This is a genomic window from Streptomyces pratensis (genome assembly GCF_037137275.1).
Classification (GTDB): domain Bacteria; phylum Actinomycetota; class Actinomycetes; order Streptomycetales; family Streptomycetaceae; genus Streptomyces; species Streptomyces pratensis_B.
On the sequence record NZ_JBBBEN010000082.1, the window covers coordinates 20,072 to 65,878 of the forward strand.

Consider the following 45,807-nt stretch of genomic DNA (forward strand, 5'->3'; position numbering starts at 1 on the left):
AACACCGCGGGCCCGCCGCCACCGACCCGTACGCCACGGGCCGGTCCGTGGCGGCGGTGTGCGGGACCCTGGCGGACGTCAGGCCCCCGAAGTCCCCGGGCCCCCCTCCTCAGGGCCCTGGGACTCGTCGGGCCGCTCGCCCCGGCCCGTAGCGGGTCCGTCGGCCGGCCCCGCGGCCCCGCCCCTCGCGCCCCCGGCGCCCGTGAACCTGTCGCGCAGCTTCCCTCCCAGGTCCCCCGCGCCTCCGGCGATGTCGCCGACCAGCTTCATCAGCGGGTCCTTGCTGGTGCGCACGGTGTCGGCGTAGTGCGAGGCGGAGTCCCGGAAGGAGTCCGTCACCGAGGTGTCCTTGTCCTCGTCGCGCCGCGGGTAGTGGCCGTCCATGATCCGCTGGAAGTCGCGGGACTCCGACCACTTCTTCAGCTCGGCGGCCCGCACCGTGGTGAACGGGTGGGTCCGAGGCAGCACGTTGAGGATCTTGAGGACGGAGTCGCGCAGATCGCCGCCCTTCTCGTACTCGTCGGCCTGGGCGAGGAAGGCGTCCACGTTCATCTCGTGGAGGTGGTTGCCGCCGGCGATCTTCATCAGGCCGCGCATCGAGGCCTCGATGTCCTGGCCCACCAGCAGCCCGGCACGGTCCGCGGACAGCTCCGACTTGCGGAACCACTCACGCAGCGCCGTCACTATCGCCGTGATCGCCATGTTGCCCAGCGGAATCCAGGCGACCTTCACGGCCAGGTTGGTCAGGAAGAGCAGTATCGTCCGGTACACCGCGTGACCGGAGAGCGCGTGGCCCGCCTCGTGGCCCACCACCGCCCGCATCTCCTCCTCGTCGAGGAGCTCGACCAGGCCCGTGGTGACCACGATGATCGGCTCGTCGAGCCCGATGCACATGGCGTTGGGCTGCGGGTCCTGCTTCACGTACATCGGCGGGACCTTCTCCAGGTCCAGGATGTAACACGCGTCCCGCAGCATGTCGTTGAGGTGGGCGAACTGGGCGTCGCTCACCCGGACGGAGTCGGAGAGGAAGAGCAGCCGCAGGCTGCGCTCCGGAAGCAGCCCGCTGAGGGCCTTGAACACCGTGTCGAACCCGGTCAGCTTGCGCAGGGCCACCAGGGCCGAGCGGTCGGCGGGGTGCTCGTAGGCCCGGGAGGAGATCCCGGGGAACCGCCTGCGCTGCCTGCTCGGCACGCTCTCGTGACTGCTGTCGGTCATGGATGGCCCCCTTTTCGTACGAGACGTCGCTCGTCCCCCGGACAAAAGCCAGCGTATGCGCTGGCGCTACGGTGTGCGGGGGGCTGTGGACAAGTCCGAGGAGCGCCCGAAATGCCGCACACCGCCGTACCGCTCGCCGCCGTGTCCCAGGAGCAGGGCCCGGGGGACACGCTCCGGATCGGGCTGGTCGTCTCGATCCTCGGAGCTGTGCTGCTCGCCTGGTTCCTGCTGCGTGGATACGGCAACGACGATGACAACGACTGAGTCGGCGTGAGCGTGCCCGGGGGCGCCGCATACGATGTGCCCGACGTCTTCCTTCCGACTCACGATCGATAGGTCCTGCCGAAGATGAGCCTCACGAGCACCGCCCACCAGCTGGCCACTCTCGCCTCCGAGGGCGGCGGGGGCGGCAACCACGAAAGCCTCAACCCCTACCTGACCGGCGGTGGCGCTCTCCTCGCGCTGCTCTTCCTGCTGTGGGTCACCACCCGCTTCAACCGCGACCGCTGAGTCCCGGGCGTACAGCTGTGCCAGTAGGCTCTGCACGCATGGGAGAGCAGGAAGTGCCTACCGGCCCCGGCAAGCGCCGACTCGGCGTCATGGGCGGGACATTCGACCCGATCCACCACGGACACCTGGTGGCGGCCAGTGAAGTGGCCGCCCAGTTCCATCTCGACGAGGTCGTCTTCGTCCCGACCGGGCAGCCGTGGCAGAAGAGCCACAAGAGGGTCTCCCCGGCCGAGGACCGCTATCTGATGACGGTCATCGCCACCGCCTCCAACCCGCAGTTCTCCGTCAGCCGCAGCGACATCGACCGTGGCGGACCGACGTACACCATCGATACGCTGAGGGACCTGCGCGCGATCCACGGCGACGCGGACCTCTTCTTCATCACCGGTGCGGACGCGCTGGCCCAGATCCTCACCTGGCGGGACGCGGAGGAGCTCTTCTCCCTCTCCCACTTCATCGGTGTGACTCGCCCGGGCCACGTGCTCACCGACGACGGGCTGCCCGAGGGCGGCGTCTCCCTCGTGGAGGTGCCCGCGCTGGCGATCTCCTCCACGGACTGCCGCGAGAGGGTCGCGCAGGGCGAGCCGGTCTGGTATCTGGTGCCGGACGGTGTGGTCCGCTACATCGACAAGCGCCAGCTGTACCGCGGCGAATGAGCCTCGGAGAGGGGCACCGGTGAACGACCCGCAGAACCCGTACGACCCGTATGGCCAGCAGCCGCAGATCATCGGCTACGACGTCTACGGGCAGCCGGTGTACGAGCAGCAGGGCCGGCGGCATCACGAGCAGCAGGGTCAGTACTACGACCCCTACGCCGCCCAGCAGGCCGCTGACGCCGGTTACGGCTATGACGCGTACGGCCACGCCCAGCAGCAGCCCCAGGCACAGCAGTACGACCCGTACGCGGGTCAGCACCCCAGCCAGGCCCAGCCCGGCCAGGGCGGCGACCAGGGCTACGGGCACGGTGCCTACACCGACTACGGATACGCCTCAGGGCAGCAGCCCACCACGGTCGACACCGGCCACCAGTGGAGCGTCCCGCGTCAGGACGCCGCCCCCGTGCCGGAGCAGGCCCCGCAGCAGACCGGCCGGCACGAAGCCCTCCACTCCGGGACGGCCCACCAGCCGGCCGCCACCCCGTACGAGACCGCGCCGTACGACAGCACCCCGTACGACAGGACCCCGTACGAGAGCGCTCCCTACGGGACCACCTCGTACGAGACCGTCCAGCACCGGCCGGTGCAACAGCAGGACCCCGGGGAGCAGCAGTCGGCGGAACCGGCGGCGGAGCCCGCGGTTCCGGGGCAGCGCAAGCCCGCTGCCGACTACCGCACCGAGCAGTTCTCGTTCATCGAGGAGCCCGACGAGGACTCCGAAGACGTCATCGACTGGCTGAAGTTCACCGAGAGCCGCAGCGAGCGGCGCGAGGAGGCGCGGCGCAAGGGCCGCAACCGGATGATCGCCCTGATTGTCGTCGCCGTTCTCGCGGTGGTCGGCGGGGCCGGCTACCTCTGGGCCGCCGACACGTTCCCCGGTCTCTCCGGAACGGACGAGAAGAAGGCCGTCGCCGCCGGGGCGCAGCAGCGCGACATGATCGTGGTGCACCTGCACGACACCAAGAAGGGCGGCACCTCGACGGCGCTGCTGGTCGACAACGCCACCACCGAGCAGGGGACCACCGTGCTGCTGCCGAACTCCCTGGCGGTCGCCTCCGACGACGGAACCACCACCACGCTCGGCAAGTCCGTCGAGGAGGACGGCAGAACCGGCACCCGAGAGGCGATCGACACGCTCCTGGGCACCCGGATCTCCGGGACCTGGCGTCTGGACACCCCGTTCCTGGAGATCCTCGTCGAGCAGGTCGGCTCCATCGAGATGGACACCGACACCGACGTCCCCGATGCCGCGAAGGGTGCTTCGCCCCTGGTGAACGAGGGCGAGGACCAGACGCTCAGCGGCCCGATGGCCGTCGCGTACGCCACCTACCGCGCGCCGGGCGAAGCCGAGGACAAGCAGCTCATGCGCTTCGGCGAGGTCATGCGGGCCACCCTGCGCAAGATCTCGGAGGACCCCAGGGCGGCGACCGTCACGGTGGAGACGCTGGCCCAGGTGCTCGACCCGTCACTGCCCGAGAAGGACCTCGGGGCCTCGCTCGCCAAGCTGGCCTCACGGGCCAAGATCGGTGACTACGAGACCACGCTGCTGCCGGTCCAGGACGACGGCGCCCTCACGGAGGCGGCTACCCGCGGCGTCGTCAAGGACGTCCTCGGCGGTGCGGTGCACGCCCCCGAAGCGGGCGCGCCCGTCCGGGTCGCGGTCCGCAACGCCACCGGAAACGAGGAGGCCTCGTACGCGGCCAGGGTCCAGCTGATCAACGGCGGCTACGCCTTCGTGAGCGGTGGGAAGGCCGACGCCGCAGCGGCGTCCGTCGTGCTCTACCGGTCCGCGGAGGACAAGGAGAAGGCCGTCGAGGTGGCCAAGACACTGGGGCTGCCCGGCGAGGCCGTGAAGAAGGGCGAGCCGGACGCCAACGCCGACGTGGTGGCGGTTCTCGGCCAGAACTACGAGGTCGAGTAGTCCGGTCGCACCCCGCCGGCCGACGCCCCGCCGACGGCCGGCGAAACGCAGTGAAGCGCTGTCGGCGGTCCGTGAGACCCTAGAGGTCGCATCCGACCGCCGACGAAAGCCTGCATGTGACCGCCACGGACCGCTCCACCGAGCTCATCACCGCCGCCGCTCAGGCGGCCGCCGACCGGCTCGCGCACGACATCATCGCCTACGACGTCAGCGATGTGCTGTCGATCACCGACGCCTTCCTGTTGGCTTCGGCACCCAACGACCGCCAGGTCAAGTCGATCGTCGACGAGATCGAGGAGCGGCTCCAGAAGGAGCTCGGCGCCAAGCCGGTGCGCCGCGAGGGCGACCGCGACGCCCGCTGGATTCTCCTCGACTACGTCGACATCGTCATCCACGTCCAGCACAGCGAGGAGCGCGTCTTCTACGCGCTGGAGCGCCTGTGGAAGGACTGCCCGGAGATCGCCCTCCCCGAGGACGCGGTCAGGACCCGCGGCAAGGCCGAGGAGCACGCCCAGCTCAACGGCGGCACGGAAGGTGACGAGAACTGAACGGCAGCAGCAGCGGCAGGGGCCGCCGAATCGTCCTGTGGAGGCACGGCCAGACGGCGTGGAACCTGGAGCGTCGCTTCCAGGGCTCCACGGACATCGAGCTCACCGAGGCCGGTGTCGGACAGGCCCGCCGGGCCGCCCGGCTGCTCGCCTCCTTGAAGCCGGACGCCATCGTGGCCTCCGACCTACGGCGGGCGGCGGCCACCGCCGCGGAGCTCGCCGGGGTCAGCGGCCTGCCCGTCGCCCACGACGCCGCGCTCCGTGAGACGTACGCCGGCGCCTGGCAGGGGCTGACGCACCAGGAGATCGTCGAGCGCTACGGCGAGCAGTACGCGGCGTGGAAGCGCGGCGAGCCCGTGCGCCGGGGCGGCGGCGAGCTGGAGACCGAGGTCGCCGACCGGGCTGCCCCGGTGGTCCTGGAGCACGCCGAGAAGCTTCCCCCGACCGGCACGCTGGTCGTGGTGAGCCACGGCGGCACGATCAGGACGACGATCGGTCGGCTGCTGGGCCTGGAGGCGCACCACTGGGAAGGGCTCGGCGGGCTGTCCAACTGCTGCTGGTCGGTCCTCGGAGAGGGCGCGCGCGGCTGGCGACTGCTGGAGCACAACGCCGGCACGCTCCCGGAGCCGGTGCTCGGCGACGACGTCTAGCCGCCGCTCGCGGGCCGTTGCGGGCCCGTTCCGGCCGGATTTCACTTTCCGGCAGGTCACAGGCTAAAGTTCTTCTTGTTCGCAGCGCGGAAACGCAGGGAAACACAGCGAACAGCGGGGCTATAGCTCAGTTGGTAGAGCGCCTGCATGGCATGCAGGAGGTCAGGAGTTCAATTCTCCTTAGCTCCACAATCAAGATCCCGTCCCCGCCAGGGGGCGGGATTCTCTGTGTTGTGGACGCGTGGAGGGCGGGCGCCGGCACGGGCGGCGCGCGGGCGGCCCGGCGTCCCGGCGGGCTGACCCTCTTGCGGGGCCATGGCAGAATCGGAGCGCCGGAGGGGCGAGGGACCGATCGGGAGGGAGCGCGATGCCTGTTAGTCGCGGACGGGTCCCCGACCTGCTCCTTGTCCCGGCTCCGCGCCCCGGCTCCGCCACGTCCGAAGATCGATCCCGTTCCGGCCGGCCGTCCTGTGGCCCCTCCCGCGTGGCCCGGGTTCCGGGTGTCCACGGAGGGGCTTCCTGCGTGTGCACGGCCTGCGGCCACAGCTGGAGCTGACTGATGGGTGCCCACAGGCGTAAATGCGACTGGTGCGGCAGCGGCACGCCCATTGTCAGGGACATGGACCCGGTGAACGCGGAGTACCAGTACTGGTGCGAGGAATGCGCGCGGGCGCTGATCATAAAAGGCGACCCCATCGAGACCTACCGGGAGCTGGAGGGGGAGCCGATCTACGGGCGGCTGCTGGAGGAGCACTGCACCCTCAAGCGGTTCTACTCCTTCGCGACCGCCTGACCTGCGCCCGGCGGCCCGGACGTTCTCGGTCCTGGGGATGATCGACGTCCGGGACGATTCAGGCGTAGTGGTGCGAATCGGAATCGATTTGGTGAAGCACCGGGGGGACCGTGTAATGTTCTCGATGTCGCCAAGGGAGACCGGGCGGCACGCAACAAGGGGCTATAGCTCAGTTGGTAGAGCGCCTGCATGGCATGCAGGAGGTCAGGAGTTCAATTCTCCTTAGCTCCACAGTGAGGAAGCGGGCGACCCGGATCGGGTGGCCCGCTTCTTCGTCATCCGGCCGAGGCCGGCTCTTCGTCGCCTGGCCGAGATGTCGGCTCTTCGCCGTCCGGCCGATCGCCGCAGCCGGTGGCCGCGGGTGGAGTCCGCCGCGGGAGAACGCGTTTCCGTCGCCTCCGAGGGGTGCCGCCCGGCCGCTCGCGAGCACACTGTCCGCCCTGTGGCTGCTCCCCGCCCCGCTCCGGACTCGTGCGGTACCCTGACGCCATGCGTGCCGTACGCCTTCTGCTTAGCGAGCCGCGCTGAACAGTCCCGACCGGTGACAACGCCTGGTCGGAGTCAGCGCGGCGTCCCCTCCTGTGCGAGGGGATTTTTCGTTTCCGTAGACGTGTGTCCGTAGACATGTGCTCGTAGGCGGGTGTCCGTGGACCGGGGTCCGTGGACGTGGACGCTGGCAGATGACGATCGATGGAGCTTTGAGGATCATGAGCGAGACGAATTCCGCAGCCGGGACGGTTGCGCCGCACCGCTACACGGCGGCGATGGCCGCCGACATCGAGGCACGCTGGCAGGACTTCTGGGACGCCGAGGGGACGTACGAGGCGCCGAACCCCACCGGCGACCTGGCGGGCGACCCCGAGCTGGCCGCCAGGCCGAAAAAGTTCATCATGGACATGTTCCCGTACCCGTCGGGCGCGGGGCTGCACGTCGGGCACCCGCTGGGCTACATCGCCACCGACGTCTACGCCCGCCACCAGCGGATGACCGGCCACAACGTGCTGCACACCCTGGGCTTCGACGCCTTCGGACTGCCCGCAGAGCAGTACGCCGTGCAGACCGGCACCCACCCCCGGGCCTCCACCGAGGCCAACATGGAGAACATGAAGGCCCAGCTGCGCCGGTTGGGCCTGGGCCACGACAACCGCCGTTCGTTCGCGACGATCGAGGCCGAGTACTACAAGTGGACCCAGTGGATCTTCCTGCAGATCTTCAACTCCTGGTACGACACCGAGGCCGACCGGGCCCGCCCGATCGCCGAGCTGGTCGAGCAGTTCGAGAGCGGGGCGCGCGCGACGCCCGACGGCCGTGAGTGGGGCGCGCTGAGCACGGCGGAGCGCGCCGACCTGCTGGGCGAGTACCGCCTGGCGTACGCCTCCGACGCCCCGGTGAACTGGTCGCCGGGCCTGGGCACCGTGCTGGCCAACGAGGAGGTCACCGCCGACGGCCGTTCCGAGCGCGGCAACTTCCCCGTCTTCAAGGCCAAGCTGCGCCAGTGGAACATGCGCATCACCGCCTATGCCGACCGGCTGCTGAACGACCTGGACGGGCTGGACTGGCCGGAGGCCATCAAGCTGCAGCAGCGCAACTGGATCGGACGCTCCGAGGGCGCCCGGGTCGATTTCCCGGTCGACGGCGCGGGCGGCATCACCGTCTTCACGACCCGCCAGGACACCCTGTTCGGCGCCACCTACATGGTGCTGGCGCCCGAACACGAGATGGTCGAGCGGATCATCCCGGCCGCCTGGCCCGAGGGCACCCACCCGGTGTGGACCGGCGGCCACGCGAGCCCCGCCGAGGCCGTCACCGCCTACCGCAAGCAGGCCGCCGCCAAGTCGGACGTCGAGCGGCAGGCCGAGGCGAAGGACAAGACCGGCGTCTTCACCGGCGCGTACGCGACCAACCCGGTCAGCGGCGAGAAGGTCCCGGTCTTCATCGCCGACTACGTCCTGATGGGCTACGGAACCGGCGCGATCATGGCCGTGCCGGCGCACGACGTACGCGACTTCGCCTTCGCGCGCGCCTTCGAGCTGCCGATGCGCTGCGTCGTCCAGCCGTCGGACGACCGCGGAACCGACCCCTCCACGTGGGACGACGCCTTCAGCTCCTACGACGCGGAGCTGGTCAACTCCGCGAACGAGGAGATCTCGCTGGACGGCCTGGGCGTCGTCGAGGCCAAGGCGAGGGTCACCGCCTGGCTGCGTGAGCGCGGCGTCGGCGAGGGCACCGTCAACTTCCGGCTGCGCGACTGGCTCTTCAGCCGGCAGCGCTACTGGGGCGAGCCCTTCCCGATCGTGTACGACGAGGAGGGCATCGCCCACCCGCTGCCCGAGTCGATGCTGCCGCTGGAGCTGCCGGAGGTCGAGGACTACTCGCCGCGCACCTTCGACCCCGAGGACGCGAGCGCCCAGCCGGAGACCCCGCTGTCGCGCAACGCCGACTGGGTCGACGTCACGCTGGACCTGGGTGACGGCAACGGTCCGCGGAAGTACCGCCGCGAGACCAACACCATGCCGAACTGGGCCGGTTCCTGCTGGTACGAGCTGCGCTACCTGGACCCCCGCAACGACCGCGAGCTGGTGGACCCCGCCATCGAGCAGTACTGGATGGGCCCGCGCGAGGGGCAGCCCACCGGCGGGGTCGACCTGTACGTCGGCGGCGCGGAGCATGCCGTGCTGCACCTGCTGTACGCCCGCTTCTGGACCAAGGTGCTGCACGACCTGGGCCACATCTCGTCGGCCGAGCCGTTCCACAAGCTGTACAACCAGGGCATGATCCAGGCCTTCGTCTACCGCGACAGCCGGGGCATCGCCGTCCCGGCCGCGGAGGTGGAGGAGCGCGACGGCGCCTTCTTCTACCAGGGCGAAAAAGTCAGCCGCGTCCTCGGAAAGATGGGCAAGTCCCTGAAGAACGCGGTCACGCCGGACGAGATCTGTGCGGAGTACGGTGCGGACACGCTGCGCCTGTACGAGATGGCGATGGGCCCCCTGGACGTGTCGCGCCCCTGGGACACCCGGGCAGTGGTCGGCCAGTACCGCCTGCTCCAGCGGCTGTGGCGCAACGTGGTGGACGAGGAGACCGGCGAGGTCACCGTCGTCGACACGGAGCCCGGCGAGGACACCCTGCGTGCCCTGCACAAGGCCGTCGACGGGGTCGGTCAGGACCTGGCGGGGATGCGGTTCAACACCGCCATCGCCAAGATCACCGAGCTGAACAACCACCTGACGAAGTCAGGTGGCCCGCTGTCCCGTTCGGTGGCCGAGCGGCTGGTCCTGCTGATCGCGCCGCTCGCCCCGCACGTGGCCGAGGAGCTGTGGCGGCGGCTGGGCCACACGGAGTCGGTCGTCCACCAGGACTTCCCGGTGGCGGACCCCGCCTACGTCGTGGACGAGACCGTTACCTGCGTCGTCCAGATCAAGGGCAAGGTCCGGGCCCGCCTGGAGACCTCCCCGGCCGTCACGGACGAGGAGCTGGAGGCGCTGGCCCTGGCCGACGAGGCGGTCGTGGCGGCCCTGGGGGGCGCCGAGATCCGCAAGGTGATCGTGCGCGCGCCGAAACTGGTCAACATCGTCCCCGCGTGACGCCGGCGGCCGTCCGACGGCCGCCGCAGATGTTCAGGGCCTTCCCCTACGGGCAGGTTGGGGGTTTGGAAGGAACCCTCGGCCTGCCCGTTGCGTTTACGGTGGAGGGGGAGGCCGGTACCGGCTGCCGCATCAAGACACCGAGGGGCGTTCATGGAAGCCGCGATCACGATCCTGGCGTTGCTCTTCGTCGCGTTCGTCGCGTTGGGTGTCTACGCGACCGTGAAGGCCGTCGGCGCGGCCAAGCGAGGAGTGGACCGCACGATCACGCAGGCCCGCCGCTCCGTGGAGGACACCACGCTGCGGGCCAAGAGCTTCGGCCAGCCGGGCGTCGCCGGTGAGCTCGCCCAGCTCAGGCTGGCCCTGCGGACGTCGATGCGCGCCACGCAGGACGCCCTGCACGCGGGCGTCGCAGAGGACGCCTCGCTCGCCGAGTCGGTGGAGCTCTTCCGACGGCTGAGCGCCCACGGCCTGGAGCTGGACGACGAGCTGAAGCGGCTGGAGCGCGAGCCCGACCGGGCGACGGTCTCCGCGCTGCTGCCCGGCCTGCGTGAGCGCACGCAGCGGATCACCCACTCGGCGGAGTCACTGCGCTGGGCGGCGCGGGACCGGGCGCGGCAGTTCGCCGACGACGACCTGGACGCCCTGAACGCGCAGATCGACATCGAGGCCGGCGCCCTGCGGCACTGGACCGTGGAGGAGTCGCAGACACCGGGTGCGACCGCCTTTCCGGGTTCTGCCGCTGGGCCGTCGTCGGGCCGCGACCCCGGGACGGACTGGTCCCCGCCCGCCTCCGCCGCGACGGAAGGCGACACCGCCGTTGAGGAGGGCCGGACGGGGCCGCCCGCCCAAGAGTCCCCGCAGGCGATCACCGCGGCGGACCCGCGGCAGCGGACGAGCTACCCATGGCAGAAGTCCACCCGGCCGGAAACGACGAACTGACGCCTGCCCACCGGCCCGCCCCGCTCAGTCCTCGCTCCTGTCCCGGAGCCCTGCCTCCTTGCCGCGTTCCCGTCGCACCGGGGCGCTGAGCGCGTCGCCCCCGCCCGACAGGAGGCGCCCAGCAGCGGCCACGCGTGATCAGCGGTCCGGGGCCGGGCCGCCGCACTCCCGCCGCGCCAGGTAACCTCCGGCTCATGTCCCGCCATGTCGCTATCGTCACCGATTCCACGGCCTATCTGCCGCCCTCGACGATGGAACGGCACGGCATCACCGCGGTGCCGCTGACCGTCGTCCTGGGCGATCAGGCGTTGGAGGAGGGCACGGAGATCTCGGCCCGCTCGCTCGCCCTGGCGCTGCAGAAACGCCACTCCGTGACCACGTCCCGCCCCAGCCCCGAGGTCTTCGCCTCGGCCTACCGGGCGGCGGCCGTCGGCGGGGCGGACGCCGTGGTGTCACTGCACCTGTCGGCGGAGTTCTCCGGCACCTACGACGCCGCGCTGATCGCGGCGGCGGAGGCCCCCGTGCCGGTACGCGTGGTGGACACCGGGATGGTCGCCATGGCCCTGGGGTTCTGCGCGCTCGCGGCGGCGGAAGCCGCGGAGGCGGGCGGCGATCCGGACGCGGCGGTGACGGCCGCGGAGAAGAGGGCCGCCGGGACCTCCGCCTATTTCTATGTCGACACTTTGGACTATCTGCGTCGTGGCGGCCGTATCGGCACGGCGCAGGCCCTGCTGGGGTCAGCCCTGGCGGTGAAGCCGATCCTGGAGCTCGACGGGGGCCGGATCGAGCTGTTGGAGAAGGTGCGCACGGCGTCCAAGGCCATCGCCCGGCTGGAGGAGATCGTCGCCGAACGGGCGGGGAACGCGGCGGTGGACATCGCCGTGCACCATCTCGCCGCCCCGGAGCGGGCCGAGCGTCTGGCCGAGCGGCTGAGCCAACGCGTCCGCGGCCTCGTCGACCTCCACGTCAGCGAGGTCGGCGCGGTGATCGGCGCGCATACGGGGCCGGGTCTGCTCGGCGCGGTGATCTCGCTGCGGTGACGCCGGGCCGGGCCGCTGGCGAGGCCGCTCCGGCGGGCCCGCGGTGGCGCGGCCACGGTGAACGCCGCGGTCGGCCATGAGCCCACGGGCCGGCTCCGCGTGGACGGAGCTGCCGGGAGAGCCGCACGAGCAAAGCGTCCAACGAGGCGCTCTTCACTCCGACGAGTGGCCGAGTTATCCACAACTGGCCCGCTCTCCACAGGAATCGTGGCTGCTCAGCGGGTCCGTGCCGATGTGCCTAACGTCATGAGGCATGGCTCTCCGATCCCTTCGGGCCTCTGCTCCCGATGCCCTCTCGGCCCCGTCGCCCGCCCGGCTCCCCCACTCGTCCTCCGCCCCCGCCCCTCTCTCGTCTCCCACACCTTCGCCTTCTTCGCTGGTGCCTTCTTCCACGCTGCCCGGGGACGAGCAGCACGCCGAACCGGGAGCTCCGCCGACCCCTTCGCGGTTCGTGCCTGCCGCGGGGGCAGGCCCCGGTGAGGCGCCTGCGCGTTCGCCGCACCTCGACCGCCCTTCGGCGCACCCGCCGTCGCGGCGGGCGCGGCACGGGGCGGGCGCGCGGCCGAGCGGCCGGGCAGGCGTCCGTCCCGGGACCCGTGCCCGTCCCGGCGGGCAGCGGCCCGCGCGCGGGTGTGCCGCGCTCGTCGCGGCTGCCGCGCGGCACCGGGCGGACGCATTGTTGCTGACGGGTTCCCCCCGGCTCGAAGCGGCAGGGGAGCGGGGGCCTGCTTCCGGGACGGCCCCGGAGCCGGCCCCCGGCCTCCAGGGCGCGCGCTCCGCGCAGGGAGCGGGCGCCGGGGCGGTGGAGCCCGCGAGCGTCGCGGAGGACGTGACCGCGGTGCGGGAGACGAGGGTGGCGGCTGGGGACACGAGTGCGGGAGGGGGAGGCAGCGGCACGGGGAGCCCGGTGGCGGCCGGTGGGCTTTCACGTGTGCGTCGCCTGGTGTCGGGGGCCCGGGAGCGGCTGCCGTGGTGGGTGCGGTCCCGGTGCGGGCTGGCGCCGCGCACGTCGGCGGTGCTGAGCCTGGTGCTGCTCGCAGCCGTGGCCTTCGCCGTGTTCCATTTCTGGTCCGTACGGCCTCAGCCGGTGCACGCTCCGGAAACGGTCGCGGAGAAGGGCGAAGCGGCCGTGTCCGCGCCCCCGCAGGACCCGTTACGTTCTGACGGCACCGCCGCGGCGCCCCTCCCGGCCCCCGGGGCGCCGCAGGAGGCGGCGGCGCCCGGGCAGATCGTCGTCGACGTGAGCGGCAAGGTGCACCGGCCGGGCGTCCGGCGACTGCCGGCGGGCTCACGGGTGGCGGACGCGCTGCGCGCCGCCGGTGGAGTGCGCGACGGCATCGACGTCACGGGGCTCAACCGGGCGCGCGTCCTGATGGACGGGGAACAGGTCCTCGTCGGTCTCCCACCCGGCGAAGCCGTCCACGGACCGGTCGGCGGCGGAGGCGGGCCGGGAGCGGCGGGCACGTCGGGCGGCCCGCCTCCGCCGTCGACACCGTTGCACCTGAACACAGCGACCGGAGAGCAACTCGAAACGCTGCCGGGGGTCGGCCCGGTGCTGGCGCGGCACATCGTCGACTACCGCACGGAGAACGGCGGATTCCGGTCCGTCGAGGAACTTCGGCAGGTCAAGGGCATCGGTGACCGCCGTTTCGCCGATCTGCAACCGCTGGTGCGGCCGTGAACGGCCCCGACGTCCGGCCCGAGCCCCGCGCCCCGGCCCCCGGTGCGGGGACAGGAGCCGGAGGCACGGGCGACCCGGTCGCCCCCGGCGTGACGGCCGCCCCGGGGGGCCCGAGCGGCAGGGGAAGAGCCGGTGGCGGAGGCGGCCAGGGACGGGAGGAGCCGGCGGATCTGCGGTTGGTGGCCCCCGCCCTGGCGGTCTGGGCCGCTGCCGCTTCGGCCCTGGGTCTGCCGGGGCGCTGGGTGGCCTGGGCGGCCGTCACCTGTGCGGTCGCGGCTCTCGTCCTGCTGGCCGCACCGGCCGCTCGTGCTTCCCGCGCCTCTCGCGCCTCTCGGGCGGGAGGGGCCGCCGGGTCCGGGCCGGCTTCGTCGGGCGCGCATCCGCGTGCCGCCGTCACACGGTCCTGGGCGGCGTCCGCGGCGGCCGTACTGCTCTGTGTGTCGGCGGGAGCCGCCGTGGCGGGCCTTCACGGGGCCGATGTGCGGCGCGGGCCCGTCCCCGGCCTGGCGCGGGAGCACGCACGGGTCGACGCCGAAGTACGGGTGACCTCCGACGCCCGCCCGACCCGCCCGGGGGTGCGGGGCGACCACAGCACCCCGGCCCTCCTTCTGATCGCAGCGGACGTCACCGAGGTGGTGAGGCCCGACGGTGCGAGCACCCGGGTCCGGACCCCGGTGCTGCTCATGGTTCCGGCAGGCGGCCACCGGGCGGACTGGCAGAAGCTGTTGCCGTCCACCCGGCTCCGGCTCAGCGGCCGGCTCTCCCCGCCGGCGCACGGGGGCGAACGGCTCGCCGCCGTCCTGAGAGTGGACGGTGACGGCGCCCCCCGGATCACCGGCTCCCCGACCTGGCCCCAGCGCGCGGCCGGAGGGCTGCGCTCCGGGCTGCGGGAGGCCACGGACGGGCTGGACGGGGACGCGCGGGCGCTGCTGCCGGGACTGGTGGTGGGTGACACGTCCAGGGTGTCGCCCGAGCTGCACGACGCGTTCAAGGCGACCGACCTGACCCATCTGCTCTCCGTGTCCGGGGCCAACCTCTCGATCCTGCTCTTCCTCCTCATCGGGCCGCCCGGGAGAGCCCTGAACAGCGAACGGCGCGGACTGGCCCCCCGGCTGGGCGTCTCCCTCCGGGGGACCGCGCTGACCGGGGGCGCGTTGACGCTCGCGTTCGTCGTCGTGTGCCGCCCGGAGCCGAGCGTGCTGCGCGCGGCCGCCTGCGGTCTCATCACCCTTCTCGCCATCGGAACCGGGCGCCGGAGGTCCCTGCTCCCGGCCCTGGCGGCGGCGGTGGTGCTCCTGGTGCTCTACGACCCCTGGCTCGCCCGGAGTTATGGCTTCCTGCTGTCCGTCCTGGCCACCGGCGCCCTGCTGACGCTCGCGCCTCGGTGGAGCACCGCCCTGCGGGCTCGGCGGGTGCCGGCCGGACCGGCCGAGGTGCTGGCCGCCGCGGCCGCCGCGCAGGCCGTGTGCGCGCCCGTGGTGGTGGTGTTGGCGTCACGGGTCAGCCTGGTGGCGATTCCGTGCAACCTGTTGGCGGAGTTCGCGGTGGCGCCCGCGACGGTGCTCGGGTTCGCGGCGCTGGCCGCCGCCCCGGTCGCCATGCCAGTGGCCGAACTGCTGGCCCAGGTCGCGGGCGTGCCCGTCGGATGGATCGCCAAAGTCGCCCGCACGGGGGCCGGTCTGCCCGGCGCACAGGCGCGGTGGCCCGGCGGCTGGCCCGGTGCGGCGCTGCTGGCCGGCCTCACCGTGCCGGCCGTGCTGCTGCTGCCTCGGCTGGCTCGGCGCCCGTCGGCCTGCGCGGTCGCCGGGCTGCTCCTCGTCCTGGCGGTGCTGCGGCCGGTCCCGCTGACCCGGATCATGACCGGATGGCCGCCGCCGGACTGGGCGTTCGTGCTCTGCGACGTCGGGCAGGGCGATGCGATGGTGCTCGCGGCGGGCAAGGGCACGGGAGTGGTCGTCGACGCCGGACCCGACCCCCGCGCGGTGGACCGGTGCCTGCGCGACCTGGGGGTGACCCGCGTCCCCCTCGTGGTCCTCACCCACTTTCACGCCGACCACGTGCGGGGGCTGCCCGGCGTGCTCCGGGGCAGGGCCGTGGGCGCGATCCAGACGACGAGCCTCGAAGAACCGCCCGCACAGGCCGCGTTCGTCCGGCGGACGGCCGCTGCGGCACGGGTCGCGACGGTGCGGGCGGAGCCCGGCGAGCGCCGGCGGACTGGCCCGCTCGCCTGGCAGGTCCTCTGGCCGCGCGACAGCCCGCGCGCAGTGCACGGGGGCGTGGGCGCGGCGGAGCCGCGAGAGCCCAACGACTCCAGTGTCACCCTTCGCGTGCGGGCCGCCGGAGGGCTGACGCTGTTGCTCCTGGGGGACCTGGAACCGCCCGCTCAGCGGGGGTTGCTGCGCAGCCGGGAGGGGCCGGGCCGGGTGGACGTCCTCAAGGTGGCCCACCACGGTTCCGCCTTCCAGGACGCCGGGCTGCTGCACAGCGTACGGCCGAGGCTGGCGCTCATCTCCTGCGGCGCGGACAATCCCTACGGCCATCCCTCGGCCCGTACGGTGAGCGCCCTCAAGGCCGCCGGAGCCCGGGTCCTGCGTACCGACACGGACGGGGCGATCGCGGTCTCCGGCAACGGAAGCGGGCTGCGGGCGGTGGGCCGCTCATGACCGGTCGGCGCCGGCTTCTCCCGCCGCCCCCGGGCGGCGATGTGTGTCAGACCAGCCACGTACCGCCGAGCATCAGGTCGCGGCCCGCCAGTTCGTTGGTCTCGCGCCATGCCCGCACGGTGTGGGGGGCGATGCGCAGATACACCCAGGCGGAGTGGTGGCGAGGGTCCCAGGGGAACTTCGCGGCGAAGGCGTCGCCCGTCGCGGCGGGGAGGTCCGGGCCCTCCACGATCGTCGCGTCGCCCTCGATGAGCACCACGTCACGGGTGAGGCCGAGGGTGATCCTGATCGGGCCGCTCGGGGTGACGTTGACGGCGGTCGGGTTGGTCCGCCGCGTCGCCATCACCAGAGTGCCGTCGTCCCAGAGGAAGGACAACGGCACCAGTGTGGGGACGCCCCCGGGGGAGGCCGTCGCCACCCACGCGTCGTCATCCCGCCGCAGACGGTCCAGGACGTCCCGCTTGCGCTGCTCCGCGCTGCGCGCGGGCTCAGGGGCGGTCATGGCCGCCACACTAGACGGTCTCCGCGGTGGTGGGCCTCGGGCCCCGGTCCCAGGACCGGGGCCCGGAGCGCGGCCGGGCGGACACGGTCCAGACTGGCCCCATGACCTCCTCGCAGCCCCGCCCGCGCTCCAACGCGCAGCCCCTTCCGCTCTCCGGTGCGTCCGGCGCCCCCTCCTCCGTCCCGGAGGGCGTCGCGGGGACCGAGGGCGCCAGGGCCCGCGCCTACCTCGAACGGATCGGTGCGGACCGGCCGGAGCGGGCCGATGCCGAGGCGTTGCGGGAGCTTCAGCGCAGGCACCTTCTCGCCGTGCCGTTCGAGAACCTGTCGATCCACCTCGGCGAGGACATCGTGCTGGAGGAGCAGGCGCTCCAGGAGAAGGTGATCAGTGGGCGAGGCGGCTTCTGCTACGAACTGAACGGCGCGTTCGGCGCGTTGCTCCGTACGCTCGGGTTCCGCGTCAGCCTGCTCCAGGCCCGCGTCTTCGGCGACGGAGGCCGCCTGGGCATCCCGTACGACCACATGGCGCTGCGCGTGGAGACCGAGGACGGCACGGGGCCGTGGCTGGCGGACGTCGGCTTCGGCGACCACGCGCTGCGGCCGCTGGCGCTGGAGGACCGGGCGGAGCAGGAGGACCCCGGGGGCGTGTTCCGGCTCCGGGAGGCGCCGCAGGGGGACCTGGACCTGCTGCGCGACGGCTCACGTCAGTTCCGGCTGGACCTGAGGCCCCGGACGCTGTCGGAGTTCCGGGGCGGAGCCTGGTACCACCGCACCTCGCCGGACTCCCATTTCGCCCGGTCCCTGGTGTGCTCGCGGTGCACGGAGAGCGGTCGGGTGACGCTGAGCGGGCGGGCCCTGATCACCACGGTCGGCGGCGAGCGGCACCGTACGGAACTGGACACGGACGAGGAGGTGCTCGACGCCTACCGGGACCACTTCGGGCTGCGGCCGGCCCGGGTCCCCGGGGTCGGGGCGGCGGGCGCCGGCCCGACCTCGGAGACCGCCCCGAGGAAGTGATCCGCATGAGCGGACCTGTCAGAGGTCCTGAAGTGCGAAGCGCCCCTGGGGGCACGGAGAAGACGTCCGGCCGTTGGCTCGGAAGCAGGAGCCGGGCGGGCACGGGGTGGGGCGGGGCCCTCACCGGGTTCCAGGCGCCCCGCAGCGCGGGGGTGCTCGGCTGCCAGGTGCTGGACCCGGTCGACGAACCGGTCCAGCAGGCCGGGTTCGTCGTCACGGACGGAGCGGGCCGTAAGGCGGTGGGCGGCGGGACCGCCCCCTTCGGCAGGGTGCTGGCCACGGTGCCGGCCGGCGACTGCCGTCCGGCGGTCACGGCCGAGGGCTTCGCCCCGTTCCACGGAGCGGTGACGGTGACCGAGGGGCGTACGCCGGCCTGGGAGACGTGACGCTCCAGACGACGCAGCCTCCGCAGCCGCCCGGCCCGGGGGACCGGGACGTCGAGCCGAACCGGATCGGCTTCACGGCCCGGCACATCGGCCTGACCCGCGTACACGGCCGGTCCGACACGTTCGCCGGGGCCGCTGGGGAGTCGTCGGCACGCGCTGACCCTGCACGGCGACAGCCGCACGGTGACGCTGGACACGCGGTACCTCGGTACCGGCAGCGGGACCGGGGGCGAGGCTCGGGCCGCCTGCCGGGCCGCCACCGGACCGCACCGCGAGGACTTCACCCTCACCTGGCAGACGCTGTCGGCGCGCGGGATCGCCGTGGTGGGCCCAGCATCTCCATCGACCTGGACAATCCAGGCGGCCCCCCGGGGCTGAGCGGGCGACCCGCTACGGGGCCTCCAGCCACCCCTCGTGCTCCGCGGCCAACGCGTCGAGCGAGGCGGCGTCCAGCCGCCCGGCCGGGTCCTCCACGACCACCAGCCACTGAGCGTCCTCGGCGTCGTCCTCGCCGGCCAGGGCGTCCCGTACGAGCTGGGGTTCCTCCGCGACGCCGAAACGGTCGGCCAGCTCGGCGGCCACCTCCTCCGCGGCGTCGCGGTCGGGCAGTACCAGTACATGTCTCACGTCGTCCACCCGCCCATTCTCGGTCACGGGCTCGCACCGCAGGGCGGTGGGCGGTGGGCGTGCTCCGGCTGTCAGCGGCGCGTGGGATGCTGGATCGCGATGGCCACCAGGAAGAATTCCGCCGACGATCCGCTCGCCCCCCTCACGCTTGCCGTGGGCCAGGAGGACCTCCTCCTGGACCGCGCGGTCCAGCAGGTGGTGGCGGCCGCCCGCGCTGCCGACGCCGACACCGACGTACGCGATCTGGCGTCCGACCAGTTGCAGCCCGGCACGCTCGCCGAGCTGACCAGCCCCTCGCTCTTCGCCGAGCGCAAGGTCGTGATCGTGCGCAACGCGCAGGACCTGGCGGCCGACACGGTCAAGGACGTCAAGGCGTATCTGGGCGCGCCGGTCGAGGAGATCACGCTCGTTCTGCTGCACGCGGGCGGAGCCAGGGGCAAGGGGCTGCTGGACGCCGCTCGCAAGGCCGGGGCGCGGGAGGTCGCCTGCCCGAAGACCACCAAGCCCGCCGAGCGGCTCTCCTTCGTACGGTCGGAGTTCCGGACGCACGGACGGTCCGCGACGCCGGAGGCGTGCCAGGCGCTGGTCGACTCCATCGGCAGCGATCTGCGTGAGCTGGCGAGCGCGGTGTCCCAGTTGGTCGCGGACGTCGAAGGCACGATCGACGAGGCGGTCGTCGGGCGCTATTACACGGGACGCGCGGAGGCGTCCTCGTTCACCGTCGCGGACCGGGCGGTGGAGGGCCGGGCGGCCGAGGCCCTGGAGGCGCTGCGGTGGTCCCTGTCCACCGGGGTCGCGCCCGTCCTGATCACCAGCGCCCTGGCACAGGGCGTGCGGGCGATCGGCAAGCTGTCCTCGGCCCGCGGCGGCCGGCCGGCCGATCTGGCCCGGGAGCTGGGCATGCCGCCGTGGAAGATCGACCGGGTGCGGCAGCAGATGCGGGGCTGGACGCCCGACGGGGTCGCGGTGGCCCTGCGGGCCGTGGCGGCGGCCGACGCGGGGGTCAAGGGCGGTGGCGACGACCCGGAGTACGCGTTGGAGAAGGCCGTCGTCACCGTGGCGCGGGCCGCGAGGACGGGGCGCTAGCGGAGAAGTCCGCGCAGGCGCGACGACCACCGGGCCCCCTCCGGCGCGCGGCGCCGGTCGTCGGCCCCCCGGGCACGCGGCGGCCGGGGGCGGGCTCGGACCTCGGCCGTCCGGGCCCGCACGCACAGAAGCCCCAGCAGCTGATCTGGGGAGATCGGCCACCGGAGCTTCCGGATCACACACTGGGTGCGCCGCACCCGCGTGGCGAACGCAGGTTCGGTGTGCGGCGCGGGGTGCCGGTCAGGGACGGGAGAGAGGGCCCGTCGATTCCGTTCCGGCGATCACATCAGTGAACTTCGGGAAGAAGTTCAGGCCTGCAGGGAGGCAACCTTGGACGCCAGCGCCGACTTCTTGTTGGCGGCGGCGTTCTTGTGGATGACACCCTTCGAGACAGCCTTGTCGAGCTGACGGGAAGCGTCGCGGACGGCCGTGGTGGCCTTCTCGACGTCACCGGCAGCGGCGGCCTCGCGGGCCTTGCGGATCGCGGTCTTGAGCGACGACTTGACGGCCTTGTTGCGCAGGCGCGCCTTCTCGTTCGTCTTGTTCCGCTTGACCTGGGACTTGATGTTCGCCACGAATAGAGCCTTTTCAGGTTCGTTGGATCTTCTAGGTGCGCCGCGTCGCCGATGAGAGCCACGAGGCACAGCTGTCCACGGTAGCAGCCACTCTCCGAGCGGCCCAAACCGGTCGCCGCCCCGCGGGCGTGGGACGATGGAGTCTGCGTATCGATCCGACCGAACCGACATCGACCCGAGACACGGCGTTCGGCGTCTCAAGAATCAGGACCCTGCGTGCCCGCGACTCCTTCCAACGTGCCCGAGCCGAGCCGTACCGACCCGGCGCTGATCCGCAACTTCTGCATCATCGCGCACATCGACCACGGCAAGTCGACCCTTGCCGACCGGATGCTCCAGCTGACGGGTGTGGTCGACCAGCGGCAGATGCGCGCTCAGTACCTCGACCGGATGGACATCGAGCGCGAGCGCGGCATCACCATCAAGTCCCAGGCGGTCCGGCTGCCCTGGGCGCCCACCACGGGGGAGGACACGGGCACCGCCCACGTCCTCAACATGATCGACACCCCGGGCCACGTGGACTTCACCTACGAGGTCTCCCGCTCGCTCGCGGCCTGCGAGGGCACGGTCCTGCTGGTCGACGCGGCCCAGGGCATCGAGGCCCAGACCCTGGCCAACCTGTACCTGGCGATGGAGAACGACCTCACCATCGTGCCCGTGCTCAACAAGATCGACCTGCCGGCCGCTCAGCCGGAGAAGTTCTCCGAGGAGCTGGCCAACCTCATCGGCTGCCAGCCGGAGGACGTGCTCAAGGTCTCCGCCAAGACCGGCGTCGGCGTGGACGCGCTGCTCGACCGGGTCGTGCGGGACGTGCCGGCCCCGGTCGGGGACGCGGACGCCGCCGCCCGCGCGATGATCTTCGACTCGGTCTACGACCCGTACCGCGGTGTCGTCACCTACGTCCGTGTCGTCGACGGCCAGCTCAACAAGCGCGAGCGCATCCGGATGATGTCGACCGGCGCCACCCACGAGCTGCTGGAGATCGGGGTGTCCTCCCCGGAGATGACCCCGGCCGACGGCATCGGCGTGGGCGAGGTCGGCTACATCATCACCGGTGTGAAGGACGTGCGGCAGTCCAAGGTCGGTGACACGATCACCTCCCTGCACAAGGGCGCGAGCGAGGCGCTGGGCGGCTACAAGGACCCGAAGCCGATGGTCTTCTCCGGCCTGTATCCGATGGACGGCTCGGACTACCCGGACCTGCGTGAGGCGCTCGACAAGCTTCAGCTCAACGACGCCGCCCTGGTCTACGAGCCGGAGACCTCCGCCGCGCTGGGCTTCGGCTTCCGCGTCGGCTTCCTCGGCCTGCTCCACCTGGACGTGGTCCGCGAGCGGCTGGAGCGCGAGTTCGGCCTCGACCTGATCGCCACCGCCCCCAACGTGGTCTACCGCGTCGACATGGAGGACGGCGCCGAGCACATCGTCACCAACCCGAGCGAGTTCCCCGAGGGCAAGATCGACCGGGTGCACGAGCCGGTGGTCCGCGCCACGGTGCTGGCCCCGAGCGAGTTCATCGGCGCGATCATGGAGCTGTGCCAGGGCCGGCGCGGGACCCTGCTCGGCATGGACTACCTCTCCGAGGACCGGGTCGAGATCCGCTACACCCTGCCGCTGGCCGAGATCGTCTTCGACTTCTTCGACCAGCTGAAGTCCAAGACCCGCGGTTACGCCTCCCTCGACTACGAGCCCACCGGCGAGCAGGCTGCCCAGCTCGTCAAGGTCGACATCTTGCTGCACGGCGACAAGGTGGACGCGTTCTCCGCGGTCACGCACAAGGACAAGGCGTACGCGTACGGCGTCCGGCTCGTCGCCAAGCTCCAGAAGCTCATCCCGCGGCAGAACTTCGAAGTGCCGATCCAGGCCGCCATCGGCTCCCGGGTCATCGCCCGCGAGACCGTCCGCGCCATCCGCAAGGACGTCCTCGCCAAGTGCTACGGCGGTGACATCTCCCGTAAGCGGAAGCTGCTGGAGAAGCAGAAGGAGGGCAAGAAGCGGATGAAGATGGTCGGCAACGTGGAGGTTCCGCAGGACGCCTTCATCTCCGTCCTGTCGACCGACGAGTCGGCCGGGGAGGGCAAGGGCAAGAAGTAGCCCCGCCCGGCCCGGTCCGGAGCAGTCCCAGGGCCCCCACGCCGCAGTACCGTGCGGCGTGGGGGCCCTTTCGTTATGAAAGCGGCGGCCCGTTGCCTCTTACATGGATCGCGAGTGCGCTCTACTCTGATCACGACTCGATGGTTACTGGCGAGTTAAACAAGCCCGTACACGCAGGTCGCGCGAGAGGACCGGCGGAACGGCAGCAGACAGCAGCAGACAGTGGGACGGCAGCAGAGACGCTGTATCGAAGAAGCCGGTCGTAGCAATGCCGCAGGCCCGGAGGACGTCGTGAGCGACACACAGACCTTGATCGATAACCGCCCGCCCTCCGTGGCGGCCATCTTCGTCGACCGCGTGGCGGCGACCCCGGGCGGGGAGGCGTACCGCTATCCGGTGCCGCCGGCCTCGGGGGAGGGGCCGGACGACTGGAAGTCGTTGACCTGGGGCCAGGCCGCCGAGCGGGTGTACGCGATCGCCGCCGGGCTGATCGCTCTCGGCGTGCGGCCGGAGGAGCGGGTCGCCCTCTCCTCCTCCACGCGGGTGGAGTGGATTCTCATCGACCTCGGTGTGATGTGCGCGGGCGCCGCGACCACCACGATCTACCCCTCCACGAACGCGGAGGAGTCCGCGTTCATCCTGGCCGACTCCGAGAGCCGGGTGCTCATCGCGGAGGACGCGGAGCAGCTGGCCAAGGCCCGGGAGAGCCGTGCCGGCCTGCCGGAGCTCGCCCACGTCGTCGTCATCGACCCGGCCGGCGTCGAGCCCGCCGCGGACGACCCGGAGGGCTGGATCATCACCCTCGCGGACCTGGAGGCCCGGGGCGAGGAGCTCCTCGCGCAGAGCCCGGACGCGGTCACGGAGCGGGTCGCCGCCATCACGGCCGACCAGCTGGCCACCCTCATCTACACCTCGGGCACCACCGGCCGCCCCAAGGGCGTACGGCTCCCGCACGACAACTGGTCGTACATGGCCAAGGCCACCGTCGCGACCGGGCTGATCACCGCGGAGGACGTGCAGTACCTCTGGCTGCCGCTGGCCCACGTCTTCGGCAAGGTCCTCACCTCCGGCCAGATCGAGGTCGGCCACGTCACCGCGGTCGACGGCCGCATCGACAAGATCATCGAGAACCTGCCGGTGGTCCAGCCGACCTACATGGCCGCCGTGCCCCGGATCTTCGAGAAGGTCTACAACGGGGTCGCCTCCAAGGCCCGCGCGGGCGGCGGCGCCAAGTACAAGATCTTCCAGTGGGCGGCCGGGGTCGCCCGCGAGTACGCCAAGGTCTCCCAGGACAACTTCCGGCGCACCGGCAGGGCCTCCGTGCCCTTCGCGCTCGGCGCCAAGCACAAGGTCGCCGACGCCCTCGTCTTCGCCAAGATCCGCGAGGCCTTCGGCGGCCGACTGCGCTCCTGCGTATCGGGCTCCGCAGCCCTCGCCCCGGACATCGGCTACTTCTTCGCGGGAGCCGGAGTCCACATCCTGGAGGGCTACGGCCTCACCGAGACCAGCGCCGCGTCCTTCGTCAACCCGGGTGAGGCCTACCGCACCGGCACCGTCGGCAAGCCGCTCCCCGGCACCGAGGTCCGGATCGCGGAGGACGGCGAGATCCTGCTGCGCGGCCCCGGCGTCATGCAGGGCTACCACAAGCTGCCCGACAAGACCGAAGAGGTCCTGGAGTCGGACGGCTGGATGCACACCGGCGACATCGGCGAACTGTCGGCCGACGGGTATCTGCGGATCACCGACCGCAAGAAGGACCTGATCAAGACGTCCGGCGGCAAGTACGTCGCCCCGGCGGAGGTCGAGGGCCGGTTCAAGGCGATCTGCCCGTTCGTCTCGAACATCCTGGTGCACGGCGCGGACCGCAACTTCTGCACCGCGCTCATCGCCCTCGACGGCCCCACCCTCCTGAACTGGGCCGCCGAGCACGGCATGGAGGGCAAGCCGTACGCGGAGGTGGTCGCCGCCCCCCAGACCGTCGAGCTGATCGACGGGTACGTGCAGCGTCTCAACGCGGACCTCCAGCGCTGGCAGACCATCAAGAAGTTCCGTCTGCTGCCGCGCGACCTGGACGTCGAGCACGGTGAGCTGACCCCCAGCCTCAAGCTGAAGCGGCCGGTCGTCGAGCGTGAGTACCGGGGACTCATCGACGAGATGTACGCGGGCTCGCGCGAGGCGTGACACCGGCCCCCTGAAGCCGGGAAGCCCTGCGCGGCCGGCGCAGGGCCCGCGGGCCCTGCGTCCTCCGGCTCACGGTTCATGGCTCGCGGTCCCCGGCCCCGGGGCGCGGCGGACGGGTCCCTCGGGGCCCGGCCGCTCCGTCCCCTCGGTGAATCCGCGCCCTTCCCGCGCGGTCCACTCGTCCGGGTGTTCCGGGTGCCCGGCCGTTCCGCGCGACCGGGACCCCCGCCCGGGCGCCGTGCCCCCGGCGTCCGGACGTTTCACCCGCGTTGCCCTCCGCGACGCGTCGCGTTCGCATCTCCGCGACTTTCTCTCACTTCGGTGACTCGGTGCTTATGGGCGCGGCCGGTCTGTCACTCTGTCGGTGTCGTCGGCGGCGTTTTTCACGACCCGTAGGAGCCGCACCGTGGGGCCCATCCCCTTGCAGCGGGACACCGTCCACCAGCCCGCCCGCGCCGGGCGCGGGGGCGGGCCACGCCCGGCCAGCCGCACCAGCCTGCCCGGAACGCCTCTCGCCCCGTCCGCCGCCCGGCGTTTCGTCCGGGCCTCGCTCGCGGAGTGGGCGGGCCGGGAAACGCCCGCCGCGGGGTTCGGCGACCGGCTCGCCGACGAGGCGGTGGCCGTGACCAGCGAGCTGGTCACCAACGCCGTGGTGCACGCCGGGACGACGGTCGATCTGCTGCTCCGGCTGGAGGAGGCGAGCGGCGAGGAGCCGGCCGCCCTCGTCGTGGAGGTCACCGACCACCACCCCGCCCGCCCGGTCGGCGGCGACGAGCCCGGCGGTCGGGGCCGGGCGGCGACCGGGGGGCCGGGGGCGGCCACGTCCCCGGAGGCGGAGGCGGAGGCGGGCACGGGGCAGGAAGCGCTCCCGGGACCGGCCCCCGTCGCCGAAGCACCTCCGCAACCGCGGCAGAGCCCGCGCCCCGCCCCGGCCGCCGCACTCCCGCAGCCGGCCGCGGGCGGGCCCGCGGCTTCGGGGCCCCGTACGGCATCCGGCGTACGCCCCGGTCCGCCCGCCGCCGTGGAGCTGCCCGACCCCGCCGAGTACGGTCGGGGCCTCCAGCTCGTCGCCACCCTCGCGGAGTCCTGGGGGATCACCTACCGCACCGGCCTGAAGACCGTCTGGGCCCGCCTCCCCCTGGACGACAAGGGCGGCCCGCCCGCCGCGCCGGAGCCCGCGGCGCCGCGCCGGGACGCGCGGGCCGCCGAGATCTTCGCCCCCACGCCCCGGCGCACCGAACGCGACGACACGGTCTGGGACAGCCGGGGCGCGCCCGCCTTCCTGGCCGAGGCGTCCGACCTGCTCGCAGGCCAGCTCGACGAGGATCTCGTCGCCGCCATAGCGGGTCAGCTGCTGGTGCCCCGTCTCGCGGACTGGTGCGCGATCTGGCTGGAGACCGAGGGCGGCCGGCCGGCGGCAAAGCCCCGGCTCGCCCGCGTCTGGCACAGCGAGGAGACCGGCGTGGAGCCTCTGCGTTCCCTCCTGGAGAAGGCTCCGCTCCGACTCCCCGCCGACACGGGCTCCGGCCCCGTGCCCGTCCCCCTGCCCTGGCCGACCGAAGAGCCCGGCCGCCCCGCGCCCGGCACGGGCGTCGAGGGCGACCCGCACCTGTGCCCCGCCCGGGAATCCCTCGGCGGCGAGGACGGTCACCGCGCCTTGGAGCCCGGCGGCCGGGACGGGGCGGCGCTCGCCTTCCGCATCATCGCGGGCGGCCGCACGCTCGGGACCCTCCTCGTGGGCCGGGAGGGCGCGGCCCGGGTGCCGGAGGCGGTCGCGTCGCTGATCGAGGACTTCGTGCGGCGGCTCGGGCTCGCCGTCGGCGCGGCCCGCGCCTACACCCGGCAGGCCACCATCAGCCGCATCCTCCAGCGCGGGCTGCTGCCCAGCAAGGTCGCCGAGATCCCCGGGGTGACCAGCGCCCTGGTCTACGAGCCGAGCGACGACGGGGTGGTCGGCGGTGACTTCTACGACATCTTCCCGTGCCCCGGCGACCGCTGGTGCTTCGTCCTCGGTGACGTCCAGGGCAGCGGCCCGGAGGCAGCCGTCGTCACCGGTCTCGCCCGTCCCTGGCTGCGGCTGCTGTCCCGGGAGGGCTTCGGGGTCGGAGAGGTGCTGGACCGGCTCAACCGGCTGCTCCTCGACGACGCGATGGAGGCCGCGGAGGCCGCCGCCCTGATGGTCGCCGCCGCCGGGGGCCGGCAGTTCCACGACGGTTCCCAGCCCCGGTTCCTGTCCCTGCTGTACGGGGAGGTCGTGCCGCTCCCCGGCGGCGGGGTCCGCTGCACGGTGGCCAGTGCCGGGCATCCGCTGCCGCTGCTGCTGCGCCCCGACGGCTCCGTACGCCCGGCGGCCGAGCCACAAGTGCTGCTCGGGGTCGTCGAGGACGTGGCGTACCAGAGCCAGACCTTCGACCTGGCCCCCGGCGACAGTCTGCTCTGCGTCACCGACGGGGTGACCGAGCGGCGGTCGGGTCCGCTGATGTTCGACGACGGGGACGGGCTCGCCGTGGTCCTGGCCGAATGCGCCGGGCTGCCCGCAGAGGCGACGGCCGAGCGCATCCGGCGGGCGGTGCACGCCTTCGCCGAACAGCCGCCGGACGACGACGTGGCGTTGCTGGTGCTGCACGCCGAGACACCGCCCGCCCGGGCGGGCGCCCGCACGCCCCCAGACCCGTGAGCCCTCCGTGCCGCGCCCCGCACGGCCCCGCCCCCCCGCCCGGTCCGACGCGCTCCGGCGGCGAGCGACAATGGACGGTATGCCTTCCGTACTGCCCGATGGTGAGCCCGTGCCCGACGACGGGGCGCTGCCCCGCCATGCCCTGGAAGGCGCCGCCGACCGCCCGCTCGGCTTCTACCTGCACGTCCCGTACTGCGCCACCCGCTGCGGCTACTGCGACTTCAACACCTACACCGCCACCGAGCTGCGCGGCTCCGGAGGCGCCCTGGCCTCCCGCGACAACTACGCCGCCCATCTGGTCGAGGAGGTCCGCCAGGCCCGCAAGGTCCTCGGCGAAGACCCCCGGCCCGTGCGCACGGTGTTCGTCGGCGGCGGCACCCCCACCCTGCTGCCCGCCGCCGACCTCGTCAGGATGCTGGCGGCGATCCGTACGGAGTTCGGGCTCGCCGACGACGCGGAGATCACCACAGAGGCCAACCCGGATTCCGTCGGCCCCGCCTACCTCGCCGCACTGCGCGAGGGCGGCTTCAACCGGGTCTCCTTCGGCATGCAGAGCGCCAAGCGGCACGTCCTGAAGATTCTGGACCGCACGCACACCCCCGGCCGCCCCGAAGCCTGTGTCGCGGAGGCGCGGGCGGCGGGCTTCGACCACGTCAACCTCGACCTGATCTACGGCACCCCCGGCGAGTCGGACGACGACTGGCGGGCGACCCTGGACGCCGCCGTCGGCGCGGGCCCCGACCACGTGTCCGCGTACGCCCTGATCGTCGAGGAGGGCACCGGGCTCGCCCGCCGCATCCGGCGCGGTGAGATCCCGATGACGGACGACGACGCGCACGCCGACCGCTACCTGATCGCGGACGAGGCCCTCGCCGCCGCGGGCTTCGCGTGGTACGAGGTGTCCAACTGGGCCACCACGGAGGCCGGCCGCTGCCTGCACAACGAGCTGTACTGGCGCGGCGCCGACTGGTGGGGCGCGGGCCCCGGCGCGCACAGCCACGTCGGCGGGGTCCGCTGGTGGAACGTGAAGCACCCCGGCGCGTACGCCCAGGCCCTCGCGGAGGGCCGCTCTCCCGGAGCGGGCCGCGAGGTCCTCGCGGAAGAGGACCGCCGGGTCGAGCGCGTCCTGCTGGAACTCCGGCTCCGTGAGGGCTGCCCGCTCTCCCTGCTGAAGCCCGACGGACTCGCCGCCTCCCGCCGCGCCCTCACCGACGGGCTGCTGGAGAGGGGGCCGTACGACCAGGGCCGCGCGGTCCTCACCCTGCGCGGACGGCTGCTGGCCGACGCCGTGGTCCGCGACCTGGTGGACTGACCCGGCGGGCCCCGGCAGGAGCCGCCGCCCAGAGCGGCTCCCGGGGGCGGCCTCAGGGCCGGCAGTCCGCCGCCGTCAGCGGCGGCGCGTTCCCGGCGGGCTTCCCGCAGACGAGCGAGCGCCGGGCCCGCGGGCCGGAGCGGACCTCGGCGGCGCTCCGGCGGGCGTCACCGCGCGCGGCGGCGTCGTAAGGGCCGCCGTGGCGCTGTAGGCGATGACGCTCTGCCCGCTCGCGAACAGCTCGTCCTCGTGCGCCGGACGCCCCGGGGCCAGCGTGGTGGCCGGTTCCTTCGGGGCGCGCGTCCCGAAGGAACCGGCAGGGGCGCCCGCACCCGCCGGCTCCGCGGGCAGCGGCGGGGTGTGCCCCATGATCTCTGCGGCGGGCAGCGAGGCGAGCAGCAGCAGGGGGCCCACCTCGCTGCGCCGCCAGTCCAGCGTGTGCGGGCGGTAGTTGTGCCGCAGGCCCTCCAGCAGCGCCTGCACCCGCAGCTCCAGACGGAACTGGCGCGCGTGCTCGTCGCCCGCCCCCGCGTCCGCCACCCGGCATCACCGGCCGGTTCACCCGGTACCGGTCGATCAGCTGCTGCATCAGATGGAAGACGGCCGAGGCCGCCTCGTTCTCCGCACTGTCCCGCCAGACCCCGCGTGCCATCGACCCGCGTCCCTCCCCCGTGAGGCCGTCTCCCACCGACAACCGATGGTGCTGGTGGGACGCGGGCATTCATAGGGATCGGTACGTGATCCTCTTCGACGGGCCCGGGACTTCAGTCCGGAAGGGTGACGAAGTCGATCAATTCCTCTACCCGGCCCAGTAGCCGGGGTTCGAGATCCTTGTAGCTGCGGACCCTGGACAGGATGTGCTGCCAGGCCGCCCCGGTGTTCCGGGGCCACCCCAGCGCCTGGCACACGCCTGTCTTCCAGTCCTGGCCCCGCGGCACGGTCGGCCAGGCGTCGATCCCCACGGAGGACGGTTTCACCGCCTCCCACACGTCGACGTACGGGTGCCCCACCACCAGCACGTGCGCACCGGTCACGTGCGCGGCGATCCGGGACTCCTTGGAGCCCGGCACCAGGTGGTCGACCAGCACCCCGAGCCGGGCGTCCGGGCCCGGCCCGAACGCGTCGACGATCGCCGGGAGGTCGTCCACGCCCTCCAGGTACTCCACGACCACGCCCTCGATGCGCAGGTCGTCGCCCCACACCCGCTCGACCAGCTCCGCGTCGTGCCGGCCCTCCACGTAGATCCGCCCGGCCCGGGCCACCCGGGCCCGCGCACCGGGCACCGCCACAGAGCCGGAGGCCGTGCGGGCCGGCCGCGCGGGGCCCCCGGCCGACGGGCGCACCAGCGTGACGGGCCTGCCCTCCAGCAGGAAGCCGCGCGGCTCCATCGGGAACACCCGGTGCTTGCCGAAGCGGTCCTCCAGGGTGACCGTGGGCCCCTGGGCGGTCTTCTCGCAGCGGATCACCGCCCCGCAGAAACCGGTGGAGACCTCCTCCACGACCAGATCGGGTTCGGCGGGGACCTCGGGCACGGGGGAGGACCTCTTCCACGGCGGGGTCAGGTCCGGCTGGTAGCTGCGCATGGCACGACGGTAATGCGCCCTCCCCGTACGGCGATCCGTGCCCCGCTCACGACACGCGGGGGAGGAGGGGCCGGGCGGCGGGGGAAGCCCGCCGCCCCGCGCCCGTTCACGCCGTCGCGAACCGCTGTGCCAGCGCCGCGCGCTGGGCCCGGACGAAGGCCGCGTCCACTGCCGCCCCGTGCCCCGGCACGTACACCGCGTCCTCGCCGCCCAATGCCAGCAGCCGGTCCAGCGCCGCCGGCCAGCGGGAGGGGACCGCGTCCGGGCCCGCCTGCGGTTCGCCGGACTCCTCGACCAGGTCGCCGCAGAGCACCACCGCCGCCTCCGCGCCCGCCCCCGGCACCAGGGCCGCGAGGTCGTGCCCGCTGTGCCCCGGGCCCACGTCGGCCAGCAGCACCTCCCGGCCGCCGCCCAGGTCGAGCGTCCAGTCGCCGCGCACCTCGTGCCGCGGGGCCACCAGCGTGTCCACGGACCGGGCGGCCTCGTCCGCCGGGACGCCGTGGCGCACCGCGGAGGCGTACAGCTCCTGCGCCCCGTCCCGCAGCAGCGCGGCGAGGCCCATCGCTCCGTACACCTGGACGCCGGAGAACGCGGCGGTGCCCAGCACATGATCGAAATGGGGGTGGCTCAGTGCGATATGCGTCACCCTCCGGCCGAGGAGGGCCTCGGCCTGCCGGCGCAGCTCGACGCCCTCACGCAGGGTCGAGCCCGTGTCGTAGAGCAGCGCCCCGTGCGCCCCGGCGACCAGCGCGGCCGTGGCGTCCCAGCCCGGGAGCCGCCGGCGGCCGATACCGTTGCCCAACCGCTCCCAGCCGAAGTCTTCCCAAGCGACGTCCATACCAGGACGCTATCGGCAACGGCCGGCGCCCTCTCGCGGGAGCCGCGGCCGGTCGCCCTTGCCCCCGCCCCGCCTCACCCCCGTACACTGACAGGCGGGACAGCTGGCACTCGGACACGCAGAGTGCCAGACGGCCGCCGGAGAACCACCGTTGGAGGTGTGCGCGATGCTGAGCGAACGCAGACTCGAAGTGCTGCGCGCCATCGTCCAGGACTATGTCGGGACGGAGGAGCCCGTCGGCTCCAAGGCGCTCACAGAGCGGCACCGTCTCGGGGTCTCGCCTGCCACCGTGCGCAACGACATGGCGGTGCTGGAGGACGAGGGCTTCATCGCGCAGCCGCACACGAGCGCGGGGCGCATCCCGACCGACAAGGGGTACCGCCTCTTCGTCGACAAGCTCGCGGGCGTCAAGCCGCTGTCCTCGCCCGAGCGCCGCGCGATCGAGAACTTCCTCGACGGCGCGGTCGACCTCGACGACGTGGTCGGCCGGACCGTGCGGCTGCTCGCGCAGCTCACCCGGCAGGTCGCCGTCGTGCAGTACCCCTCGCTGACCCGTTCGACGGTGCGGCACGTGGAGCTGCTGTCGCTGGCCCCGGCCCGGCTGATGCTGGTCCTGATCACGGACACCGGCCGGGTCGAGCAGCGTATGATCGACTGCCCTGCGCCGTTCGGCGAGGCATCGCTCGCGGATCTGCGGGCCCGGCTCAACAGCCGGGTCGTCGGACGCCGCTTCGCCGATGTCCCGCGGCTGGTGCAGGAGCTGCCGGAATCCTTCGACAGCGAGGACCGGGGGACCGTTTCCACGGTCCTTTCCGTCCTCCTCGAAACGTTGGTGGAGGAGACGGAGGAGCGGCTGATGATCGGCGGCACCTCCAACCTCACCCGCTTCGGACACGACTTCCCGGTGTTGATCCGGCCGGTGCTGGAAGCACTGGAGGAGCAGGTCGTTCTGCTGAAGCTGCTCGGTGAGGCGACGGACTCGGGCATGACCGTACGGATCGGGCACGAGAACGCCCACGAGGGACTCACCTCCACGTCCGTCGTCGCGGTCGGCTACGGTTCGGGCGACGAGGCAGTCGCCAAACTCGGCGTGGTCGGACCGACCCGCATGGACTACCCCGGAACGATGGGAGCGGTACGCGCAGTGGCACGTTACGTCGGACAGATCCTGGCGGAGTCGTAAGTGGCCACGGACTACTACGCCGTACTCGGCGTGCGCCGCGACGCCTCTCAGGACGAGATCAAGAAGGCATTCCGTCGGCTCGCGCGCGAGCTGCACCCGGATGTCAACCCGGACCCGAAGACCCAGGAGCGGTTCAAGGAGATCAACGCCGCTTACGAAGTCCTCTCGGACCCGCAGAAGAAGCAGGTCTACGACCTCGGCGGTGATCCGCTGTCCGGCAACGGCGGCGGCGCGGGCGGTGCGGGCGGTTTCGGAGCCGGTGGCTTCGGCAACTTCTCCGACATCATGGACGCGTTCTTCGGAACGTCCTCGCAGCGGGGGCCCCGCTCCCGCACCCGCCGCGGCCAGGACGCCATGATCCGGCTGGAGATCGACCTCTCCGAGGCCGCCTTCGGCACCACCAAGGACATCCAGGTCGACACCGCGGTCGTCTGCACCACGTGCAGCGGCGAGGGCGCGGCCCCCGGCACCTCCGCCCAGACCTGTGACATGTGCCGCGGTCGCGGCGAGGTCTCCCAGGTCACCCGGTCCTTCCTGGGCCAGGTCATGACCTCCCGGCCCTGCCCGCAGTGCCAGGGCTTCGGCACGGTCGTGCCGACCCCCTGCCCGGAGTGCGCCGGCGACGGCCGCATCCGCTCGCGGCGCACCCTCACCGTGAAGATCCCCGCCGGCGTCGACAACGGCACCCGCATCCAGCTCGCGGGCGAAGGCGAGGTCGGCCCCGGCGGGGGCCCGGCCGGGGACCTGTACGTCGAGATCCACGAGCTGTCGCACGGAGTCTTCCAGCGGCGCGGCGACGACCTGCACTGCACGGTCACCATCCCGATGACGGCCGCGGCCCTGGGCACCAAGTGCCCGCTGGAGACGCTGGACGGCATGGAGGAGATCGACATCCGCCCCGGCACCCAGTCCGGCCAGTCCGTGCCGCTGCACGGGCGCGGGATCACGCATCTGCGCGGCGGCGGCCGGGGCGACCTGATCGTGCACGTCGAGGTCATCACGCCGTCCAAGCTCGACGCGGAGCAGGAGCGGCTGATGAGGGAGCTGGCCAAGTTGCGGGGCGAGGAGCGGCCCACCGGTCAGTTCCAGCCAGGTCAGCAGGGGCTCTTCTCCCGTCTGAAGGACGCGTTCAACGGTCGCTGAACCGCTTCCCGCCTCTCACCGCACCGCCCGTCGGTTCCGTACCGGTGGGCGGTGCGGCGTTGGGCGGGAGAACCGGTCAGGCCGTCGACCGGCTGATTCGGCCCCATGCGGCGGACGTGGCACGATGCGGTTATGTCCTCCGACTTGACCGATCTCTGCCGGTATCCGATCGTGCAGGCCCCGATGGCGGGCGGGACGTCCGGACCTCAGCTCGCCGCGGCCGTCGCCGAAGCCGGCGGGCTCGGCTTCCTGGCCGCCGGGTACAAGACCGCGGACGGGATGTACAACGAGGTCAAACAGGTGCGCCGGCTCACCGGTGGGCCGTTCGGCGTGAACCTCTTCATGCCGCAGCCCGCACTGGCCGACCCCAGCGCCGTCGAGGTCTACCGCCACCAGCTCGCCGGTGAGGCCTCCTGGTACGAGACCCCGCTCGGCGATCCCGACAGCAGCGGGGACGACGGCTACGAGGCGAAGGTCGCGATCCTGCTGGAGGACCCGGTCCCGGCCATCTCCTTCACCTTCGGCTGCCCGACCCGCGACACCCTCGACGCCTTCGCCCGGGTGGGGACGCGGACCATCGTGACGGTCACCTCCGCGGAGGAGGCCCAGGCCGCCCAGTGGGCGGGGGCCGACGCGCTCTGCGTCCAGGGCGTCGAGGCGGGGGGCCACCAGTCCACGCACCGCGACGACCCCCAGGCCGACCACACCGGCACCGGGCTCCTCTCCCTCGTCGCCCAGGTCCGCGAGACCGTGCAGCTCCCGATCGTCGCGGCGGGCGGCCTGATGCGCGGTGCGCAGATCGCCGCGGTCCTCGCCGCGGGCGCCGACGCCGCCCAGCTCGGCACCGCCTTCCTGGCCTGCCCCGAATCCGGGGCGCATCTGCTGCACAAGCAGGCCCTGACCAATCCGCTGTTCGTCCGCACCGAGCTGACCCGTGCCTTCTCCGGACGGCCCGCCCGCGGTCTGGTCAACCGCTTCGTCCGCGAGCACGGCCCGTACGCCCCCGCCGCCTATCCGCAGGTCCACTACCTCACCAGCGGACTGCGCCGGGCGGCGGCAGAGGCCGGGGACGCCCAGGGCATGGCGCTGTGGGCCGGGCAGGGCCACCGGATGGCCCGTGAACTGCCCGCCGGCGAGCTGGTCGAGCTGCTCGCCGCGGAACTGGAGGCCGCCCGGTCGGCCCTGACCATGAGGAGCCCCCGGTGACCGCACCGGTCTTCGTCGTCGAACAGGTGCCCACCGGGCCCGAGTTCGTCCTGGACGGCCCCGAAGGCCGGCACGCCGTGTCCGTCAGGCGGCTGGAGGCCGGGGAGCAGGTCGTCCTCACCGACGGCCTCGGCCGCTGGACGGCCGGAGTCGTACGCGCCTGTGAGGGCAAGGACCGCCTGCTGGTCACGGTCGGGGACGTCCGGGAGGAGCCGGAGCCCGCGCCCCGGATCACCGTCGTCCAGGCCCTCCCCAAGGGGGACCGGGGTGAGCTGGCCGTGGAGACGATGACCGAGACCGGCGTCGACGCGATCGTGCCGTGGCAGGCGGGCCGCTGCATCACCCAGTGGCGGGGCGACAGGGGCGCCAAGTCCCTGGCCAAGTGGCGCAGCACGGCACGGGAGGCGGGCAAGCAGTCCCGCCGGGCGCGCTTCCCCGAGGTGGCGGAGGCCCGGTCCACCCGGCAGGTCGCCGATCTGCTGGCCGCCGCGGACTTCGCCGCCGTCCTGCACGAGGACCCGGGGTGCGACAGCGAGCCCCTCGCCACCGCCGAACTCCCCGCGCAGGGCACGATCGTGCTCGTCGTCGGCCCCGAGGGCGGCGTCTCCCCGCAGGAACTGACCGCCTTCGCCGAGGCGGGGGCCCGCCCCTACCGGCTCGGCCGCAGCGTGCTGCGCACCTCCACCGCCGGGACGGCCGCGACCGCCCTGCTGCTGGGGCGCACGGGGCGCTGGGGCTGAACCTCCGACGCCCCGGAGGAGGCGCGGCCGGGCCCCACCACCCGGCCACGGCCCTCGGGCCCGCGCCGCCGGAGGCGGGCTGCCGGGGCCGGGCCACCCCTGGACACCGGGCCCGTGTCCCCGGGCCCGAGTCGCCCGACGCGTGCCGCGGCCCCCGGCGGCCCGGCGATAGCATGCCCCTGTACCGATCACCAGCGACGAGGAGGCCCGGCCATGGCGGGAGCGCCGCAGCCCGACTGCCTGTTCTGCAAGATCGTCTCGAAGGACATTCCGGCGACCATCGTCCGCGAGAGCGCGACCACCGTCGCCTTCCGCGACATCAACCCGCAGGCGCCCACCCACGTCCTGGTCATCCCGAAGGCCCACTACCCGGACGCCGCCTCGCTGGCCGCCGCGGAGCCGCAGGTAGCCGCGGACGTGCTGCGCGAGGCCGGAGAGGTGGCCGCCGACGAGCAGGTCGACGGCACCGGCTACCGGATCATCCTCAACACCGGCTCCGGCGCGGGACAGACCGTCTTCCACGCACACGCCCACGTCCTGGGCGGCCGAGGCCTTGAGTGGCCCCCCGGTTAGGGGGCGTCCGGCTCTGATCCGCCGGACGCCCCTTAGTCCTCCCCGGCCCCCCGCCGGGCTGCCGGCCGGCCCGGACCGCCCCCGGAAAGCAGGAACGTCTCCCCATGTCCGTACGCGAGCTGGTGGTGCTCGGCACCGCCAGCCAGGTGCCCACCCGGCACCGCAACCACAACGGCTACCTGCTGCGCTGGGACGGCGAGGGCATCCTCTTCGACCCCGGCGAGGGCACCCAGCGGCAGATGCTCAGGGCCCAGGTCGCCGCGCACGACATCCACCGCATCTGCGTCACGCACTTCCACGGCGACCACTCGCTGGGGCTGGCCGGAGTGATCCAGCGGATCAACCTCGACCAGGTGCCGCACCCGGTCACCGCGCACTACCCGGCGAGCGGGCAGCGCTTCTTCGACCGGCTGCGGTACGCCACGGCCTACCGTGAGACCGTCGAGCTGACCGAAGCCCCGGTCGCCGCCGACGGAGTCCTCGCCGCCACCGGCGCGTACACCCTGGACAGCCGCAGGCTCTCGCACCCCGTCGAGTCCTACGGCTACCGCCTCACCGAGCCCGACACCCGGCGCATGCTGCCCGAGCGGCTCGCCGCGCACGGCATCGCCGGACCCGACGTGGGGCGCCTCCAGCGCGAGGGGGCCCTCGGCGGCGTCACCCTGGAGCAGGTGTCCGAGCACCGGCGCGGGCAGCGGTTCGCCTTCATCATGGACACCCGGCTCTGCGACGGGGTGGACGCGCTCGCCGAGGGCTGCGACCTGCTCGTCATCGAGTCGACCTTCCTCGACGAGGACGTGCGGCTGGCCACCGACCACGGCCACCTGACCGCCGGACAGGCAGGGCGGGTGGCGAAGGAGGCGGGCGTGCGCCACCTCGTGCTGACCCACTTCTCCCAGCGCTACGACGACCCGGGGCTGTTCGAGACCCAGGCCCGCGCCGCCGGGTTCGACGGCGAACTGACCGTCGCCCAGGACCTGATGCGGGTCCCGGTCCCCTCCCGGCACCGCTGACCCCACCGCCGTATCCCGTGACCCCCCATCAGCACCACCGTTTGCGAGACACCGTGCACCTCCCCAAGGCAGAACTCCACCTTCACATCGAAGGCGCCCTCGAACCCGAGCTGGCCTTCGCCCTCGCCGAGCGCAACGGGGTGCCCCTGCCCTACGCCACCACCGACGAGCTGCGCACGGCCTACCGGTTCGACGACCTCCAGTCCTTCCTGGACCTGTACTACGCGCTGATGGCCGTGCTGCGCACGGAGGAGGACTTCACCGAACTCGCCGACGCCTATCTGGCCCGCGCCGCCGCCCAGGGCGTGCGGCACGCCGAGATCTTCTTCGACCCGCAGGCCCACACCGCGCGGGGCGTCCCGATCGGCGCCGTCATCGAGGGACTCGGCCGGGCGCTGGAGCGCAGCGAGGAGAAGCACGGCGTCTCCACCCAGCTGATCATGTGCTTCCTGCGCGACCTCTCCGCCGAATCGGCCCTCGGCACCCTGGACGCTGCCAGGCCCTACCTGCACCGGATCAGCGCCGTGGGCCTGGACTCCGCCGAGGTCGGCCACCCGCCCGCCAAGTTCCGCGCGGTGTACGAGGCGGCCTCCGCCCTGGGCCTGCGCAAGGTCGCCCACGCCGGGGAGGAGGGCCCGCCGGAGTACATCCGCGAGGCCCTGGACGTCCTCGGCGTCGAGCGCGTCGACCACGGGCTGCGCTGTCTGGAGGACCCGGAACTGGTGCGGCGGCTGGTCGCCGACCGGGTGCCGCTCACGCTCTGCCCGTTGTCCAATGTGCGGCTGCGCACGGTCGACACCCTCAAGGACCATCCGCTGCCGCGCATGATGGCCGTGGGGCTCCTGTGCACGGTGAACTCCGACGACCCCGCCTACTTCGGCGGATACGCCGGGGACAACTTCGACGCCGTCCAGGAGGCGCTCGCCCTCGACCGGGAACAACTGCGCACCCTGGCCCGCAACTCCTTCGAGGCGGCCTTCCTCGACCACGACGAGGAGCGCCGGGCGCGCTACCTGGCCGAGGTCGAGGCCTACGTGTTCGACTGACCGGGCCCGCCGTCCGGGCCGGCCGTCCGGATCGCGCTGCGCACCAGCCGCCCGCGGCGCAGCGCCGGTGCGGCCAGCTCCGTGACGGCCTGCTCCGGCGACCCGAGCTTGGGCACGGCGCCGGGCAGGCTGCCGGTGGTCGCGGCCAGCAGCGCCGCCGGCGCGCCGCCGCGACGGCGCACGGAGCCGGGCGCCAGAGGCCGGCCGCCGGTGTGCAGGGCCACGGCGGTCACCGGGGCGGCGACCAGCAGGGTGGCCGCCCCGAGGATCAGGCCCATCGCCGGGTAGCCCGCCTCCTCGGAGAGCACGCTGCCCAGCAGCGGGCCGCAGGCCACCCCCACGGAGGAGGCCGAACCCGCCAGGACCGCCCAGCGGCCGCGTACGTCCAGTGAGGCGGCCAGGCCGATCAGGTAGGACAGGACCACCGGGTAGACGGCGTTCCACAGCACCTCCCCGGTCGCGAAGGAGCCGAGGCCCCGGGCCGAGGAGCTGAGCACGATGCTCACCGCGATGACCACGGTCCCCACCCCGATCGGCACCGCCCGGCCGAGCCGCGCGCCGAGCAGCCCCGCCCCCGCCACGCCGAGCAGTCCCGCGCCGAGTGCGGCGGCGAACACCGCGCCGACGGTGACTTCGGAGAGCCCCGCCTGGACCACGCCGATACGGCTGCTGACGCCCCACAGCGCGTTCTGCGCCATGGACCAGACGAGCATGCCGCCCGCCAGCACCAGACCGGAACGGCGGTGCGGGAGACGGCCGGTGACCTGGGCCGAGGGCTCCCCGGACGCCGCGTCGCCGCAGAGCCGGGCGGTCGCGGGCCAGGCGAGCAGGGCGACCAGGGCGACCGAGGCGAAGGGCAGCCGGTGACCGCCGCCGAGATGGGGGATCGTCAGATACAGGACGCCCGCGGTGGCGGAGACGGTGAGCAGCCCGAGCGAGGAGGTCCGTTGCGGGTCGCGCTGCGCGGCGATGCCGGCCGCCGCGACCGCCGTCGCCGTCCCGGAGCCGAGGCCGCCGGCCACCACGCTCAGCACCACCAGCGGCACCGAGTCGGCCAGCGCGGCGCCGCCGTACCCCACGGCGGCGAGCACCAGCCCGGCCCGGGCCGGGGTGCGGGGCCCGTACCGCTCGACCCGGCCCGCCAGCGCGAAGCCGGCGCAGGCCGAGCTGAGCAGCAACGCGCTTCCGACCAGGCCCGCCTGAGCGGGAGCCAGCCCCAGATGGGCGCTGAGCCGGCCGACGATGGTGGGGAGCAGATAGGCGGCGAGGTAACCGGCGGTGAACACGGCGACCAAGGGCCACGCGGCGCGCGGGCGCGAGGACATGGGCGTTCCTGAGGACATGCCTGAGCAGGCAGGGGGAGGGAAGGGGGGTGAGGGTGGCGCGGGGAGCGCACCGCGAAGGAACGCGGAAGTGCGCGGCATTGCGAGGGAATGCGGAGGAAGCGCGGCTCTCGTCGGAGAACGTCCCCCGAAGGTGCGCGCGGGGCAATTTGTATCAAGCGCCCCCGGCCTTCCGGAAGCTCCGTCGATGTGATCTGGCTCACAGGTGAGTTTATGCCGGGAGAACGCGGGTATCAGCGCACGTTTACGCAGGTCGCACCTGCTGTGCGCGGACCGGTGAGGAGGCTCCGTCCGCGTCGGCGCGTCGGGCAGACTGGGCCGCACCGCACACTGTCCGGGCCCCGGCGGGGCCCGCCGCACGACCGGGAGCGCACCGTGAGCACGGACACGCCAGGCATCGACCCGCTGATGGCGCTGCGCGCCCCGCTGGACCCCGCCTGCGACGTCTATCTGACGGGCCCGGTCTTCCTCGACATCATCTTCACCGGCCTGGACAGCGCCCCCGTGCGCGGCACGGAGTCCTGGGCCCGGGGCATGGGCTCCAGCCCCGGCGGCGTCGCCAACATGGCCACCGCGCTCGCCCGGCTCGGCCTGCGCACCGCGCTGGCCGCCGCCTTCGGGGACGACCACTACGGGGAGTACTGCTGGGACGCCCTGGAGCAGGGGGAGGGCATCGACCTCTCCATGTCGCACACCGTCCCCGGCTGGCACTCGCCGGTCACCGTCTCCATGGCGTACGAGGGTGAGCGCACGATGGTCTCGCACGGCCACGAGGCCCCGCTCCCGGGCGGCGCGGCCGTCCCCGGCCGCGACTTCCCGCGGTGCCCGCCACGCGCCCGTGCCGCCATCGCCTCGCTCGTCCCGGGCCGCAGCGAGCCCTGGGTCGCCTCCGCGGCCGGGAACGGCGCGCGGATCTTCGCCGACGTCGGCTGGGACGAGACCGGCCGCTGGGACCTGGACGCCCTGCCCGACCTGGCGCACTGCGAGGCGTTCCTGCCCAACGCCCAGGAGGCGATGCTCTACACCGCGACCGACTGCCCGCGCGCCGCCGCCCACGCGCTCGCCGAACGCGTCCCGCTCGCCGTGGTCACCCTGGGGGCCGAGGGAGCCTACGCCGTCGACGGGCGCACCGGCGCCCACGCCGCGGTGCCCGCCATCCAGGTGGAGGCGCTCGACCCCACCGGCGCGGGCGACGTCTTCGTCGCCGGGTTCGTCACCGGGACCCTCGCCGACTGGCCGCTCGCCGACCGGCTCGCCTTCGCCGGGCTCACCGCGGCCCTCTCGGTCCAGGAGTTCGGCGGCTCCCTCTCTGCGCCCGGCTGGGCCGAGGTCGCCGCCTGGTGGCAGCGGATCGGCGCCTGCGAGGGCCAGGACCCCGCGGCTCTGGAGCGCTACGCGTTCCTGGAGGAGCTGCTGCCCGCCGCGGCGCGTTCCTGGCCGCTGCGGCGCGCGGTGCCCACGATCGGGTTCCGCCGCTGACCGGACGACGGCAGGCCGACGGCTCCCGGCCGGTAAAAGCTCTCGGCGTTGTCACCGACAGGTCGTAGGCTTGGTAGTCCGGAGGTCGTCGATCAGCGACAACCCTGCAACGGGAGGTATGCGCAGGCCCTAGGGCCGGCCCATGACTCAGACACCCATACAGCAGCCGCAGGCGCGCGCCCGCATCAGGATTCCGGCCGCACACCCCATGGTGATGCTCCTCGGATCGGGCGACTCGCTGTTGCGCGTGATCGAAGAGGCTTTCCCGGCAGCCGACATCCATGTCCGGGGCAACGAGATCAGTGCTACGGGCGAGGCCGCCGACGTCGCGCTCATCCAACGCCTGTTCGACGAGATGATGCTCGTGCTCCGCACCGGAGCGCCGATGACGGAGGACGCAGTGGAACGGTCGATCGCCATGCTCAGGGCGAGCGGCGAGGGGCAGGGGGACCCGCAGGGCGAGACGCCCGCAGAGGTGCTCACGCAGAACATCCTCTCCAACCGCGGCCGCACCATCCGCCCCAAGACGCTCAACCAGAAGCGGTACGTCGACGCGATCGACCGGCACACGATCGTGTTCGGGATCGGCCCGGCGGGCACCGGCAAGACCTACCTCGCCATGGCCAAGGCGGTCCAGGCGCTCCAGTCCAAGCAGGTCAGCCGCATCATCCTGACCCGCCCCGCGGTCGAGGCGGGGGAGCGGCTCGGCTTCCTGCCGGGCACCCTGTTCGACAAGATCGACCCGTATCTCCGCCCGCTCTACGACGCCCTGCACGACATGCTCGACCCGGACTCGATCCCGCGGCTGATGGCGGCGGGCACGATCGAGGTGGCGCCGCTGGCGTACATGCGGGGCCGGACGCTGAACGATGCCTTCATCATCCTGGACGAGGCGCAGAACACCAGCGCCGAGCAGATGAAGATGTTCCTCACCCGCCTCGGCTTCGACTCCAAGATCGTCATCACCGGTGACATCACCCAGGTCGACCTGCCGAGCGGCACCAAGAGCGGACTGCGTCAGGTCCAGGAGATCCTGGAGGGCCTGGACGACGTGCACTTCTCCCGCCTCACCTCCCAGGATGTCGTCCGGCACAAGCTCGTCGGCCGTATCGTCGACGCGTACGAGAAGTACGACAGCCGCAACGGTCAAGGAGACGGTGGCGCGGACGGCCGGGAAGACGGCCGTCGCGGCCGTCGCAACGGGAAGTAGTCGCAGCGCACCATGTCGATCGACGTCAACAACGAGTCCGGAACCGAGGTCGACGAGCAGGCGATCCTCGACATCGCCCGCTACGCACTGGCCCGGATGCGGATTCACCCGCTGTCCGAGCTCTCGGTGATCGTGGTGGACGCCGCCGCCATGGAGCAGCTGCACATCCAGTGGATGGACCTTCCGGGCCCGACCGATGTCATGTCCTTCCCGATGGACGAGCTGCGTCCGCCGGCCAAGGGCGACGAGGAGCCCCCGCAGGGGCTCCTCGGCGACATCGTGCTCTGCCCCGAGGTCGCGAAGAAGCAGGGCGAGGAAGCCCCGACGCAGCACTCCATGGACGAGGAGCTCCAGCTCCTGACCGTCCACGGAGTGCTGCACCTGCTGGGGTACGACCACGAGGAGCCGGACGAGAAGGCCGAGATGTTCGGCCTCCAGGCCGCGATCGTCGACGGCTGGCGCGGTGAGCACGGGCTCACCGGCGCGTCCCCCGCGCCCACCGTCTCGTGAGCGCGCCACTGATCACCGGTGCCGTGCTGCTGGTCATGGTCGGCTGGCTGGCCGCCTGCGCGGAGGCGGGCATCGCCCGCACCTCCAGCTTCCGGGCGGAGGAGGCGGCCCGCACCGGCCGGCGCGGCAGCGCGAAGCTGGCCCAGATCGCGGCCGACCCCACGCGGTATCTGAACGTCGCCCTGCTGGTGCGGGTCGCCTGTGAGATGGCGGCCGGGGTGCTCGTCACCTACGCCTGCCTCCAGGAGCTCCCCGAGACCTGGGAGGCGCTGGCCGTCGCGATGGGCGTGATGGTCCTCGTCAGCTATGTGGCCATCGGGGTCTCCCCGCGCACCATCGGCCGCCAGCACCCGCTCAACACGGCGACCGCCTCGGCGTACGTCCTGCTCCCGCTGGCCAGGATCATGGGGCCCGTCCCCCAGCTCCTCATCCTCCTGGGCAACGCGCTGACTCCCGGCAAGGGGTTCCGCAAGGGGCCGTTCGCCAGCGAGGCCGAGCTGCGCGCCATGGTCGACCTCGCCGAGGCGGAGTCGCTCATCGAGGACGACGAGCGCCGCATGGTGCACTCCGTCTTCGAGCTGGGGGACACCCTGGTCCGCGAGGTCATGGTGCCGCGCACCGACCTCGTCTCCATCGAGCGCTACAAGACGATCCGCCAGGCCCTCACGCTCGCACTGCGCTCCGGCTTCTCCCGCATCCCGGTCACCGGCGAGAACGAGGACGACATCGTCGGCATCGTCTACCTCAAGGACCTGGTCCGCAAGACGCACATCAACCGGGACTCCGAGGCCGACCCGGTCTCCACCGCGATGCGTCCCGCCGCCTTCGTCCCCGACACCAAGAACGCCGGGGACCTGCTGCGCGAGATGCAGCGGGACCGCAGCCACGTCGCCGTCGTCATCGACGAGTACGGCGGCACGGCGGGCATCGTCACGATCGAGGACATCCTGGAGGAGATCGTCGGTGAGATCACCGACGAGTACGACCGGGAGCTGCCGCCCGTCCAGGAGCTGGAGGACGGCTGCTACCGGGTCACCGCGCGGCTCGACATCGGCGACCTCGGCGATCTCTTCGGACTGGACGAGTACGACGACGAGGACGTGGAGACCGTCGGCGGGCTCCTCGCCAAGGCGCTCGGCCGGGTGCCGATCGCCGGCGCGTCGGCCGTCGTCGACCTGCCCGACAGCCGGCGGCTCCGGCTGACCGCCGAGTCCCCGGCGGGCCGCCGGAACAAGATCGTCACGGTGCTGGTGGAGCCGGAGGAGAAGCCGTCCCAGGAGCAGGAGACGCCATGACCCCCGAGCGGCTGCGGGCCTTCTGCCTGGAGTTCGGCGCGAGCGCGGAGGAGTTCCCGTTCGGGCCCGAGACCTCGGTCTTCAAGGTGCTCGGCCGGATGTTTGCCCTCACCGCGCTCGACGGACGCCCGCTCTCGGTCACCCTCAAGTGCGACCCGGACGAGGCGATCCGGCTCCGCGAGACGTACTCCGCGATCGTGCCCGGTCACCACATGAGCAAGCGCCACTGGAACACGGTGACCGTCTCCGGCGTCCCGGACCGGCTGCTGCGCGAGATGGTCGAGGACTCCTACGACCTGGTGGTCGCCCAGCTCCCCAAGGCGCAGCGACTGCGCCTGGACCGCCCGTAGGCCGGGGCAGGCCCCGGCCGCCCGGCGACCGGGGCGAGTGACCCCGGCCCGCCGGGGCCTTCGTATGCTCGTGCCATGACAGACACCACCGGCCTCGACGCCGAGGACAGCAAGCTCGTCACGCTGGCGCGCAGCGCCCGCGCCCGCAACGGTGTGCCCGAGGGCGCGGCCGTACGGGACGAGACGGGACGTACGTATGTCGCGGGCACGGTGGCGCTGGAGTCGCTGAGGCTCAGCGCCCTCCAGACCGCCGTCGCCATGGCGGTGGCCAGCGGTGCGTCCTCCCTGGAGGCCGCGGCGGTGGTCTCCGCCGCCGCGGAGCTCACCGCGGACGACCGGGCAGCGGTGCGGGACCTGGGCGGGCCCGGGACCCCGGTGCTGCTGTCGGGCCCGGACGGGGCCCTGCGACTGCGTGCCACAGCCGGCTGAGACCGGCCCTCGGCCCGCCCCTCTCACCCCGTGCACGACACCGGCTCCGCGGGGCCGGGCGGGCACGGGGTGAGCGTCCCTCACCGGGGCGTTCGCGTACGGACGGGGCGCCTGCCGCCGGCCGGGCGCGGCCCACTGTGCGGCAGTGCCGCCGCGATCGGGGAGAATGGTCGCCATGAGCGCTCGACCGAACCAAGAAGCCGCTGCTCAGCAGTCGGAGACCACCTCCCCCCACCGGGCCGGCTTCGCCTGCTTCGTGGGCCGTCCCAACGCGGGCAAGTCCACCCTCACGAACGCTCTCGTCGGCCAGAAGGTGGCGATCACCTCCAACCGGCCGCAGACCACCCGGCACACGGTGCGCGGCATCGTGCACCGCGCCGACGCCCAGCTGATCCTGGTCGACACCCCCGGCCTCCACAAGCCGCGCACACTCCTCGGGGAGCGGCTCAACGACGTCGTGCGGACCACCTGGGCCGAGGTCGACGTCATCGGCTTCTGCCTGCCCGCGGACCAGAAGCTCGGACCGGGTGACAAGTACATCGTCAAGGAACTCGCGGGGATCAAGAAGACCCCCAAGATCGCCATCGTCACCAAGACGGACCTCGTCGAGCCCAAGGCGCTCGCAGAGCAGCTCCTCGCCGTCTCCGCTCTGGCCGACGAGCTCGGCTTCGAGTGGGCGGAGATCGTGCCGGTCTCGGCGGTCACGGAGGAACAGGAAGCGGGACGCGGCGCCCCGGGCCAGGGGGGCGGCGGACGAGGAGCGGGCCAGGTGGGCCTGCTCGCCGACCTCATCGCCCCGCTGCTCCCCGAGAGCCCGCCGCTCTACCCGGAGGGCGACCTCACCGACGAGCCGGAGATGGTCATGGTCGCGGAGCTGATCCGCGAGGCGGCCCTGGAGGGCGTGCGCGACGAGCTGCCGCACTCCATCGCGGTCGTCGTGGAGGAGATGCTGCCGCGCGCGGACCGGCCGGCGGGCAAGCCGCTGCTGGACATCCACGCCAACGTCTACATCGAGCGGCCCAGCCAGAAGGGCATCATCATCGGCCCGAAGGGCAAACGGCTCAAGGACGTCGGCACCAAGTCGCGCAAGCACATCGAGGCGCTGCTCGGCACGCCGGTCTTCCTCGACCTGCACGTGAAGGTCGCCAAGGACTGGCAGCGCGACCCCAAGCAGCTGCGCAAACTGGGGTTCTAGAGGCGTGCGGCGGACCGG

General features: G+C 72.8%; 39 protein-coding genes, 2 tRNA genes and 2 pseudogenes. 35 read left to right on the top strand and 8 right to left on the bottom strand.

All coding sequences use genetic code 11. The annotated features are described in order from the left end of the window. Nucleotides 1-78: 78 nt before the first annotated feature. Nucleotides 79-1,215, bottom strand: a complete 1,137-nt coding sequence (locus V9U70_RS10455) for a M48 family metallopeptidase (protein WP_336674231.1) — start codon at nt 1,213-1,215, stop codon at nt 79-81. Nucleotides 1,216-1,326: 111 nt separating this feature from the next. Between V9U70_RS10455 and V9U70_RS10460 the strand changes: the two genes are divergently transcribed. From V9U70_RS10460 to V9U70_RS10525, 14 genes are all read left to right on the top strand, one after another. Next, a complete protein-coding gene (locus tag V9U70_RS10460; protein WP_336674232.1) occupies nt 1,327-1,479 on the top strand; it encodes a hypothetical protein in 153 nt (50 codons plus the stop codon). An 84-nt stretch (nt 1,480-1,563) separates the two neighbouring features. Beyond that, nucleotides 1,564-1,725: a hypothetical protein gene (locus tag V9U70_RS10465; RefSeq protein ID WP_336674233.1), complete on the top strand. Its 162-nt coding sequence runs from the start codon at nt 1,564-1,566 to the stop codon at nt 1,723-1,725. 38 nt (nt 1,726-1,763) lie between these two features. Then, nucleotides 1,764-2,381 carry a nicotinate-nucleotide adenylyltransferase gene (gene nadD / locus V9U70_RS10470; protein WP_336674234.1) on the top strand — a complete coding sequence of 206 codons (618 nt, stop codon included), beginning with the start codon at nt 1,764-1,766 and terminating at the stop codon, nt 2,379-2,381. Between the two features lie 19 nt (nt 2,382-2,400). Beyond that, a complete protein-coding gene (locus tag V9U70_RS10475) occupies nt 2,401-4,302 on the top strand; it encodes an LCP family protein (protein ID WP_336674235.1) in 1,902 nt (633 codons plus the stop codon). Between the two features lie 116 nt (nt 4,303-4,418). Further along, a complete protein-coding gene (gene rsfS, locus V9U70_RS10480; RefSeq protein WP_336674236.1) occupies nt 4,419-4,850 on the top strand; it encodes a ribosome silencing factor in 432 nt (143 codons plus the stop codon). Beyond that, nucleotides 4,847-5,500 (top strand): histidine phosphatase family protein, encoded by a 654-nt coding sequence (locus tag V9U70_RS10485; protein WP_336674312.1) that lies wholly within the window; start codon nt 4,847-4,849, stop codon nt 5,498-5,500. Before rsfS ends, V9U70_RS10485 begins: the two co-directional genes overlap by 4 nt. Before the next feature lie 116 nt (nt 5,501-5,616). After that, nucleotides 5,617-5,689 (top strand) — tRNA-Ala (locus V9U70_RS10490). A 370-nt stretch (nt 5,690-6,059) separates the two neighbouring features. Beyond that, nucleotides 6,060-6,293, top strand: coding sequence for a hypothetical protein (locus V9U70_RS10495; protein WP_003969224.1), 234 nt, complete (start codon nt 6,060-6,062; stop codon nt 6,291-6,293). A 158-nt stretch (nt 6,294-6,451) separates the two neighbouring features. Continuing rightward, nucleotides 6,452-6,524, top strand: a tRNA-Ala gene (locus tag V9U70_RS10500). Nucleotides 6,525-7,000: 476 nt separating this feature from the next. Continuing rightward, on the top strand, nt 7,001-9,874 hold the full coding sequence (gene leuS, locus V9U70_RS10505) for a leucine--tRNA ligase (protein WP_336674237.1): 2,874 nt from the start codon (nt 7,001-7,003) through the stop codon (nt 9,872-9,874). Nucleotides 9,875-10,027: 153 nt separating this feature from the next. Continuing rightward, the gene (locus V9U70_RS10510) at nt 10,028-10,816 is read left to right on the top strand and encodes a hypothetical protein (protein ID WP_336674238.1); all 789 of its coding nucleotides are present in this window, start codon (nt 10,028-10,030) and stop codon (nt 10,814-10,816) included. A 194-nt stretch (nt 10,817-11,010) separates the two neighbouring features. Then, the gene (locus tag V9U70_RS10515) at nt 11,011-11,856 is read left to right on the top strand and encodes a DegV family protein (RefSeq protein ID WP_336674239.1); all 846 of its coding nucleotides are present in this window, start codon (nt 11,011-11,013) and stop codon (nt 11,854-11,856) included. Between the two features lie 931 nt (nt 11,857-12,787). Beyond that, a complete protein-coding gene (locus V9U70_RS10520) occupies nt 12,788-13,537 on the top strand; it encodes a ComEA family DNA-binding protein (RefSeq protein ID WP_336674240.1) in 750 nt (249 codons plus the stop codon). Between the two features lie 89 nt (nt 13,538-13,626). After that, the gene (locus tag V9U70_RS10525; protein ID WP_419723964.1) at nt 13,627-16,200 is read left to right on the top strand and encodes a ComEC/Rec2 family competence protein; all 2,574 of its coding nucleotides are present in this window, start codon (nt 13,627-13,629) and stop codon (nt 16,198-16,200) included. 46 nt (nt 16,201-16,246) lie between these two features. On the opposite strand, the gene V9U70_RS10530 is transcribed toward V9U70_RS10525, so the two are convergent. Beyond that, nucleotides 16,247-16,702 carry a pyridoxamine 5'-phosphate oxidase family protein gene (locus tag V9U70_RS10530; RefSeq protein ID WP_336674241.1) on the bottom strand — a complete coding sequence of 152 codons (456 nt, stop codon included), beginning with the start codon at nt 16,700-16,702 and terminating at the stop codon, nt 16,247-16,249. A gap of 101 nt (nt 16,703-16,803) precedes the next feature. On the opposite strand from V9U70_RS10530, the gene V9U70_RS10535 reads away from it, so the two are divergent. Continuing rightward, on the top strand, nt 16,804-17,718 hold the full coding sequence (locus V9U70_RS10535; protein WP_336674242.1) for an arylamine N-acetyltransferase family protein: 915 nt from the start codon (nt 16,804-16,806) through the stop codon (nt 17,716-17,718). Between the two features lie 152 nt (nt 17,719-17,870). Further along, nucleotides 17,871-18,482: pseudogene (locus tag V9U70_RS10540) on the top strand (YceI family protein). A gap of 12 nt (nt 18,483-18,494) precedes the next feature. Here V9U70_RS10540 and V9U70_RS10545 read toward each other — a convergent pair. Continuing rightward, nucleotides 18,495-18,740 carry a hypothetical protein gene (locus tag V9U70_RS10545; protein WP_336674243.1) on the bottom strand — a complete coding sequence of 82 codons (246 nt, stop codon included), beginning with the start codon at nt 18,738-18,740 and terminating at the stop codon, nt 18,495-18,497. A gap of 90 nt (nt 18,741-18,830) precedes the next feature. On the opposite strand from V9U70_RS10545, the gene holA reads away from it, so the two are divergent. Next, nucleotides 18,831-19,817 carry a DNA polymerase III subunit delta gene (holA, locus tag V9U70_RS10550; protein WP_336674244.1) on the top strand — a complete coding sequence of 329 codons (987 nt, stop codon included), beginning with the start codon at nt 18,831-18,833 and terminating at the stop codon, nt 19,815-19,817. A gap of 308 nt (nt 19,818-20,125) precedes the next feature. On the opposite strand, the gene rpsT is transcribed toward holA, so the two are convergent. After that, nucleotides 20,126-20,392, bottom strand: coding sequence for a 30S ribosomal protein S20 (gene rpsT / locus V9U70_RS10555; RefSeq protein WP_336674245.1), 267 nt, complete (start codon nt 20,390-20,392; stop codon nt 20,126-20,128). A gap of 216 nt (nt 20,393-20,608) precedes the next feature. Here rpsT and lepA point away from each other — a divergent pair, with 216 nt between their 5' ends. From lepA to hemW, 4 genes are all read left to right on the top strand, one after another. Continuing rightward, nucleotides 20,609-22,483 carry a translation elongation factor 4 gene (gene lepA / locus V9U70_RS10560; RefSeq protein ID WP_336674246.1) on the top strand — a complete coding sequence of 625 codons (1,875 nt, stop codon included), beginning with the start codon at nt 20,609-20,611 and terminating at the stop codon, nt 22,481-22,483. Nucleotides 22,484-22,774: 291 nt separating this feature from the next. Next, a complete protein-coding gene (locus V9U70_RS10565; protein WP_336674247.1) occupies nt 22,775-24,664 on the top strand; it encodes an AMP-dependent synthetase/ligase in 1,890 nt (629 codons plus the stop codon). A gap of 406 nt (nt 24,665-25,070) precedes the next feature. Next, on the top strand, nt 25,071-27,341 hold the full coding sequence (locus V9U70_RS10570) for an ATP-binding SpoIIE family protein phosphatase (RefSeq protein WP_336674248.1): 2,271 nt from the start codon (nt 25,071-25,073) through the stop codon (nt 27,339-27,341). A gap of 70 nt (nt 27,342-27,411) precedes the next feature. Beyond that, the gene (gene hemW, locus V9U70_RS10575; protein ID WP_336674249.1) at nt 27,412-28,653 is read left to right on the top strand and encodes a radical SAM family heme chaperone HemW; all 1,242 of its coding nucleotides are present in this window, start codon (nt 27,412-27,414) and stop codon (nt 28,651-28,653) included. 285 nt (nt 28,654-28,938) lie between these two features. Here hemW and V9U70_RS10580 read toward each other — a convergent pair. From V9U70_RS10580 to V9U70_RS10590, 3 genes and pseudogenes are all read right to left on the bottom strand, one after another. Continuing rightward, nucleotides 28,939-29,196 (bottom strand): annotated as a pseudogene (locus V9U70_RS10580) (hypothetical protein); the annotation flags it as partial. Nucleotides 29,197-29,417: 221 nt separating this feature from the next. Continuing rightward, nucleotides 29,418-30,236, bottom strand: a complete 819-nt coding sequence (locus V9U70_RS10585; RefSeq protein ID WP_336674250.1) for a DUF3097 domain-containing protein — start codon at nt 30,234-30,236, stop codon at nt 29,418-29,420. A 106-nt stretch (nt 30,237-30,342) separates the two neighbouring features. Beyond that, the gene (locus tag V9U70_RS10590) at nt 30,343-31,074 is read right to left on the bottom strand and encodes an MBL fold metallo-hydrolase (protein WP_336674251.1); all 732 of its coding nucleotides are present in this window, start codon (nt 31,072-31,074) and stop codon (nt 30,343-30,345) included. A 166-nt stretch (nt 31,075-31,240) separates the two neighbouring features. Here V9U70_RS10590 and hrcA point away from each other — a divergent pair, with 166 nt between their 5' ends. The 7 genes from hrcA to V9U70_RS10625 all read left to right on the top strand — a co-directional run bounded on the left by hrcA (nt 31,241) and on the right by V9U70_RS10625 (nt 37,978). Then, entirely contained in the window at nt 31,241-32,257 is a 1,017-nt protein-coding gene (gene hrcA / locus V9U70_RS10595) for a heat-inducible transcriptional repressor HrcA (RefSeq protein ID WP_336674252.1), read from the top strand. Continuing rightward, a complete protein-coding gene (gene dnaJ, locus V9U70_RS10600) occupies nt 32,258-33,400 on the top strand; it encodes a molecular chaperone DnaJ (protein ID WP_336674253.1) in 1,143 nt (380 codons plus the stop codon). Between the two features lie 132 nt (nt 33,401-33,532). Further along, a complete protein-coding gene (locus tag V9U70_RS10605) occupies nt 33,533-34,606 on the top strand; it encodes a nitronate monooxygenase (RefSeq protein WP_336674254.1) in 1,074 nt (357 codons plus the stop codon). Then, nucleotides 34,603-35,346: a 16S rRNA (uracil(1498)-N(3))-methyltransferase gene (locus V9U70_RS10610; RefSeq protein WP_336674255.1), complete on the top strand. Its 744-nt coding sequence runs from the start codon at nt 34,603-34,605 to the stop codon at nt 35,344-35,346. The genes V9U70_RS10605 and V9U70_RS10610 overlap by 4 nt, the downstream gene beginning before the upstream one ends. Nucleotides 35,347-35,559: 213 nt before the next feature. Beyond that, nucleotides 35,560-35,919, top strand: coding sequence for a histidine triad nucleotide-binding protein (locus V9U70_RS10615; RefSeq protein ID WP_336674256.1), 360 nt, complete (start codon nt 35,560-35,562; stop codon nt 35,917-35,919). 104 nt (nt 35,920-36,023) lie between these two features. Further along, nucleotides 36,024-36,932 carry a ribonuclease Z gene (locus tag V9U70_RS10620; protein WP_336674257.1) on the top strand — a complete coding sequence of 303 codons (909 nt, stop codon included), beginning with the start codon at nt 36,024-36,026 and terminating at the stop codon, nt 36,930-36,932. A 53-nt stretch (nt 36,933-36,985) separates the two neighbouring features. Continuing rightward, entirely contained in the window at nt 36,986-37,978 is a 993-nt protein-coding gene (locus tag V9U70_RS10625) for an adenosine deaminase (RefSeq protein WP_336674314.1), read from the top strand. Here V9U70_RS10625 and V9U70_RS10630 read toward each other — a convergent pair. Continuing rightward, complete coding sequence (locus V9U70_RS10630; RefSeq protein ID WP_336674258.1) at nt 37,963-39,303, bottom strand: MFS transporter; 1,341 nt, start codon at nt 39,301-39,303, stop codon at nt 37,963-37,965. The genes V9U70_RS10625 and V9U70_RS10630 overlap by 16 nt on opposite strands. A 393-nt stretch (nt 39,304-39,696) precedes the next feature. Here V9U70_RS10630 and V9U70_RS10635 point away from each other — a divergent pair, with 393 nt between their 5' ends. The 7 genes from V9U70_RS10635 (at nt 39,697) to V9U70_RS10665 (ending at nt 45,789) form a co-directional block, all read left to right on the top strand. Next, a complete protein-coding gene (locus V9U70_RS10635; protein WP_336674259.1) occupies nt 39,697-40,800 on the top strand; it encodes a carbohydrate kinase family protein in 1,104 nt (367 codons plus the stop codon). A 142-nt stretch (nt 40,801-40,942) separates the two neighbouring features. Beyond that, a complete protein-coding gene (locus tag V9U70_RS10640) occupies nt 40,943-42,010 on the top strand; it encodes a PhoH family protein (protein ID WP_336674260.1) in 1,068 nt (355 codons plus the stop codon). Between the two features lie 12 nt (nt 42,011-42,022). Then, nucleotides 42,023-42,520 (top strand): rRNA maturation RNase YbeY, encoded by a 498-nt coding sequence (gene ybeY, locus V9U70_RS10645; protein WP_336674261.1) that lies wholly within the window; start codon nt 42,023-42,025, stop codon nt 42,518-42,520. After that, nucleotides 42,517-43,815 (top strand): hemolysin family protein, encoded by a 1,299-nt coding sequence (locus V9U70_RS10650; RefSeq protein ID WP_336674262.1) that lies wholly within the window; start codon nt 42,517-42,519, stop codon nt 43,813-43,815. Before ybeY ends, V9U70_RS10650 begins: the two co-directional genes overlap by 4 nt. Continuing rightward, entirely contained in the window at nt 43,812-44,165 is a 354-nt protein-coding gene (locus V9U70_RS10655; RefSeq protein WP_336674263.1) for an MmcQ/YjbR family DNA-binding protein, read from the top strand. The genes V9U70_RS10650 and V9U70_RS10655 overlap by 4 nt, the downstream gene beginning before the upstream one ends. 75 nt (nt 44,166-44,240) lie before the next feature. Further along, nucleotides 44,241-44,594 (top strand): cytidine deaminase, encoded by a 354-nt coding sequence (locus tag V9U70_RS10660; RefSeq protein ID WP_336674264.1) that lies wholly within the window; start codon nt 44,241-44,243, stop codon nt 44,592-44,594. 166 nt (nt 44,595-44,760) lie between these two features. After that, the gene (locus V9U70_RS10665) at nt 44,761-45,789 is read left to right on the top strand and encodes a GTPase Era (protein WP_336674265.1); all 1,029 of its coding nucleotides are present in this window, start codon (nt 44,761-44,763) and stop codon (nt 45,787-45,789) included. Nucleotides 45,790-45,807 lie beyond the last annotated feature (18 nt).

Coding starts and splice junctions, on each gene's coding strand:
- V9U70_RS10455 (WP_336674231.1), bottom strand. CDS start 1,215: ATGACCGACAGCAGTCACGAGAGCGTGCCGAGCAGGCAGCGCAGGCGG.
- V9U70_RS10460 (WP_336674232.1), top strand. CDS start 1,327: ATGCCGCACACCGCCGTACCGCTCGCCGCCGTGTCCCAGGAGCAGGGC.
- V9U70_RS10465 (WP_336674233.1), top strand. CDS start 1,564: ATGAGCCTCACGAGCACCGCCCACCAGCTGGCCACTCTCGCCTCCGAG.
- nadD (WP_336674234.1), top strand. CDS start 1,764: ATGGGAGAGCAGGAAGTGCCTACCGGCCCCGGCAAGCGCCGACTCGGC.
- V9U70_RS10495 (WP_003969224.1), top strand. CDS start 6,060: ATGGGTGCCCACAGGCGTAAATGCGACTGGTGCGGCAGCGGCACGCCC.
- leuS (WP_336674237.1), top strand. CDS start 7,001: ATGAGCGAGACGAATTCCGCAGCCGGGACGGTTGCGCCGCACCGCTAC.
- V9U70_RS10510 (WP_336674238.1), top strand. CDS start 10,028: ATGGAAGCCGCGATCACGATCCTGGCGTTGCTCTTCGTCGCGTTCGTC.
- V9U70_RS10515 (WP_336674239.1), top strand. CDS start 11,011: ATGTCCCGCCATGTCGCTATCGTCACCGATTCCACGGCCTATCTGCCG.
- V9U70_RS10530 (WP_336674241.1), bottom strand. CDS start 16,702: ATGACCGCCCCTGAGCCCGCGCGCAGCGCGGAGCAGCGCAAGCGGGAC.
- V9U70_RS10535 (WP_336674242.1), top strand. CDS start 16,804: ATGACCTCCTCGCAGCCCCGCCCGCGCTCCAACGCGCAGCCCCTTCCG.
- holA (WP_336674244.1), top strand. CDS start 18,831: ATGGCCACCAGGAAGAATTCCGCCGACGATCCGCTCGCCCCCCTCACG.
- hemW (WP_336674249.1), top strand. CDS start 27,412: ATGGACGGTATGCCTTCCGTACTGCCCGATGGTGAGCCCGTGCCCGAC.
- V9U70_RS10585 (WP_336674250.1), bottom strand. CDS start 30,236: ATGCGCAGCTACCAGCCGGACCTGACCCCGCCGTGGAAGAGGTCCTCC.
- V9U70_RS10590 (WP_336674251.1), bottom strand. CDS start 31,074: ATGGACGTCGCTTGGGAAGACTTCGGCTGGGAGCGGTTGGGCAACGGT.
- hrcA (WP_336674252.1), top strand. CDS start 31,241: ATGCTGAGCGAACGCAGACTCGAAGTGCTGCGCGCCATCGTCCAGGAC.
- V9U70_RS10605 (WP_336674254.1), top strand. CDS start 33,533: ATGTCCTCCGACTTGACCGATCTCTGCCGGTATCCGATCGTGCAGGCC.
- V9U70_RS10615 (WP_336674256.1), top strand. CDS start 35,560: ATGGCGGGAGCGCCGCAGCCCGACTGCCTGTTCTGCAAGATCGTCTCG.
- V9U70_RS10620 (WP_336674257.1), top strand. CDS start 36,024: ATGTCCGTACGCGAGCTGGTGGTGCTCGGCACCGCCAGCCAGGTGCCC.
- V9U70_RS10630 (WP_336674258.1), bottom strand. CDS start 39,303: ATGTCCTCGCGCCCGCGCGCCGCGTGGCCCTTGGTCGCCGTGTTCACC.
- V9U70_RS10640 (WP_336674260.1), top strand. CDS start 40,943: ATGACTCAGACACCCATACAGCAGCCGCAGGCGCGCGCCCGCATCAGG.
- ybeY (WP_336674261.1), top strand. CDS start 42,023: ATGTCGATCGACGTCAACAACGAGTCCGGAACCGAGGTCGACGAGCAG.
- V9U70_RS10655 (WP_336674263.1), top strand. CDS start 43,812: ATGACCCCCGAGCGGCTGCGGGCCTTCTGCCTGGAGTTCGGCGCGAGC.
- V9U70_RS10660 (WP_336674264.1), top strand. CDS start 44,241: ATGACAGACACCACCGGCCTCGACGCCGAGGACAGCAAGCTCGTCACG.
- V9U70_RS10665 (WP_336674265.1), top strand. CDS start 44,761: ATGGTCGCCATGAGCGCTCGACCGAACCAAGAAGCCGCTGCTCAGCAG.